This is a genomic window from Streptomyces sp. AA1529, from assembly GCF_000280905.1.
In the GTDB taxonomy this organism is placed as follows: domain Bacteria; phylum Actinomycetota; class Actinomycetes; order Streptomycetales; family Streptomycetaceae; genus Streptomyces.
Window position 1 is genome coordinate 1 of sequence record NZ_ALAP01000008.1, and the last position, 55,873, is coordinate 55,873.

A 55,873-nucleotide genomic window follows, 5' to 3' on the forward strand; every position below is an offset into this window, starting at 1 on the left:
GGGCCCGCCCGATACGGTGGCGGGCATGAGCGGCGGCGCACAGTTGATGTGGGACGAGGGTGTCACCGGCTACGACTTCGGCCGTGGCCATCCGATGGACCCGGTACGGCTTGCCCTGACGAAGCGTCTGATCGAGGCGCTGGGGGTGGAGCGCGGTCCGGAGCTCGGCGTCGCCGCGGCGAAGCCACTCGGGGAGTCCACCCTGCGACTTGTGCACCGGCCCGACTACATCGACGCCGTCCGCCGGGCCTCGCGCGATCCCGGGTCCGCCGAGGAACGGTACGGCCTGGGGACCATGGACGACCCCGCGTTCGCCGGGATGCACGAGGTCTCCGCGCTCATCGCCGGACAGTCGGTCGGTGGCGCCGAGGCCGTGTGGCAGGGCAGGGCACTGCACGCGGTGAACTTCGCCGGCGGGCTGCACCACGCCATGCCGGACCGTGCGTCCGGCTTCTGCGTCTACAACGATCCCGCGCTCGCCATCGCCCGGCTGCTGGAGCTCGGGGCCGAGCGGGTCGCCTACGTCGATCTGGATGTGCACCACGGGGACGGCGTCCAGGCGGCGTTCTGGGACGATCCCCGGGTACTGACGATCTCCCTGCACGAGCATCCGGGCACCCTCTTCCCCGGCACTGGCTGGCCGGAGGAGTGCGGCGGCCCCGGCGCCGAGGGCAGTGCCGTGAACGTGGCGCTGCCGCCCGGTACGGCGGACGCCGGCTGGCTGCGTGCCGTGCACGCGGTGGTCCCGGAACTGCTGGAGGCGTTCCAGCCGCAGCTGCTGGTCTCCCAGCACGGTGCGGACACCCACGTCGAGGATCCGCTGGCGCACCTGGCGGTCAGCGTGGACGCGCAGCGGCGCGCCGCCGAGGCCGCGCACTCCTGGGCACACACCTACGCGCAGGGCCGGTGGCTGGCGACCGGCGGCGGTGGCTACGCGGTGGTGGACGTGGTGCCGCGCACCTGGACGCATCTGGTGGCGATCGCAGCCGGTGTTCCGGTCCCGGGAGAGACCGAAGTGCCCGAGGAGTGGCGGCAGGAGGTGTACGCGCGTACCGGCGGTGCCCGCGGCCCGCTGCGCATGACGGACGGGCTGGAGGCGAGCTGGCGGGACTGGAGCGAGGGGTACGACCCGGCGGACCGACTGGACCAGGCGGTGCGTGCCACCCGTCGGGCGGTGTTCCCCGCGCACGGGCTGCTGCCCTGAGCGGCCATGTGCGGGGGACATGAGGGATGAGTGCGGGCGCGTTCGGCGGGACTCGTGCACGACGGCCGGCGACGGCCCGCGTACGGGCGCCGCACCACGCTTCCGTCGGGCGCGCGGCGGCCGGTCGGGCCGGTCGGCCCCGGCGGCGTTGGGCCCGCAGCCGGCGCCGTGGTCCCACTCGTTCCGATGGCCACCGGCGGGGGCGGAGCCGGGGGAGGGTGAACCGTTTCCGCGCAGGCCCCGGTTGGCGGTCGGGAGGTGCGGGGTATTCGCAGTCGCGGGACGGATTCCCGGGCGTTCGCCGCTTCCGGCCGGCCGGCCTGGTGGCGGGAGAGCGGGGCCGTCGGGGGCGCCGTGCTGTCTCCTGGCCGACTCTCGGTCAAGTACGTCACATTGGCCCCACGCCTGTCGGCGTCTGAGTGCCTCGGACTAGCACTCTCGGTGGGTGAGCGTGTCGACATAGCGATGTGATTCGGGGTACGTCAGTGCGGCTTCTCCTTCGTGAGAGGGGTCGTGCTGTTCTGCAGAACCGGCGTGTGCACCCGAGGGTGTGCGCGGGGCGCGAATGCGTGCGCCGCCTTCCGGCGCCGGGCGGAGCCGATCGGCACGACGCAGCCGAAGGAGCTGCGGCCAAGGTACTCGGCGGGGCTGATGGTTCGACGTCCGGTGCAGGTCAATGGGGTTGCGGGGCGCCCGGGCCGCCAGGTGCGCAGGGGCGGTGCTCGGCGTGGAGCGGCGGGAGTCAGGGGTGGGACAGAGCGTTCCGTGCGTGCCGACGGATGACGCTGCGCAGTGCGACTACTACCGCGCGCTCACTCGCTATGTACTCAATCGAGCGTGTCTGTCACGGTAGGCGAGCGATCGCTACTCCTCTTCACCACTTGCATCACGCGCCCCTAATCTGGGGAGGAGCGCACATGCGAGCAGGAGGCACCGGAGGGGAAGCCGGCGCCCGACATGTGCGGAAGGTTCAGGTGTGACATGGCTGCTGACGAACGGCCGTTGAACGAGGTCGTGTTCCTGACCGTGGCGGAGGTCGCCGCGGTGATGCGAGTCTCCAAGATGACCGTGTACCGCTTGGTGCACAGCGGTCATCTGCCGGCGATCCGGGTGGGCAGGTCCTTCCGGGTACCGGAGAAGGCCGTCCACGAATACCTCGAGGATTCGTACGTGGGGGTGGAGAGCGCCTAGCCGAAGATCGGGTGCGCGATTCACCGCTGCACCGGAGCTCCGGTGCCCCTCGATTCACGCCCATTCCCGGGTGGCGGGTAGGGTGGCCCCATGTAGGTCGTGTGGGCTCGGACGCCCCGCACCGAGTATCGAAATGAGTTCGCCCCGCGTCATGCGGGGATGATCCGTGAGCGAGGGTAGTCGTGGGCTCTGTCATCAAAAAGCGGCGTAAGCGGATGGCGAAGAAGAAGCACCGCAAGCTGCTGAAGCGGACGCGTGTGCAGCGTCGCAACAAGAAGTGAGCGAGCGCACCGCACGCCACTGACCGCCGCCTTTCTCTCCATGTCGGGGAGAAGGGCGGCGGTTCTGCTTTGGTGGCGCGGTGCGCTCGTACGGGGGCGCCGGCCGTATCGGGGGGTGTGAGGGAGGGATCGTGGGCAAGGTGGTGCTCGTCACCGGGGTCGCCAGACCGCTCGGTGGCCGTTTCGTACGCCGTATCCGGCACGAGCCTGAGGTGAGCCGGGTGATCGGCGTGGACGCCCGCCCGCCCGCGCACCCGTTGGACGGTGCGGAGTTCGTGCAGGCCGACATCCGGCAGCCCGCCATCGGCAAGGTGCTGGCCGAGCACGCTGTCGACACCGTCGTCCACATGGATGTGCACGGGGCCCCGCCGTCGCTGGGCGGCGCCGGGCGGGGAGCGGTCAAGGAGACCAATGTCATCGGCGCCATGCAACTGCTGGGCGCCTGCCAGAAGGCGCCCAGCGTCAGCCGGCTGGTGATCAAGTCGACGACGAGCGTCTACGGTTCGGCGCCGCGCGATCCGGCGGTCTTCGACGAGGCGACACCTGTCAGGGACCTGCCCAGCGGAGGGTTCGCCAAGGACGCGGTCGAGGTCGAGGGATATGTACGCGGCTTCGCGCGGCGCCGGCCGGACGTCGCGGTGACCGTGCTGCGGTTCGCCCACATCCTCGGCCCCGCTGCCGAGTCGCCGCTCGCCGCCTACTTCTCGCTGCCCGTCCTGCCCACTGTGCTGGGCTACGACCCCAGGCTGCAGTTCGTGCACGACGACGACGTGATCGAGGTGCTGCGGCTGGCGGCCGGCGAACCGCGCCCGGGCACGCTCACCGCCGGAACGTTCAACATCGCCGGGGACGGTGTGCTGCTGCTGTCGCAGTGTGCCCGCCGGCTGGGGCGGCCGACGGCGCCGATGCTGCTGCCGGCGATCCGCTGGAGCCGGAGCGTGCTGCGCTCGGTGGGCGCGACGGACTTCTCGCCCGAACAGATCCGGCTGCTCACCCACGGGCGGGTGGTGCGGACCGCACACGCCCGCGATGTGCTCGGTTTCGCCCCGGGCCGGACGACAGCGGAGACGCTGGACGCCTTCCTGCGGGAGCAGGGCCCGGGGCTGCTGCCGCCGGAGGGCGTCGCCGGTGCGCTCGACCGGTTCGCGGCACTGCTGCCGGGCAAGTCGGGCCCGCAAGCGTGCACCGCCGCCGCGGCGGGGCAGGAGGAGGTGCGCCAGGATGGCTGACGCGAAGGTCATACCCTTCGACGACGACCGGGACCGCTCGCGGAGTCCGGGCTCCCCCGCCGGACGCGCCCCCGGGGACGGTGCCCGCGCGTCCCGAGCGGGACGCTCCGGAACACCTCCGTCGGGCGGCGGTGCCGGTTCCGGCGGGGATCCCGGTCCGGGCGGCGCCCGCGGCACTCGACGCGGCGGCACCGGGCGGCGCTCCCGGCTGACGGCGGTGTCCGGACAGCCCCCGGAGCCGGAGCAGGCGGAGGGCGCCGGGGAACCGCCCGGGCAGCCCGGTGCCGCGGCCGCGGGCGGCGGACCGGAGGAACCGGCCGGAGCGGGCTCGGCGGGGCGCTCCGGTCCCGCGGGCTCCACGGCGCCGCAGGAGCCGGCCGGGCTGCTGGAGCGGGTGCTCGGCACGGAGTGGGAGGCGCGGGCCGCCGAGGGTCTCGCCTTCCTGCGGCGCAGGCTCACCGGGGAGTACGAGGTCGACGACTTCGGCTTCGACGAGGAGCTGACCGACCAGGTGCTGATGACGCTGCTCCGCCCGGTCTTCGAGAAGTACTTCCGGGTGGAGGTGCGCGGGGTGGAGAACATACCCGCGGACGGTGCGGCGCTGGTGGTGGCCAACCACTCGGGCACCCTCCCGCTGGACGGGCTGATGCTCCAGGTCGCCGTGCACGACGAGCACCCGGCCGACCGGCATCTGCGGCTGCTGGGCGCGGACCTGGTGTTCGTGCTGCCGCTCGTCAACGAACTCGCGCGCAAGGCGGGGCACACGCTGGCCTGCGCGGAGGACGCGCAGACGCTGCTGGAGCGCGGCGAGGTCGTCGGGGTGATGCCGGAGGGCTTCAAGGGGCTGGGCAAGCCGTTCGCCGACCGCTACAAGCTCCAGCGGTTCGGGCGGGGCGGTTTCGTCTCGACGGCGTTGCGTGCGGGGGCGCCGATCGTGCCGTGCTCCATCGTCGGTGCCGAGGAGATCTACCCGATGGTCGGCAACTCCCGGACCCTGGCCCGGCTGTTCGGCTTCCCGTACTTCCCGCTCACGCCCACCTTCCCGTGGCTGGGTCCGCTGGGCGCGGTGCCGCTGCCGACGAAGTGGACGATCCAGTTCGGCGAGCCGGTGCCCACCGACGGCTATCCGCCGGAGGCCGCGGAGGATCCGATGCTGATGTTCAACCTCACCGACCAGGTGCGGGAGACCATTCAGCACACGCTCTACAAGCTGCTGGTGCGACGGCGGTCGGTGTTCTTCTGAGCAGCCCGGGGCGGCGTCGTGCGACTGTCCGCCCAGCGGTGTGCCGTACCCGAGCCGCGGGCCGGGGGCCGGTCGCGGCGGCCGGGAACCGGCCGCCGCGATGTGTGCGCTGCGGCTATCCGCCGTCGCCGCCGAGATCGAGGCGGGGCAGCACGTCCGGGACGAGCGGAGGCAGGGTGACCTTGGGCTCGCTGTCCGGTGAGGAGGGGCTGCCGGAGCCGGGGTCGGAATGGGACGGGCTGCCGCCCTTCCGATCGGAGTCCTCCGGCGGTTCGAGCAGATCGCCACCGAGCAACCCCTTGCCGCGCTGCTGGGAGTCGGAGGGCGAGGGCTCCTCGCCGCCGCCGTCCCGCCGCCCGTCCATGCCGTCCGCCGACGGGGAGCTGGGCTCGGCGGAGGGCTGCTCCTCGCCCGTCCGGTCACCGGTGCCCGGCTCGCGGTCGCGCGGGGCCTCGGCGCGCTCCCGGGGGAGGAGCGCGCGCAGCGGGCCCACCTCCTGGTCTATGGCGTCGAAGACCGAACTGACCTCGTCGCTCACGTCGTGGAGCTGCACCGGCAGCCGGTCGCGCAGCTGCGTCCAGCCGGCCCGGTGGTTCTCGGCGAACGCGGACAGGGACCGGATCGGGGCCAGGTCGCCGTTCCGCTGGTAGGCGGAGCTGAGCAGCCGGTGCCCCTCGGAGGCGTCGTGCCGCATACCGGAGAGGGTCTTGCGGACCTCGGCGAGTGCCTCGTGGTCCAGGGCTCCGGAGCGGTCCCGCTCCATGAGACGGCGGGCCTCGTGCAGTCGCGTGGAGGCGTGGTCCAGCAGGAGGCCGCCGCGGTCGGCGTCGTCCCCGGCGAGGTCGAGCTGGATGTCCTCCATCCCGCGCTTGAGACCGTAGAGCGAGTCGCCCGGCAGCGCGTCGGTGCTGGCGGCGGTGGCCGCGCCGAAGGCGCTGGCCGCGACGCCGACGCTCAGGCCGCCGACGGCGAGTCCACGGCCGAGCCGGGACTTGGGGCGCAGCTTTCCGAGCGGCCCGAGACCGGGTGCGCGGTGTGCGCCGCTCCGGCCGCGGGAGTCGGCGCGGGCGTCGCGCTGCTCGGGGAAGTGCGCGCCGTGCGCCGCCGTCTCACCCTCTCCGAAGGCGGCCTCCATGGCGGCGATCAGCTGCGCGCGCTGGACCGTCTTGACCTCGGGGTCCAGCGTCGGCCTCGGTACCCCGCCCAGCGCGTTCGCGAGGGAGAGCAGCGACGGGTCGGAGCCGTCGGCCCGGTGGCTGTGCGGTGCGCCCGGCGGTGCTGCCGCGGTGTCACTCCCTCCTCCGGGGCCCGGCCCGGAGCGCTCTCGGGGCGGGGGGCCCTCGGGTTCCGTATCGGCCGCCGCGCCCGTGTCACGTCCCTGTTCGTCCAGGGCCTGGGCGAAGGCGATGGCCCGTCGGCTCGTCGGCACGGATCCGATCACCGGCGGCACCTCCTCATCGTCTGCACGGTCGGCTCCCCACCACACCGGCACGAGTGTGGCCGACCGCGTCCGCTCAGGGTCGAGCGAGCCCCGGGCAGCCACGGCTACGGGGAGTCTGCAACCCCGACAACGAGCGCAAGCCACTCGGGTTACGGAGTCGGATGTCACGATGATGTGACCGGGGGTCCGCGCGAGGGCGACCGCGTGGCCGACCCTCCGGCACCGGGCCCCGGCGACGCTGCGGTCGCAGCCCTCGGAGGCGTCTCGGAGGCGCCTTTCCGGTGCCTCCGAGACGCCTCCGAGCGGTCCGCCCCGGGGTCAGCGCGCGTCGTCGGGGAGCAGCCGGGCGAGGGTGCGCACGGCGCGGTACTGCAGGGTCTTGATGGCGCCCTCGTTCTTGCCCATCACCCGGGCCGTCTCGGCGACGGAGAGCCCCTGCAGAAATCGGAGCGTTACGCATTCCTGCTGTTGGGGGTTGAGCTTACGTACGGCTTCCAGCAGGGCGGCGTTGGAGAGCGTTTCGAGGACCGACTCCTCGGGGGACCGCTCGACCTCGTTGGCGTCGAGCATCTCGCCGGTGGTCACCTCGAGGCGGAAGCGGCTCGACTTGAAGTGGTCGGCGACCAGATTGCGGGCGATGGTCACCAGCCAGGCTCCGAAGTCGCGGCCCTGCCAGGTGAAGGTGCCGATACGGCGGAGGGCGCGCAGAAAGGTCTCGCTGGTCAGGTCCTCGGCGGTGGCCCGGCCGCCGACCCGGTAGTAGATGTAGCGGTAGACGGTGTCGCTGTACTGGTCGTACAACCTGCCGAACGCCTCGGCTTCGCCGTCCTGGGCGCGTTCGACCAGGTCCATCATCCGGCGGCTGTCGGTGTCGGAGGCGGCGGGCCGGCGGGCGGTCGTGCCGGAGCCGCGGGCGCGCCGGCCGGTCGGGGTGGAGGTGCGGGACGTGGTCGCCGCGTTCGAGCGGGCGACCGAGGGGGATGCCGGGGACGCGGCGGAGGCGGCCGGACCGGCCGCGGTGGTCAGGGCGCGGGTGGCGCGGTGGGCGGGGGCAGGGCAGGGACCTGTGGGGACAGTTGAGGCTCCTGCGGGGACAGGTGCGGTTGGTGCGGCCAGGGCAGGGATGGCGTACGCGGTGGGGACGAACGCACGCAGTTGGTCGATGACTGTCGTGCGCAGCGTAGCCAGGCCCGAGGCGTCAACCCCGACGTGTGGGTACACGGGACTCCCAGAGGCAGAGCTTCCATCACGTGCAGTGCGGGACCGTTCACCCGGCGTAGGGACAGGTGGGTACCGAATTGCGTCTGAGGAGAATAACGCTTCGTACAGGCCGCGCTACACCTAGTTGCTGAAAACGTCGCTTCGGTTCGTTTCAGTGCGGATTGGGGCCGCTTTCAGGTGCGAGTCGAAGACTGTTTCTGATCGTTTCCATGGCCGAATTTGACGCCTGGGTGATGTGTTCCGGCCGACCGGCCGGATCGGGACTGCCTGCCCGGAGCGCCGGGTAACACTGCTGGATTGCCCGGCCGACGGCCGCGCAGAACGGACCCGCCGCGGTCGCGGTACGCCCCGGGCGCGTCGGTGAATCCCTCGTGAGGGGCCTAGCGGCGGCGCCGCTGCACCGCGGCGGCGGCCACCGCGCCGCCTGCCAGCGCGCCGACCCCGGCGGCCGCCGGGATGCCCACCTTGGCCGCCTTGCGGCCCTTCCGGTAGTCGCGCAGTCGCCAGCCCATTTCACGCGCGTGCGTCCGAAGCCGGCTGTCAGGATTGATCGCATACGGATAACCGACGAGCGACAGCATCGGAATGTCGTTCGCCGAATCGCTGTACGCAGCGCACCTGTCCAGATCGAGGCCCTCGGCCGCGGACAGCGCGCGGACCGCCTCCGCCTTCGCCGGCCCGTGCAGCGGTTCGCCGACCAGCCGTCCGGTGTAGACGCCGCCCACCGACTCGGCCACCGTGCCCAGCGCTCCGGTCAGCCCCAGCCGCCGCGCGATGATCGTGGCCGTCTCCACCGGAGCCGCCGTCACCAGCCACACCTTCTGGCCGGCGTCCAGGTGTGCCTGGGCCAGGGCCCGGGTGCCGGGCCAGATCCGGCCCGCCATGTACTCGTCGTAGATCTCCTCGCCGATCGCCATCAGCTCGGAGACCCGGTGCCCCTTGACGATGGACAGCGCGCTCTCCCGGGCGTCGTGCATGTGGTCGGCGTTCTCGGAGCCGGCGAGCCGGAAGTAGGTCTGCTGCCAGGCGAACCGGGTCAGTTCGCGCTTCCGGAAGAACTTGCGCTTGTAGAGGCCGCGGCCGAAGTGGAAGAGGGCGGCGCCCTGCATGACGGTGTTGTCCAGGTCGAAGAAGGCGGCGGCGTGCACGTCCCCCGCGACCGGGAACTCCGGCTCCGGAGTGCCCGCGGGTTCGGCCGTCGCCTGCTCCTGCTCCTGCTTGCGTGCCGCCTCGGCGGCCGCCTCCCCGGCGAGCACGCTGCGTGCGGTCGCGTTGCGCCTGCGGGGGGTGAGCCATGCGGGAAGGGCCATGCGGCGAGCATAGCCAGTCTGTTCGGAGAGCCGGTTGCGCCGGGATTGCCGGGGGTGTGGTCCCGGTGAACCGCCGGGGCGCCCTGCGGGGTGTCCCCGGCCGGCGCGTGCGGTCTCCGCCGTCCGCGCCGGGGCGTCCCGCGGGGCGTGCGCCAGGGCGTCCCGCGGGGCGTCCGACGGGTTCGGCGAGGCGTCGGGCGGGCTGGAGAATGGAGGTATGAAGACTGTGACGCTGATCGGGAAGCCCGGCTGCCACCTGTGCGACGTGGCGCGGGACGTGGTGGTCCGGGTGTGCGAGGAAGTGGACGCCGCCTGGGAGGAGAAGGACATCAACCAGGATCCCGAGCTCTACCGGCTGTACTGGGAGCAGATCCCGGTGGTGCTGGTGGACGGGGCCCAGCACGACTTCTGGCGGGTGGACCCGGAGCGGTTGCGCAGCGCGCTCACCGCGTGACGCGGCGTCGGCGCCGTGCCCGTGCCGCGCGCCGACGGGGTGGGGTGGTGCCGGTGGGAGCGGGTCCGGGCCGCGCCGCTGCCGGCCTCAAGAGCCGCCGGGGGGCCGCTTGTCCAGTGGGAATGTGGTCAGGGTTCGAGTGGGTTTCGATTAGTATCGAGGGCGTTTTGCGATCCGGGGGCGTATAGGTGAGGAGTGTGGCCGGGTGTCCCCGTCGGTGCCTGTGGCGCCGGTCACGTTGACCGGACAAACCGGACACAATCTTTGTGCACGCGTTCACAAAGGCATAGCCTGGGCGCGACGGAGCGGTCCGGGAGAGTGCCTCGCAGACGACCGCTCACCGCTTCGCGCAACCGGCAGGAGCACCGTGGCAACTGGCCGAAACCACCGTCCGGCGACGAGTCGGAGCCGAGGGATCCCCGAGGCGACCGTCGCCCGCCTTCCGCTGTACCTGCGGGCCCTCACCGCGCTGTCCGAGCGCTCGGTGCCCACGGTGTCCTCGGAGGAGCTGGCCTCGGCGGCGGGCGTCAATTCGGCCAAGCTCCGCAAGGACTTCTCCTACCTGGGTTCGTACGGCACCCGCGGGGTCGGCTACGACGTGGAGTACCTCGTCTACCAGATCTCCCGTGAGCTGGGCCTCACCCAGGACTGGCCGGTTGTCATCGTCGGTATCGGAAACCTGGGCGCCGCGCTGGCCAACTACGGCGGGTTCGCCTCGCGCGGCTTCCGGGTCGCGGCGCTGATCGACGCCGACCCGGGGCTGTCCGGCAGGCCCGTGGCGGGCATCCCGGTCCAGCACACCGACGAGCTGGAGAAGATCATCTCGGACAACGGGGTGTCCATCGGCGTGATCGCCACCCCGGCCGGTGCGGCCCAGCAGGTGTGCGACCGGCTGGTCGCCGCCGGGGTCACCTCCATCCTCAACTTCGCGCCGACCGTGCTCTCCGTCCCCGAGGGCGTCGACGTGCGCAAGGTCGACCTGTCGATAGAACTGCAGATCCTCGCCTTCCACGAGCAGCGCAAGGCGGGCGAGGAGCCGGGGGCGCCCCCGGGGCAGAGCCCGGAGACGGACACCGCGCCGCCCGCGGCGCCGCCGGCCGTGTCCGTCGCCAAGCGGCCCCCCGAGTCCGGAACTGACGGGGATCTGCCCGCCGTGATGCCGGCATGAGTCTGCTCGTCGTGGGCCTCAGCCACCGCAGTGCGCCGGTCAGCGTGCTGGAGCGGGCCGCCCTGGCCCCCCAGGCGCGGGGCAAGCTGTTGCAGGACACCGTGGGGGCCGAGCCCGCCGCCGAGGCGGCCGTCCTCGCCACCTGCAACCGGATCGAACTCTACGCGGACGTCGACCGGTTCCACGCCGGTGTCGCCGAACTGTCCACCCTGCTGGCCCAGCACAGCGGAGTGGATCTGGAGGAGCTCACCCCTTATCTGTATGTCCACTACGAGGACCGGGCCGTGCACCACCTGTTCTCGGTGGCCTGCGGGCTGGACTCGATGGTCGTGGGCGAGGGGCAGATCCTCGGCCAGATCAAGGACGCGCTGGCCGTCGCGCAGGAGCAGCACACCGCTGGACGGCTGCTGAACGACCTGTTCCAGCAGGCGCTGCGGGTGGGGAAGCGGGCGCACTCCGAGACCGGGATCGACAAGGCCGGGCAGTCGCTGGTGACCTTCGGGCTCCAGCAGTCGGCCGCGGGCCGGGACGTCGAGACGTGGCTGCGGGGGCGCCGGGCGCTGGTGATCGGCGCCGGATCGATGTCCTCGCTCGCCGCGGTGACGCTGGCGCGCGCCGGTGTGGGCGAACTGGTGATCGTCAACCGTACGTTGGAGAGGGCCGAGCGGCTGGCGGAGAGCCTGGACGCGCGGGCCCTGCCCATGGACGCGGTGGCCGGCGAGCTGGCCGCGGCCGACGTGGTGGTCTCCTGCACCGGCGCGGCCGGGCTGGTGCTGGGCGCCGAGGAGGTCGGACGGGCCGTCCGCGCGCGGGAGCCCCGCGCGGACGGCGGCCCGGTCCTCTCGGTGCTGGACCTGGCCATGCCCCGGGACGTCGAGGCCGCCGTGCACCGTGTCGAGGGCGTGCGGCTCGTGGACATCGAGTCGCTCGCGGACGCCGAGGCGAACGCGCCGATGGCCGGGGACGTGGAAGCCGTCCGGGGCATCGTGGCGGAGGAGGTCGCCGCCTTCGGCGCCGCGCAGCGCGCCGCGACGATCACCCCGACCGTGGTGGCGCTGCGCACCATGGCCGCCGATGTCGTCGCCGGGGAGATGGCGCGGCTGGAGGGGCGGCTGCACGGGATGGACGACAAACAGCGCGCGGAGATCACGCAGACCGTGCGCCGGGTCGTGGACAAGCTGCTGCACGCGCCGACCGTGCGCGTCAAACAACTCGCGGGCGAACCCGGCGGCGCCGGGTACGCGGACGCGCTGCGTGAACTCTTCGACCTCGACCCGCAGGCGGTCGCCGCTGTCAGCAACCCGGAACAGGAGCGGCAATGAACACCGACGCCACAGCCACCACACCACTCAGGCTGGGCACCCGCCGCAGCAAGCTCGCGATGGCGCAGTCCGGGCTGGTCGCCGAGGAGGTCCGCAGGGTGACGGGCCGCCCCGTGGAGCTGGTGGAGATCACCACCTACGGCGACGTCAGCAAGGAGCAGCTCGCGCAGATCGGCGGCACCGGGGTGTTCGTCAACGCGCTGCGGGACGCGCTGGCCCGCGGGGACATCGACTTCGCCGTGCACTCGCTGAAGGACCTGCCCACCACCCAGCCCGCGGAGTTCGCGCTGGCTGCCGTGCCCGCGCGGGCGGATGCCCGGGACGTGCTGGTCGGCCGGGACGGGCTCGGTTTCGAGGCGCTCCTGCGGGCCGCCGCGTCCGGCACGGCGCGGATCGGCACGGGCTCGCCCCGCCGGATGGCGCAGATCCACGCCTGGGCGCGTACCCTCGGGTTCGAGATCGAGACCGTTCCGATCCGGGGGAATATCGACACCCGGATCGGGTACGTGCGCTCCGGTGAGCTCGACGGCGTCGTGCTCGCGGCTGCCGGTCTCGAACGTATCGGCCGCCTCGACGAGGAGGCCGCCGAGCTGATCGAACCCGACCAGGTTCTGCCCGCCCCCGGACAGGGGGCGCTGGCGGTCGAGTGTGTGGCGTCCGACACACACCTGACCGCACAGCTCGGGGAGCTGGACGACCCGCGTACGCGGGCGGCCGTCACCGCTGAGCGAACCCTGCTCGCCGCCTTGGAGGCCGGCTGCAGTGCACCTGTGGGTGCGCTTGCCGACCTGCTTGTCGAGGGGCAGGTTGTCACCGAAATGCGCCTGCGCGGCGTCGTCGGCACCACCGACGGCCGCACGCTGGTGCAGTTGTCCACCACCGGTCCCGCACCGGCATCCGACGGCGATCTCACTGCCTGTGCACGCATGGGCCGGGAACTCGCCGACGAGATGCTCGCCAAGGGTGCGGCCGGTCTGATGGGGGAGCGAGCACTTTGAGCCCCACCGCCGCCGACAGGTCGCGCGCCGAGACGTCGAACACCGCGCGCGCCGGCAAGTCGAGCACCGCACAGAAGCCGGCAGCCGTGAACAGACAGCACCTGCACGGTGCACACGGGCACGTCACCTTCCTGGGTGCCGGGCCCGGGGACCCGGGGCTGCTGACGTTGCGCGCCGTCGAGGCGCTGGGGCAGGCCGACGTCCTCGTCGCCGGTCCGCGCGTGTACGACGTCGTACGTGCCCATACCCGGCCGGGTGTGGACACACCACTCCAGCCCGTCGCTGACGAGACGTCAACTGCCGCTGCGGCGGCCGACGATGCAGCTCTCGACGCGGGCGAGTCTGCCATAGCCGCCGCGCGCGCCGGCAAGCGGGTCGTGCGTGCGGTCGCGGGTGATCCGGGGCTGGACTCGGACGCGGCCCGCGAGATGCTCGTGCTGGCCGCCGAGGGGATTCCCTTCGAGGTCGTCCCGGGTGTCGCGGCGGCCGTGGGGGTGCCCGCCTACGCCGGGGTCCCGCTGCGGGACGCGCAGGGCACCGACGTGCGGTTCGTGGACGCGAGCACCGCCGACGACCGGTGCTGGACCGAGCTGGGGGTGAGCGACGCGACCGTCGTCGTCTCCACGACCCTGGACCAGGTCACCTCGGCCGCGGGTGAACTGGTGGCGGCCGGCCGCAAGCCGGACACCCCGCTGACCCTCACGCTGGCGGGCACGACCACCCGGCAGCGGACGTTCACCGCGACGCTCGGCGGGATCACCCAGACCCTCAAGCAGGCCAAGGTGCTGCCGTCGCCGGACGGCGGGCAGCCCGTGATAGCCGTGGTCGGCGAGCGCAGTGCCGCGCCGCAGCGCGAGCAGCTGGCCTGGTTCGAGTCCAAGCCGCTGTTCGGCTGGCAGGTCCTGGTGCCGCGCACCAAGGAGCAGGCGGCCTCCCTCTCCGACCAGCTTCGCTCCTACGGCGCCGTGCCCGCCGAGGTGCCGACCATCGCCGTGGAGCCGCCGCGCACCCCGCAGCAGATGGAGCGCGCCGTCAAGGGCCTGGTCACCGGCCGGTACGAGTGGATCGCCTTCACCTCCGTGAACGCGGTCAAGGCGGTCCGCGAGAAGTTCGAGGAGTACGGGCTGGACGCGCGCGCCTTCGCCGGGATCAAGGTGGCGGCGGTCGGCGAGCAGACCGCGGCCGCGCTGGTCGAGTTCGGCGTCAAGCCCGACCTGGTGCCCAGCGGCGAGCAGTCGGCGGCCGGGCTGCTGGAGGACTGGCCGCCCTACGACCCGGTCTTCGACCCGATCGACCGGGTGTTCCTGCCGCGCGCGGACATCGCCACCGAGACGCTGGTGGCCGGGCTGATCGAGCTGGGCTGGGAGGTGGACGACGTGACCGCCTACCGCACGGTCCGCGCCTCGCCGCCGCCCGCCGAGACCCGGGAGGCCATCAAGGGCGGCGGGTTCGACGCGGTGCTGTTCACCTCGTCCTCCACGGTGCGGAACCTGGTGGGCATCGCGGGCAAGCCGCACAACGTCACGGTGATCGCCTGCATCGGCCCGGCCACCGCGAAGACCGCGGAGGAGCACGGACTGCGGGTGGACGTCATGTCGCCCGAGCCGTCGGTGCACAAGCTGGCCGAGGCGCTGGCCGACTTCGGGGCCCAGCGCCGTGCCGCGGCCGTCGAGGCGGGTGAGCAGGTGAAGCGGCCGAGCGAGAAGCGCCCGGCCAGGAGGAGGGCACGCACATCATGAGCATTCACGGCAGCCCCGGTACGTACGGCAGCTATCCGGCCGCCCGTCCGCGGCGGCTGCGCAGCACGCCTGCCATGCGTCGTATGGTCGCCGAGCACGCCACCCGGCCCGCCGATCTGATCCTGCCCGCTTTCGTGCGGGAGGGCGCGAGCGAGCCGGTTCCGGTGGGCGCCATGCCGGGCGTCGTGCAGCACACCCGGGACTCGCTGCGGAAGGCCGCCGTGGAGGCGGTCGAGGCGGGGGTCGGCGGGCTGATGCTCTTCGGCGTGCCGGACGAGGCGAAGAAGGACGCGGTGGGCACGGCGGGCACCGACCCGGAGGGGATCCTCCAGGTCGCGCTGCGGGACGTGCGCTCCGAGGTCGGCGACGAACTGGTGCTGATGTCCGACCTGTGCCTGGACGAGTACACCGACCACGGCCACTGCGGGGTGCTGACCGCCGAGGGCCTGGTGGACAACGACGCGACGCTGGCGCGGTACGCCGAGATGGCCCGCGTCCAGGCCGACGCCGGAGCCCATGTGCTGGGCCCCAGCGGCATGATGGACGGCCAGATCGGCTACGTCCGCGCGGCGCTGGAGGAGGCGGGCCGCACCGATGTGGCCCTCTTCGCCTACACCGCCAAGTACTCCTCGGCGTTCTACGGGCCGTTCCGGGAGGCCGTCGGCTCCTCGCTGCAGGGGGACCGCAAGACCTACCAGCAGGACCCGGCCAACGCCCGGGAGGCGCTGCGCGAGCTCTCGCTGGACCTCGCCGAGGGTGCGGACATGGTGATGGTCAAGCCGGGGCTGCCGTACCTGGACATCCTGCGGGACTTCGCCGAGCGCGCCGAGGTGCCCGTCGGCGTCTACCAGATCTCCGGCGAGTACGCGATGGTCGAGGCCGCCGCCGAGAAGGGCTGGATCGACCGGGAGGCGGCCATCCTGGAGATGCTGACGAGCTTCACCCGGGCCGGCGCGAACATGATCCTCACCTACTGGGCGACGGAGGCCGCGGGACTGCTGCGCGCACGGTACTGACGACGGGTCCCCCGGCCCGGGCCGCGCCAGGCTGCGAGAGCCGCACAACAGGCGCCATCCGCACGTCGGATGGCGCTTTTCCGTGTTGCGGGTGAGGTGAACGAGCGTTCTCGTTGTGGCTGGGGCGCGGGATCACTTACGCTCGTCCCGCTTCACTCGAACCGGTACCGGAGCATCTGCCCCCGATACCGGAGCAGTTGACGTCATGTCATTGCACTGTGCTGGGCGGCTGACCCCGCGCGACTTCGACGGCGTACCTCTTCCGTCTCGCGAGTCCCCTGCATCGCAGCGCCATCGCAGAGAATGAGGAGCACACCATGACGACCCTCGAACGCCCGGACTTCCACGTGGCCGGCACCGAGGCACTCGCGCGCATCGACCCCGTCGAGCTGTACCCGGGGGTGACGGCCCACGTGCTCGACTGGACCAGCCCCGCCGACGGGTCCGACCCGCTGCCGCGCGAGGCGTATGTACGGTTCGCGCCCGGCTCCGGCTACACCGAGCCGGACCACCACGGGGACACCAGCGAGATCGTGGTCGTCGTCGACGGCGAACTGCAGGACGAGGCGGGCAGCTACCCCGTGGGCAGCCGGATCCGCGGGGCGCAGGGCTCCACCCACACACCGCGCAGCGAGCAGGGCTGCCTGCTGTACGTGTACTTCCCGCAGCGCTGACCCCGCCGCGCGCGGCGGCGCCGGGGCGGGGAGCGTACTCCGCTTCTGCCCCGGCTGGTGCGACCGTTCGCCCCCAACCCGCCGTCGCGCCGCGGATTTCGCGAGTGCCGTCCCGCGGCGGAGAGCAGCACCGCTCTCCGCCGCGGCACGGCTCCTTGTCCTCCCAACAGAACCGTTCGAGGGAACCGATGTCCGGACCTCCTAGTTCCTCGATACCCCCGCTGCGGGAGGCGCCCGTCGCCGCGGTGGACACGGCACTGCGCCGCCGCCTGGTGCGGCTGACGTGCGCACCCGCACTCGTCGTGACGCTCGCCGCCACCGCGGCGGTGACGTTCCTGTGGTCCGCCGGGCGACCGGACGCCGCCGTCCCCCGTGACGCGGCGGCGCCGGGCGCGCTCGCCGCCGTACTGCTGGTCGCCGCCGCCGCGCTCGTGGGCGGTCTGCGTGCCGCCGCGGCCCAGGCGGCAGCGCTGAACCGCCGCGCGCGTCCCGCGCCTCCCGTCCCGCCTCCCGCACCTCCCGCGCCGGCCCCCGCTCCTGCCGCCACCACCGGCCCCGGCGTCGAGGGCGGAAGCGCACCCGCGCAGCGGCTCCGGCCCGCCGACCAGGTCACCGTCTTCGTCAACCTCGCCCGGCGCCTCCAGTCGCTGCTGCACCGCGAGATCCATGTGCTGGACGAGCTGGAGAACCAGGTCGAGGACCCGGACATCCTCAAGGGCGTCTTCCAGGTCGACCATCTGGCCACCCGCATCCGCCGCTACACCGAGAACCTCGCCGTACTCGGCGGCGCCGTCCCCCGCCGCCAGTGGACCCGGCCCGTCCAGCTCACCGAGATCCTGCGCTCCTCCGCCGCCGAGGTGGAGCACTACCAGCGAGTCCGCCTGGTGCCCCCGATCGAGGGCACGGTGAGCGGGCAGGCCGTCGCCGACGTCATCCACCTGCTGTCCGAACTGGTGGAGAACGCCACCTTCTGCTCCCCGCCGCAGACCCGGGTGCTGCTGCGCACCAGCCGGGTCACCGCCGGGCTCGCCATCGAGGTCGAGGACCGCGGACTGGGCATGACCGAGCGGACACAGCAGCGGATGAACGCCCTGCTGGCCGACCCCGAGGGCGTCGACGTCGGGGCGCTCCTGGCGGACGGCCGGATCGGCCTGTACGTGGTCGGCATGCTGGCCCGGCGGCACGGCATCGCCGTGGAGCTCCGCGGCAACATCTACGGCGGCGTCCAGGCGGTCCTCGTCCTTCCCCACGCCCTGCTCGGCGCCGAGCAGGGCGCCGCCGGAGCCCCCGGAGCCGCGGCCGGGCACGCTCCGACGGCTGAGCCGCGGGCACCACAGGCGCCGCTCCCCGGCGCCGTTCCGCCGGGGCCGGCCCCCCTCGGCACGGCACCGCACCCCCGGTCCGCCCCTCCCGCTGCCCCGCCGTACCCCCGGTCCGGGCCTCCGGCCGGGCCCGGCACCCCGGCGCCGACGGCAGCCGCACCCGCACCGGTTCCCGGCGGGCCGCTCCCGGCCGCCGCCGGGCAGGGCTCCCCGCCGCCCGGGGGCGGCGAGCGGCCCCGGCTGCCCCGGCGGTCGCGGCAGCAGCACCTCGTGCCCGAACTGCGGGACGCCCCGGCGGCCGGCACGCGTGCCGGGCAGGCCCGGCAGGCCGGGACCGCAGAAGGCACAGAAGGCGCAGAAAGCACGGAAGGCGCAGAAGGCGCCGAGGACGCCGTGCACGATCCCGGGCTGATGGCCGCCTTCCGGCGCGGGGTCGGCCGGGCGGACGAAGCGCACGGGCGGCCGTCCCCCGACGGCCACGGCCCGCCCCATCAGGAGGAAGGACGATCATGATGAGCGAAGCACCCACCCCGCGTACGGCGGCGGACCTGTCGTGGCTGCTGACCGGACTCGTCGACCGGGTGCCGCACGCGCGCAGCGCTCTCCTGCTGTCCTCGGACGGTCTGGTGAAGGCCGCACACGGGCTGGAGACCGACGCAGCCGACCAGTTGGCGGCGCTCGCCTCCGGGCTGTACTCGCTGGGCCGCAGCGCGGGGGTGCGGTTCGCCGACGGGGACGGGGTCCGGCAGGTCGTGGTGGAGCTGGACTCCTCGCTGCTGTTCGTCACCACCGCGGGCCGGGGCGCCTGCCTGGCGGTGTTCGCGGGCAGCGAGGCGGACGCGGGCGTGCTGGGCTACGAGATGGCCATGCTGGTCAAGAGCGTCCGCCCGTATCTGGTCACCCCCGCGCGGCAGCCCAGCGCCACATGACGGCACCCCCGGGAGCAGCCGGCAGCCCCGGCTCCGGCCCCGCCTCCGGCTCCGGCGACGAGCCGTGGCTCGACGACGAGGCGGGCCGGCTCGTGCGCCCGTACACCGTCAGCGAGGGCCGCACCCGCCCCTCGGCGCCGCTGGACCTGCTGACCATGGTGCGGGCCACCGGGGTGCGCCCGGACGGCTATCTGGGCCCCGAGCACGCCCAGGTGCTCCGGCTCTGCGGAGGGCCGGTGTCCGTCGCCGAGATCGCCGCGAGCATCCGGCAGCCGGCCGCCGTGGCCAAGGTGGTGCTGTCCGACCTGGTGGACTGGGGCGCCGTCGCCACCCGCGGGCCCGTCCATCTGCAGTCGGGACCTGATCCGAACAACCGAGAAGTGCTGGAGGCGGTGCTGGATGGACTGCGCAGAAGACTCTGACCCGGCACCGGCGGCGGCCGGGCCCTTTCCGACCGCTCTCAAGATCATCGTGGCCGGGGGCTTCGGGGTGGGCAAGACCACCTACGTGGGAGCCGTCAGCGAGATCGAACCGCTCAGCACCGAGGAGCTGCTGACGCAGGTGAGCGAGGCCACCGACAGTCTGGAGGGCGTCGAGGAGAAGTCGACCACGACGGTCGCGATGGACTTCGGCCGGCTCACCTTCGAGACCGGCTATGTGCTCTACCTGTTCGGCACGCCCGGCCAGGACCGGTTCTGGTTCATGTGGGACGAGCTGGCCGCCGGGGCGCTGGGCGCCGTGGTGCTGGCCGACACCCGGCGGCTGGAGCACAGCTTCCCCGCCGTGGACTACTTCGAGCGGCGCGGCATCCGCTTCGTCCTGGCCGTCAACGAGTTCGACGGCTCCTACCGCTACACCCCCGACGAGGTGCGGGCCGCCATCGACCTCGACCCGGGCGTCCCCGTGCTGCTGTGCGACGCGCGGCGGCGCGACTCGGCGACCGGGGTCCTCGTCTCTCTCATCCAGCATCTGCTCGACCCGAGGAGCGCGCATGCCCTTCACCCAGCTTGACCTGACGGACCGGCTCCTGCTGACCCCGCGGGACGACGAGGGACCGGCGCGCGCTGCCCGGCTCCGGGAGCTGGGCATGGGCGACGACCAGCCCGTGCCCGCACTCGACACGTTCGCACGGGAGCTGGCCCGGGTCACCGACGCTCCGGTGGCGGCCGTCAACTTCGTCGACGAGCGCCGCCAGTACTTCGCCGGGCTCTACGACGCGGCCGTGGACCCGGCCAGGGGACCGGTCGACCCCGACGGCGGCTTCGGCCGGGTGATGCCCCGCGACCTCGGATACTGCGTGCACGTGGTCGCGCGACGCTCGGCACTGGTCCTGGAGGACGTGCGCGACTTCGCGCGGTTCGCGGTCAACGCCGTGGTGGACGAGGCGGGTGTCGCCTCCTACCTGGGGGCGCCGCTGATCGACCCGGTGTCGGGGATGGCGCTGGGCACGGTCTGCGTCGTCGACCAGCAGCCCCGCGCCTGGGGGCAGCAGGGGCTGCACACCATCAAGACGATGGCGGCGCAGCTCCAGCGGGAGATCCTGGGCGGCCCGGACCGCGCCGCCGGCTGACCGGCGGCCGGTCCCGGCCGCGCGCGGCGGGTGCGGGCCGGGGCCGCGCGGCCCCGGCCCTCAGAGCCGCTCGGGCGTGCGGATGCCCAGCAGCGCCAGGCCCTGGTGCAGCACCTCGGCCGTCAGATCGCACAGGAAGAGGCGGTTCTCCGCCTGCTGGGTGGTGTCGGCCTTCAGCACCGGGCAGTTCTCGAAGAACCGGCTGTAGAGCGTGGCGAGTTCGTACAGGTAGGCCGTCACCTTGTGCGGCTCGTACTCGTCGGCCGCCGTCACCAGGGTGTCCCCGAACGCGTCCAGGTGCAGGGCCAGCGCCCGCTCGGCCGGGGCCAACTCCAGCTCCGGGTGCGGCACGGGCCGCAGTTCGCCCGCCTTGCGGAAGATCGAGCGGACCCGCGCGTAGGCGTACTGGAGGTAGACGCTGGTGTCGCCCTGCAGCGAGACCATCCGGTCCAGGTCGAAGACGTAGTCCCGGGTCATCGAGTTGGACAGGTCGGCGTACTTGACCGCGCCGATGCCCACCTGCTTGGCGCGGGCCCGGATCTCGTCCTCGGTGACTCCCTCGTCGGCTTTCTCCCGTACGACGGCGGCGGCGCGGTCGACGGCCTCGTCCAGCAGGTCCACCAGCCGCACCGTCTCGCCCTCCCGGGTCTTGAACGGCTTGCCGTCCTTGCCCAGGACCGTTCCGAAGGGCAGCTGCCGGGCCGCGCCCTCGGGCAGCCAGCCCGCGCGGCGCGCCGTCTCGAAGACCATCCGGAAGTGCAGCGACTGCCGCGCGTCCACGACGTACAGCAGGGTGTCGGCCTGGAGTTCGCCGACCCGGTTGCGGATGGCGGCCAGGTCGGTGGCGGCGTAGCCGAAGCCGCCGTTGGACTTCTGCACGATCAGCGGGGTGGGGGTGCCGTCGGGGCCCTTGACGTCCTCGAAGAAGACGCACAGCGCGCCCTCGGAGCGCACCGCGACGCCGGACTCCTCCAGCTCCTTGACGACGTCCTGGAGAGCGTCGTTGTAGGCGCTCTCGCCGACGATGTCCGCGTCCCGGATCTCCACGTCGAGTTCGTCGTAGACGCCCTGGAAGTAGGTCTTCGACTCGTCGACGATCTTGTGCCAGAGGGCCAGCGTGTCCGGGTCGCCGCTCTGCAGCGCCGGAACCCGGTCCCGGGCGCGCGCCTTGAACTCCTCGTCGGAGTCGAAGAGCGCGCGCGAGGACTTGTAGAGCCGGTTGAGCCGGGCCATCGCGGCCTCGCCGGCGTCCTTGGCGCCCGCCGTGTCCGAGGCGTGGTCCAGCTCGTGCGGGTGCTCGATCAGGTACTGGATGAGCATGCCGAAGTTGGTGCCCCAGTCGCCGATGTGGTGGCGCCGGATCACCTTCTCGCCGCGGTGCTCCAGCAGCTGCACGACCGCGTCGCCGATCACCGTCGAGCGCAGGTGCCCGACGTGCATCTCCTTGGCCACGTTCGGCTGCGAGTAGTCGATCACCGTCGTGCCCGGGGCGTCCTTGCGGGGCACGCCCAGCCGCGGGTCCTGCCGCCGCGCCGCGAGGTTGTCCATGATCGCCTCGTCGGCGACGGTGATGTTGAGGAAGCCGGGCCCCGAGACCTCGATCGCGGCGATCTCGTCGTTGGCCGGCAGCGCCTCGGTGACCTTGGCCGCCAGCTCCCGCGGGTTCCCCTTGAGCTGCTTGGCCAGCGCCAGCATCCCGTTGGCCTGGAAGTCCGCCCGGTCGCTGCGTCGCAGCAGCGGGTCGGCGGAGGCGGCCTCCGGCAGCGCAGCCGAGAGGGCGTCCGAGACGCGCTGGTGGACCGTTGCGGCGAGGGAGGGGACCGTAGCCATGGAGTGCTGACCGTTCCGTCGGGGTGGCTGGATTCCGGGCCAGTATCCCACGTGCGCACGGGGGAGCGCCGCCGCATTCCGGGGTGGGACAATGGGCCCGCAGGTTCGAGGAGCGCAACGAGAAGGAAGTGCCGGACGTGGCTCAGACCCCCCATGAGGCCGACTGGGTCTCCCGTATCGCCGATGAGGTCATCGCCGAGGCGGAGCGCCGCGCGTCGGGGAAATCGGGCTCCGACGGCGGCACCCCGAAGATCGTCTGCGCTTCCGGGCTGAGCCCCTCCGGGCCGATCCACCTGGGCAACCTGCGCGAGGTGATGGTGCCGCACCTGGTCGCCGACGAGATCAAGCGCCGGGGGCTGCCCTGCGAGCACATCCTCTCCTGGGACGACTACGACCGGTTCCGCAAGGTGCCGGCCGGGGTCGAGGGCGTGGACTCCTCGTGGGACGAGCACATCGGCCGCCCGCTGACCGCCGTCCCCGCGCCGGCCGGCAGCCCGTACGCCAGCTGGGCCGAGCACTTCAAGGCCGCCATGGAGGCGGCCCTGCTGGAGCTGGGCGTGGAGTACCGGGGCATCAGCCAGACCGCGCAGTACACCTCGGGCGCCTATCGCGAGCAGATCCTCTTCGCGATGCGCGAGCGCGCCCGTATCGACGCCGTGCTCGACCGCTACCGGACGCTGGAGAAGGGCGCGAAGGGCGGCAAGAAGCAGCAGAAGCCCGCGGACGCCGCCGAGGTGGAGGCCGCCGAGGGATCGGGCGCGGCCGCCGAGGACGACGGCTCGGGCGCCGGGGCCGGCGCCTACTACCCGTACAAGCCCTACTGCACCGTCTGCGGCCGCGATCTGACCACCGTCACCGGCTATGACGACGAGACGACCGCGCTGTCCTACACCTGCCGGTGCGGGCACGCCGAGACGGTCGAGCTGCGCACCTTCGACCACGGCAAGCTGGTCTGGAAGGTGGACTGGCCGATGCGCTGGGCGTACGAGGGCGTCGTCTTCGAGCCGTCCGGCGTCGACCACCAGTCGCCCGGCTCGTCGTTCGTCGTCGGCGGGCAGCTCGTGCGGGAGATCTTCGACGGCGAGCAGCCCATCGGCCCGATGTACGCGTTCGTGGGCATCAGCGGCATGGCGAAGATGTCGTCCTCGAAGGGCGGTGTGCCCACTCCGGCCGACGCGCTGCAGATCATGGAGGCGCCGCTGCTGCGCTGGCTGTACGCGCGGCGGAAGCCGAACCAGTCCTTCAAGGTCGCCTTCGACCAGGAGATCCAGCGCACCTACGACGAGTGGGACGCGCTCGGCCGCAAGATCGCCGACGGCTCGGCCCAGCCGGCCGACCTGGCGGCGCACACCCGCGCCTCGTCCACCGCGCTGGGCCCGCTGACCCTCACCCCGCGCCCGCTGCCGTACCGCACGCTGGCCTCCGTCACCGACATCACCGGCGGCCACGAGGAGCAGACGCTGCGCATCCTCACCGAACTCGACCCGCAGCACCCGGTGCACGCGCTGGAGGAGGTGCGCCCGCGGCTGGACCGCGCGCACCGCTGGATCACCACCCAGGTCCCGGCCGACCAGCGCACCCGCGTCCGCGAGGAGCCCGATGCGGCGCTGCTGGCGGAGCTGGACGAGGAGCAGCGCGAGTCGCTGCGGCTGCTGCTGGACGGGCTGGACGAGCACTGGTCGCTGGAGGGCCTGACGTCGCTGGTCTACGGCGTGCCCAAGGTGCGCGCCGGCTTCGCGCCGGACGCGAAGCCCACCCCGGAGATGAAGGTGGCCCAGCGCGGTTTCTTCGCGCTGCTCTACCGGCTGCTGGTCGGCCGCGAGACCGGTCCGCGGCTGCCCACCCTGCTGCTGGCCGTGGGCGCCGACCGGGTGCGCAAGCTGCTGGGGGCCTGAGAGCCCGGGAGGCCGGATCGGGTCCGGCCGGGAGCCGGCCCGGTTCAGCCGGCGAGGCCCATCTCGGTGTTGTAGCGCTCCTTGAACTCCCGCAGGTAGCCGCCGAGGTAGGTCTCGCCCAGCAGGTTGCCCTCGGCCGTGGTGACCCCGTGCCCCTCGTAGAGGGCGCGGGAGAGCTGGCGTGCGGTGGGGCGGTTGCTGTGCGTGGCGACGTACTGGCGGTAGACCGCGAAGTAGAACTCGTCGCGCGGCACTCCGTCGGGGATGCCGACGGGCTCGTCCGCGGCGTCCGTGTTGTCTGCGGCGTCTGCGGCGTCTGTGTCGGGTTCCGCCGGGAGCGCCGCTTCGGGGGCGGACGGCTCCGGCGGGGCCGGGGCGGGCGCGGGCTCCGGCGGGGCGGGTGCGGGCTCGACGAAGAGCTCCTGCTGGGCGCGGACGGGCTGCGGGGTGGCGAGTGTGCGGTAGCGGCCCGGTGCCACCGGGACGGGGAACTCCTGCGCCTGCGGCGCGGGTTCCGCCGAGTCCGCGGGCTCCGGCTCGGGGACGGCGGCGGGCCGCGGCCGCCGGGCGGCCCCCGGCGCGGGGAGGCGTTCCGCCTCCGCCGGGGTCCCGGCGTCCGGTGCGGGTTCCGCGCCCGACGGGGGTTCGGGTTGCGCCGGGGGCGCGGGCTCGGGTGCGGGGCCGGCCGCCGGGGAGGGTGCCGGGGCGTGTTCGTGGGCCGGTTCGGTGTCCGCTCCGGGCGCGGCCGGCGGGGCGGCCTCGTGCCCCGCGCCGTCGGCGGCGCCCCGGCCGGCTCGGGTGTCCAGCTGCGTGGACGGCACCGGCTCCGGCTCCGGGAGCGCGCTGGCCTGGGGTGCCGTGCGGTGCAGCGGGATGCCGTAGCGGGTGAGTTTGAGGGGCATGAGTGCTTCGACGGGTGCTTTGCGGCGCCAGGAGCGGCCGTAGCGGGCGCGCAGCCGGGTCTCGTAGATGAGCCGGTCCTGTTCCATGCGGATGACTTCGTCGTAGTGGCGCAGTTCCCACAGCTTCATCCGGCGCCAGAGGAGGAAGGTGGAGGGGAAGGCGAGCAGCCAGCGGGAGAGGCGGACGCCTTCCATGTGTTTGTCCGCGGTGAGGGCGGCGACGCGGCCGGCGGCGTGCCGGGCGGCTTCGACGGTGACCACGAAGAGGACGGGGATGACGGCGTGCATGCCGACGCCGAGCGGGTCGGGCCAGGCGGCGGCGCCGTTGAAGGCGATGGTGGCGGCCGTCAGCAGCCAGGCGGTCTGGCGCAGCAGCGGGAAGGGGATGCGGATCCAGGTCAGCAGCAGGTCCAGCGCGAGCAGGACGACGATGCCCGCGTCCACCCCGATGGGGAAGAATGGTGCGAACGCGCCGAAACCTTTCCGCTCGGCCAGCTCGCGGACCGCGGCGTAGGAGCCGGCGAAGCCGATCGCCGCGATCACCACGGCTCCCGCGACCACGACGGCGATCAGTATGCGGTGTATTCGGGTCAGTTGTACGCCCTGCACTGGAATTGTCCCCACCCTCGGAAACTGGCGGGCCCAGCCTGGCACATGCGGCGGGCCGGAACGCGCGCGGAGCCCGGCCCTCGGGCGGAGGGCCGGGCTCCGGTGCGCCGCCGACGGAGCCGGCGGGGGCCGGCGCGGCGGGAGCGGACGGCTCCGGCGCGGCGGGCGCGGTGCGCGGTCCGGCGCCGGTGCGGTCACCCGGGGGTGGTCACCCGATGTGCTCGACCGCCGCCTTGGCGGCCTTCTCCGCGCGCTTCTTCACCTCGTCGGCGCCGGGCTTCTTGGCGTCCTCGAACCCGGCGCCCTCGTAGTCGACGGTGACCACGACGTTGGCGGTGCGGGTCACCAGGCGCTCGGCGCGGTAGTCGGCCGACTTGCCCTTGGCGTCCTTCTTCTCCGTCTCGTAGACGACCGAGACCGCCTGGTCGCCGATGCCGGAGGTGTCGGACTTCTTGAGGTCCTTGTTGTCCTTGCTGCCGGTCTTCTCCTCGACCTGCTGCTTGAGATAGTCCGCGGCGCGCTTGTCGCCGGAGCCGATCGACGGGTCGGAGTCGAAGCGCTTGAAGGAGAGCGTGAGCTGGCTGTAGTCGTACTTGTCCAGGCCGCTCCACAGGCAGCTGTTGGAGTCGTCGGCGTCTCCGGAGCCGACGCTCTTGCCCGAGGCGTCCTCGGTGCCGGGCACCAGGTCCTTCGCGGCCTTCTTGTCGAGGGTCTTGCAGGAGTCGGGCAGCTTCTTGTGCTTCGCGGGCGCCACGGTGGGGGACTTGCTCGCGGAGGCAGAGGGGGTGTCGGACCCGTTGTCCTTGTCGGAGTCCGAGGAGCAGCCGACCACCAGCAGGACGGGGAGCGCCGCCGCGGCGCAGGCGACTGCGTTCCGCACGGTCCTGCTCCGTCGAGGGGCGTTGCGCGAGGCGTTTCGGTGCATGGTTCCTTCGCTTCCGGGGTCTTCACCAGTTGTGCCGAGCCGGGAGTGGCCGCGGTGCTGTCGGAACGGTACGCGGCGCCCGGCGCGGTGCGGGCGTTTCACGGCACTTCCGCGGCGTGGGACTGCCCACAGGTGGCACGGGCCACAGTGCGGAGCGCCCGCCGCCGGGTGTGCGCGCCGGTGCCGCGCGGAGGGCGGCGCGGCGGCTCAGTCCTCCTCGAACCGCCCGGCGAGCTGCTCGGCGAGCGCGCGTGTCTTCTTCTGGAGCTCGTGGCTGTCGGGGATCCGGTGCTTGTCGGTCACCCACTGGTCGTACTCGACAGTGGTGATCACGTTGGCCGTCCGGAAGACCAGGGTGATGTCCCGGTGCAGTCCGGAGTCGGCGGTGTGCAGCGCGTCGTCGAGGTAGGCGGCGTCGCCGATGTCCTGAAGGGCGCGGGGTGCCACGTCCTCCTCCGCGGTGGAGGAGGGGGACTCCTCGGGGCTCTTGTCCGGGTCGGCCGAACTGTCCGGATCGTCGTCCCCGGTGCTCTTCCCGCCGTCCTCCGCGGTGGCGGAGGCGTGTCCGTCGGGCGTCTTGCCGGCCGGACTTCCGGAGGTGGGGCCCGGTGCGCCGCTGATCCCGGCCTTGCGTGCCTTCTCGCCGTAGAGCCGCTCGGCCTGCTCGTCGTCGCTGACCGACGGGTCGTAGGAGACCACTCGCTCGAACTGGACGGACAGGTGGCGGGTGCCGAGTGTGGTGGCGCTCTTCCAGCGGCAGCCCACGCTGCGGTCGGTGTCGTAGGTGGTGCTGGCCTCGCCCTCCAGAGGGTCGGGGCCGGTGCTGGGTGCGGCCGTGTTCTCCTCGCCGCCCTCACCGTCGGCCGCCGCGGCGCCCGGGAGCATGTCCCGCAGCCGGCTCATGGCGACGGTGCCGCACGGTTCGGGGAGGCTGTCGTACTTGCCGGGGGCCGCGGCCGAGGGGGAGGCGGAGGCGCCGCCGGACTTGCCGTCCCTGTCGTCCTCGCCTCCGGAGGAGCCGGTGCAGCCCGTGATCGTGCCGGCGAGCGCGAGGACGAGCGCGGCACTGGTCGCGGACGACGCGAGTCCCGCGCGCGTCGCATACCTCTTTGCCCTCCGCGGCACGGCTGGCCTCCTCGTTCGGGTTGTCGTCCGGGTCCGGGGATCTCTTCCGGGCCGGGGCTGTCGTCCGGGGCGACCGGGGCGTCCGGGTCGTCCGGGTCGTCCGGTTCGGGGTGCGCCCGCGAGGGGTGTTCCGCCGACGGGGTGACGGCACATGTCTACCGCACCTGCCGCTCGGACGTCCGGTTGCCCGGCCCCTATGGCGCGTGAAGTCAGTCTTTTCCCTTTCGCCGCTTTTCCGGTACGCGGTGGTGCGTGCTCCCCCGGCCGGGTGCGGCGTCCGGTCAACATCCCCCGAAAGTTGTGGAGTTGACCGGTACATCGGGCCCGTTGCGGGCATCTGATCGGACTACTTCGGGTCGAGTCGGGTAGCGGCCCAGCGAATCCATCCGAGGTTCGGCGGAAGGACAACGGGCAGACGTGGAGCAGCAGACGCAGGAGGCGACCGCCTCCCACGGGGGACCGACCCGGCGGCCGCGTACCGACCGGCTCGTGTTCGGTGTCACAGCGGTACTCACGCTCGCCTTCGTCGTCTGGGGAGCGGTCGGCACCGATTCACTCGCCGACGTTTCGCAGAAGATGCTGAGCGGCACGATGCACAACGGCGGCTGGGCCTTCGTGCTCGCCGCCACCGGTTTCGTGATCTTCTCGCTGTGGCTGGCGTTCAGCCGCTACGGCCGGATCACCCTGGGCAAAGAGGGGGAGGAGCCCGAGTTCAGAACGGTCTCCTGGGTCGCGATGATGTTCAGCGCGGGCATGGGCATCGGGCTGATGTTCTACGGGGTGAGCGAGCCGCTGAGCCACTTCAGCACCGCGCCGCCCGGCACGCACCCGGCCAACGACGCCGAGCGCATGGAGACCTCGCTGGCCACCACGCTCTTCCACTGGACCCTGCACCCCTGGGCGATCTACGCGGTCGTGGGCCTGGCCATCGCCTACAGCTGCTTCCGCCGGGGCAGGCGGCAGACGATCAGCGCGGTCTTCACCCCGCTGATCGGCGAGAAGGCGGCCAACGGCGGTTTCGGCAAGGTCATCGACATTCTGGCGATCTTCGCCACGCTCTTCGGCTCGGCCGCCTCGCTGGGGCTGGGCGCCCTGCAGATCGGCAGCGGGATGGAGGAGGTCGGCTGGGCGGAGAAGGTGGGCACCGGTGTGCTGGTCTCCATCATCGCCGTGCTGACGGTGGCCTTCGTGGCCTCCGCCGTCTCCGGCGTGGAGAAGGGCATCCAGTGGCTCTCCAACATCAACATGGTGCTGGCGGGGCTGCTCGTGCTGTTCCTCTTCGTGGCCGGCCCCACCATCCTGATGCTCAACCTGGTACCGACCTCGCTCGGCGGCTTCGTCGGCGACCTGCCGCAACTGGTCGGCCGCACGGACGCCAGCAGCGGCGAGGGCGTCGCGGACTGGCTCTCCAGCTGGACCGTCTTCTACTGGGCCTGGTGGATCTCCTGGACGCCGTTCGTCGGCATGTTCATCGCCCGGATCAGCCGCGGCCGCACCATCCGGCAGTTCGTCGGCGGGGTGATCCTGGTGCCCAGCGTCGTGAGCCTGGTCTGGTTCGCGATCTTCGGCGGTACGGCCATGAGGCTCCAGTCCGGCGGCGTGGATCTGGCCGGTGCCGACTCCCAGGAGGCGCAGCTGTTCGGGGTGCTGCGGGAGTACCCGATCGCCGGTGTCACCAGCCTCGTCGTGATGATCCTGGTCGGTATCTTCTTCGTCTCCGGGGCCGACGCCGCCTCGATCGTGATGGGCACCCTCTCGCAGAAGGGCACGATGGAGCCCAGCCGGACCGTGGTCATCGTCTGGGGCGTGCTGACCGGCGCCGTCGGCGCGGTCATGCTGATGATCGGGGGCGGCGGTGACGAGGCGCTGGAAGGGCTGAAGAACCTGACCATCCTGGTCGCGGTCCCCTTCACGCTGGTGATGGTCGGCCTGTGCGTGGCGCTGACCAAGGACCTGCGCCGGGACCCGGTCATCATCCGCAGCGAGCGCGGCGAGGAGGCCGTCGGCAGCGCCGTCGTCGCGGGACACGAGCAGTACGGCGGCGACTTCGAGTTCCGCATCGGCCCGGTCGACCCCGGGGCGCCCAAGCCGGCGGCCGAGACCCTGGACGCGGAGGTCGCCCGGGCCGTGAGCGAGGCGGAACCGGCCGATCCCGGGGAGCGGAGCGGCGCCGATCACGAGCAGGCCGGCAGAGGCGCGGGGAACCGGGACTGACCCCGGCCGGGGCCGCGCGGCCCGCCCGCGCCCTGCCCTGTGCGCCGCCGTCCCGTCACGGCCGCCGGTGGCGGGACGCGGTGGCCTGTGCGGTGCCGGGGGGCTACGGGGGCTCCGGTGTTCTGCGGGGCGGGTGTCCCGCGGGGCGCCCGGGCGGTCAGGGCCACACCAGGCAGTAGGCCTGGTGCCCCGCCTCGTGCAGCCGGTCGGAGAAGTCCTGCCAGCGGTGCAGCAGCTGGTAGACGTTGAAGGCGTCCTGCGGGCCCGCCCGGTCGGGGACCGTGGACCAGATGAAGGCGGCCGCGCCCACCGTCTCCTCACCGATGCCGCGGAGCGGGTCGACGACCGTCATCGGGAGTTTGACGACCGCGTAGTCGGGGTGCAGGACGACGAGTTCCAGCGGGGGGACCCGGTGCAGCGGTATCCCCTCGATCCCCGTCAGCACCATGGCCGCCATCGTCTCGGGCTTGATCTTGGTGAACATGCCCTGGCCCAGCTCGTCCCCGCCCAGTTCCTCGGGTCGCATCGAGATGGGTACGCGTGCGGCCGTGGCACCGTCCGGTGCCCCGAAGTACTTGTAGGTCACCCCCACTCGGCCGCCACCCCTGCTGCTCCTGGTCTTCGCCGTGCTCCCGATACCCGCGAGGCCGCCGCCGTGCACCGTGCCGCTGCCGCTGGTGGTGCTGCCGGTGGCGCCGCCCGCCGTTCCGCTCTCGGACGGCGCGCCGCCGCCCGCCGTTCCCCCGTCCACCGCACCGCTGTTCGCGCCGCCGCCCGCCGCGGTTCCGCCCTCGGCCGCGGTGCGCCTGTGGCGCCCCTGGGCCCGCTCCGGGCCGGTCTCCGAGTGGCCGGGCTCCTCTCCCAGTCCGCCACCGCGATGCATGTCACCACCCGACTGCTCATCCGGGCCGCACAGCCGTCCCCGTGCGGCCCGATCATCGTGTCAGAGACCTCCCCGCCCCGTGGAGCGTGAAACGCCCCCGGCCCCCGGCACGGGGGGCTCTGACACCATGGCTTTCGTGACTTACTCCTACAGCGCCCCAGTATCGCAGTCGCTCTTCGACCGCGCCGCCGCCGTGACACCGGGAGGCGTGAACTCTCCGGTCCGCGCCTTCCGCGGCGTGGGCGGAACGCCCCGGTTCATGGTGTCCGGTTCCGGTCCCTACCTGACGGACGCGGACGGCCGGGAGTACGTCGACCTGGTCTGCTCCTGGGGGCCGATGATCCTCGGTCACGCGCACCCCCAGGTGACGGAGGCGGTGCGCAAGGCCGTGGAGCGCGGCACCTCCTTCGGCACGCCCGTCGAGGACGAGGTGGCGCTCGCCGAGGAGATCGTGCACCGGATCGACCCCGTCGAGCAGGTGCGGCTGGTCTCCTCGGGCACCGAGGCGACCATGTCCGCGATCCGGCTGGCGCGCGGTTTCACCGGCCGCTCCAAGGTCGTCAAGTTCGCCGGGTGCTACCACGGGCACGTCGACTCGCTGCTCGCCGCGGCCGGGTCCGGGGTCGCCACCCTGGGCCTGCCGGACACCCCGGGCGTCACCGGGGCGCAGGCCGGCGACACGATCGTGCTGCCGTACAACGACCTGGACGCGGTCCGCGAGGCGTTCGCCGCGCACCCCCGGGAGATCGCCTGCGTGATCACCGAGGCGTCGCCCGGCAACATGGGCATCGTCCCGCCGCTGCCGGCGGCCGACGGGCGGCCCTCCTTCAACCAGGGGCTCGCCGACCTGTGCCGCGCCGACGGCGCGCTGTTCGTCTCCGACGAGGTGATGACCGGCTTCCGCGCCTCGCCGCACGGCTGGTACGGCCTCGACGGCGTCACACCCGATCTGATGACGTTCGGCAAGGTGATGGGCGGCGGCTTCCCGACGGCCGCGTTCGGCGGGCGCAAGGACGTGATGGACCACCTGGCACCGGCAGGCCCCGTCTACCAGGCGGGCACGCTCTCCGGGAACCCGGTCGCCACCGCGGCCGGACTGGCCCAGCTGCGGCTGCTGGCCGCCGACGGCTTCGCCGCGCACGGCGTGGTGGACGCCGCGGCCCGGCAGGTGCGGCAGCTCGCCACCGAGGCGCTGGCCAAGGAGGGCGTGGCGCACACGGTGCAGACGGCGGGCAGCATGTTCTCCGTCTTCTTCGGCGACTTCGGCGACACCGGCGTCACCGACTACGCGGCGGCCAAGCGGCAGGAGTCCTTCCGCTTCACCGCGTTCTTCCACTCGATGCTCGCCCAGGGCGTCTACCTGCCACCCTCCGGATTCGAGGCGTGGTTCCTCTCCGCGGCGCACGACGAGCGGGCGCTGGAGCGGGTGGCCGACGCGCTGCCCGCCGCCGCCCGCGCCGCGTCCGAGGCGGTGCCGGCATGAGCGAGCGCCTGGCCGGCGCGGCCCCCGCGGCCGGCGCCGACGACAAGACCGTCACCGTCGTGCACGTGATGCGGCACGGCGAGGTCGACAACCCCGAGGGCATCCTCTACGGGCGACTGGCCGGATATCACCTCTCCGACCTCGGCCGCCGGATGGCCGACCGGGTCGCCGAACACCTGGAGGGGCGCGACATCACCCAGGTGCTCGCCTCCCCGCTGGAGCGCGCCCAGGAGACCGCGGCGCCGATCGCCAAGGCCCACGGACTCGACATCGGCACCGACGAGCGGCTGATCGAGGCGGGGAACGTCTTCCAGGGCAAGACCTTCGGCGTCGGTGACGGCGCACTGCGCAAGCCGGAGAACTGGCGCCATCTGCGCAACCCCTTCCGGCCCTCCTGGGGCGAGCCGTATCTGGACCAGGTCGTCCGGATGCGCAGCGCGATCGAGCACGCCAAGGACGCGGCCCGCGGTCACGAAGCCGTCTGCGTCAGCCACCAGCTGCCGATCTGGATCCTGCGCAGCTTCGTCGAGCGCCGCAGGCTCTGGCACGACCCGCGCCGCCGCCAGTGCACGCTGGCCTCGCTGACCAGCTTCACCTTCGTCGGGGACCGCATCGTCTCGGTCGGCTACTCCGAACCGGCCCGCGACCTGGTGCCCGCGCATCTGCGGGCGGGAGCCAAGCGGCCCAAGGGCGCGGCGAAGGGTGCGCAGGGCCGGGGCGCGGGCGCCTGAGCCCGCCGCCGGATATGCGGCGGGGGCCGGGCCTGCGGCCCGACCTGCGCGGGAGCCGGTTCCGCCGGGTCAGCAGGGGGGCGCGGAAGATCCCCCATACGAGCATGCGAAACTTTTCACATGAGCCAGATCCGCGCCTCCCGCCGCCGCACCGTCCTGCTGGCCGCCGGGATCGCCGCCGGTGCGCTGCTGCTGTCCGCCTGCGGCGAGGAGCAGACGGGTTCGTCCTCGGGCGACACCAAGTTCGTCCAGGGGACGGGGCAGATCACCAAGGTCCCGAAGTCCCGCCGCACGGCGGTTCCCGACCTGGCGGGTCCCTCCGTCGACGGGAAGAAACTGAAGCTCTCCGACTTCAAGGGCAAGGTCATCGTGCTGAACGTGTGGGGCTCCTGGTGCAGTCCCTGCCGCGCGGAGGCACCGAACCTCGCCAAGGTCGCCCGGGACACCGAGGACCGGGGCGTCCAGTTCGTCGGCATCAACACCCGCGACCTGGACAAGGCCAACGCCAAGGCGTTCGAGCGGAACTACGACATCGACTACCCGAGCTTCTACGACCCCAGCGGCAAGCTCATCCTCAAGTTCCCCAAGAACACCCTCTCCCCGCAGGCCATCCCCTCCACCCTGATCCTCGACAAGGACGGCGAGGTCGCGGTGCGGGCCCTGAAGGAACTGAGCGAGCAGGAGCTGCGCTCCGCGCTCGACCCCCTGATCGACGCGAAGTGACCGCCCCATGATCTCCCTCGCGGCCACGGGAATGAACGGCACCGTCTACAGCGGCGCCCTGCTGCTGGCCCTGCCCGTCGCACTGCTGGGCGGACTGGTCTCGTTCTTCTCCCCCTGCGTGCTGCCGCTGGTGCCCGGCTACCTCTCCTACGTCACCGGGGTCAGCGGCACCGACCTGGCCGAGGCGCGGCGCGGCCGGATGTTCCTGGGCGCGGGCCTGTTCGTGCTCGGCTTCACGGCCGTCTTCGTCTCCGGCGGCGCCCTCTTCGGCGGTTTCGGCGCCACTCTGCAGGAGCACCGCACTCTCATCTCGCGGGTGCTGGGCAGCCTGACGATCGTGCTCGGCCTCGCCTTCATGGGCGCCCTCGGTCCGCTGACCCGCTTCACCCAGCGGGAGGTGCGGATCCACAAGCGGCCGGCGATCGGGCTGGCGGGGGCGCCGATGCTGGGGGTGCTCTTCGGCATCGGCTGGACGCCGTGCATCGGGCCCACGCTCGCCGCCGTCCTCACGCTCTCCTCGAACCAGGCCAGCGCGGGGCGCGGTGCGCTGCTGACGGTGGCCTACTGCCTGGGCCTGGGAGTGCCGTTCGTCGTCGCCGCGCTGGCCTTCCGCCGGGCACTGGGCGCGTTCGGCTGGGTGAAGCAGCACTACGCCTGGGTGATGCGGATCGGCGGCGTGCTGCTCGTCGCCGTCGGCGTGCTGCTCGTCACAGGCATCTGGGACCGGATCGTCTACGAGATCACGGTCTGGTCGTCCGACTTCACGGTGGGGATCTGATCCATGAGCACGACCGGTACCGGCAAGGGGGCCGCCGACGCGGCGGCCGACGAGGCCGGTGAGGCGACGGAGCCGGCCGGGGTCCGCGGCAGCGCGGGCGCGGCGGCCGAGTCCGGGGCCGACTCCGGGAGCGAACGCGCGGCCGCGGCCCAGCTCTCGACCGCCCCCGGCGAGGAGAAGCTGAACGTTCCCTCGCTCGGCCCGCTGGGCTGGCTGCGCTGGTTCTGGCGGCAGCTCACCTCGATGCGGGTGGCGCTGATCCTGCTCTTCCTGCTGTCGCTGGGTGCCATACCGGGCTCGATCGTCCCGCAGACGCCGGTGGACGCGCTCAGGGTCGAGCAGTTCCGGGCCGACCACACCACCCTCGCGCCGCTCTACGACAAGCTCCAGCTCTTCGACGTCTACACGTCGGTCTGGTTCTCGGCGATCTACATCCTGCTGTTCGTCTCGCTGATCGGCTGCATCGTGCCGCGCACCTGGCAGTTCGTCGGCCAGTTGCGTGCCCGGCCGCCGCGCGCCCCGCGCCGGCTGGACCGGATGCCGGTCTACACGACCTGGCGCACCGCGGCGGAGCCGGAGGAGACGCTGACGGCGGCCCGCTCGCTGCTGCGGCGCAGGCGGTTCCGCACCCACCGGGACGGCTCGGGCGGGGGCGCGGTCGCCTCCGAGAAGGGCTATCTGCGCGAGGTGGGCAACCTCCTGTTCCACATCGCGCTCATCGTGCTGCTGCTGGCCTTCGCCTCGGGGCAGCTGTTCAAGTCCGAGGGGCGCAAACTGATCGTGCAGGGCGACGGGTTCTCCAACGTCCTCACCCAGTACGACGACTTCCAGTCCGGCTCGCTCTTCGGCCCCGACATGCTCGATCCCTTCGCCTTCCGGCTGAAGGAGTTCCACGCCACCTACGAGGAGAGCGGTCCCAACAAGGGCACCCCGCGCGACTACCGCGCCGACATCGCCATCGCCAAGGGCGCCGACGGTACGGAGCGGGACGCCACCATCAAGGTGAACCATCCGCTGAAGGTCGGCTCGTCCAAGATCTACCTGATCGCCAACGGCTACGCGCCCGCCGTCACCGTCAAGGACGGCAAGGGCAACATCGCCTACCGCGGCCCGGTGCCCTTCCTCCAGCAGGACAACAACCAGACCTCCAGCGGAGTGGTGAAGGTCACCGACTACCTGGACGCGAAGGGCCGCAAGGACCAGCTCGGTTTCCAGGGCTTCTTCGTCCCCGACTTCGAGCCGAGCAGCGGCACCATGTTCTCCCAGTCGCCGAGCCTGAAGAACCCGGCGATGTTCCTGACCGCCTACCACGGCAACCTGGGCGTGGACGGCGGACCGGCGCAGAACGTGTACCAGCTGGACACGGACAACATGACCAAGTTCAAGGACGAGGACGGCGGTCCGTTCGCCGAGAAGCTCGTCCCCGGCTCCACCATGAAGCTCCCGAACGGTGCCGGGAGCCTCACCTTCGACGGCGTCGAGAAGTGGGCGAACTTCCAGGTCTCCCACCAGGTGGGCAACGGCTGGGCGCTGGGCGGGGCGCTCGCCGCCATCGTGGGACTCGCGGGTTCCCTGTTCATCCAGCGCCGCCGGGTCTGGGTGCGGGCCTACACCGCCGACGACGGGCAGACGGTCGTCGAGATGGCCGCGCTCGGCCGCAGCGAGTCCGCCCGGCTGCCGGACGAACTCGCCTCGCTGGCCACCGATATGCAGGCCGCGGCCCCCGTCGCGGCCGAGTCCCCCGCCGCGGACGCCGCGGGCGAGGGTGCCCCGAGCGCGGACGCCGTGTCCGGGGATGCCGCCGCCGCGGACGGCGCCGCCGCGCCGGACTCCGCCGATCCTGCTGAAGCCCCCGAAGGAGCAGGCAAGTGAACCTCCTCGCAGCCGAGCCGAACGAGCAGCTCGCGCACGTCAGCAACTATCTGATCTATTCGGCGATGGCCGTCTACGTGCTGGCCTTCTGCGCCTACATCGCCGAATGGACCTTCGGCTCCCGCAGCAAGGTGGGCCGCACGGCCGCCGCGCTGACCCGGAAGGCTCCCGCGGACGCGGCCGTTCCCGGTCAGCAGCCCGCGGCCGGCGCGCGGAGCGCGGAGCGGGGCGGCGGTACGGCGGTGCTGGAGAAGCCCGCCCCACCGAAGATCGTGACCCGTTCCAGCAACGGCCGGCGCGGCGACCTGCCCGACGGCCCCGGGGCCGCGGCGGGCGACGAGCAGGGCGACACCTACGGGCGGATCGCCGTCTCGCTGACGGTGCTCTCCTTCGTGCTGCATGTCGCCGGGGTGCTGACCCGCTCGCTGTCGGTGCAGCGGGCGCCCTGGGGCAACATGTACGAGTTCTCGACCGCCTTCTCGATGGTGGCGGTCGGCGCGTACCTGGCGCTGCTGCTGGCGAAGAAGAACGTCCGCTGGATCGGGCTGCCGCTGGTCACCACCGTCCTGCTGGACCTGGGGCTGGCCGTCACCGTCCTGTACACGGACAGCGACCAGTTGGTGCCCGCGCTCCATTCGTACTGGCTGTGGATCCACGTCTCGCTCGCCATCACCTGCGGCGCGCTGCTCTACCTCGGGTTCGTCGGTTCCCTGCTCTACCTGTTCCGGGACGCCTACGAGACGCAGCTGCTGGCCGGGCGCAAGCCCGGCGCCGTGCGGTCCTCGATCATGGAGCGGCTGCCCTCGGCGGCCTCGCTCGACAAGTTCGCGTACCGGATCAACGCGACGGTCTTCCCCTTCTGGACCTTCACCATCGTGGCGGGTGCCATCTGGGCCGGTGACGCCTGGGGCCGCTACTGGGGCTGGGACCCGAAGGAGGTCTGGTCGTTCATCACCTGGGTCGCCTACGCTTGCTATCTGCACGCCCGCGCCACTGCGGGTTGGAAGGGACGCAAAGCGGCGTATCTCGCACTTCTCGCCTTCGCCTGTTTCCTTTTCAACTATTACGGTGTGAATATCTTCTTCAACGGCAAGCACTCGTACGCGGGTATCTGAGGGGCCCGAGCCCCGCGTCCGGGGTGAAGGTGGAGTTATGAGCACCGAAGGCCTGGCAGGGACCACCGCGTACGGCATCCCGTACGGCACGGCCCGGAGCGGTTCCGGCGGCGCCGCGCACACGGTCGGCTTCGAGCTGGCGTTCCCGCATCCGCTGGAGAGCGTGTGGGTGGCGGTCGCCACCCCCGCCGGGCTGCGCGGCTGGCTCGCGGCGGCCGACCCCTTCGAACCCGGCCCCGGCGGCGCGGTGACCCTGCACTGGTGGAACGGGGAGCCCGCCGCGGGCGCCGACGGCCAGCCGGAGCTCGCCACCCCCGGACGGATCACCGCCTGGTCGCGCCGCCGGCTGGCCGAGTACACGGTCGACGCGCGCGGCTCCTTCGGCTTCACCCTGCGCGGGTCCGTGGACGACGACCACACCCGGGTCCGGTTCCGCAACGACTTCACCGCCGACGCCGGCCGGCTCCACGAGGTCCTCGCCCGGTGGCACGAGCACTTCGAACTGCTCCAGAACGAGCTGCGCGGACAGCCGACGGACTGGTCGGCCCGGACGGCGGAGCGCTTCACGGCCCTCCGGGACGACTACGCGCGGCGCTGCTAGCGCGGCGCGCTGGTTCCGCGCGCCGCTCGCGCCCCCCGGACCGTGCGGACCTCCGGAACGGAGTACCCGGAGGTCGCCGGAAGAGCCGGAACCGCCCGGTCAGCTGTCGTCGCGGTCCTTGCGGTTGGGCAGTTCGTCCCCGTCGCGCGGGGACTCGCCGCGCTGCTCCGGGGCGGGGTCCGGAGCCGGTTCCGGGGCCGGCGGCGCGTCGGAGGAGGAGTCCGGGCCGGGGGCCGGGGACTCGTTCAGGGACTTCAGGAAGTCCGGGTTGTCGTCCGGGGCGACCCAGCGCCGCTCGTCGGGGCGGGTCGCGCCATAGGGCGCGTTGCGCCGCGGCCGGCCGACCGCGAACCAGGCCACGGGCCCCAGCAGCACCTGCCCGAACAGCAGGATGATGATGACCCATGCCACCTTCGGCAGCTTGCGGACCTCGTTCTCGGGCGTGTTGAGGCAGTCGATGAACGCGTAGATCCACACGGCCAGGATCAAGAGGAACGGGAGATACCTGAGCACGCGGAACGCCCCCTGGGTGCGAGATGCCGCCGGACGGATGCGGGGTGCGGGTACCCGCTCGGCGGGTCCCCACGAGCCAAGCGTAATGGCCCCGGCGCGGCCCCCGGCGCTCAGGGCGCGGGCATCGGGGAGGATACTGAGACGTATGGCATACGACGATCTCCGCTCGCTCCTGCGAGCACTGGAGCGAGACCGCGACCTGGTGCGGGTCAAGGCCGAGGTCGATCCCCATCTGGAGGTCGGGGAGCTCGTCGACCGGGTGAACAAGGCGGGCGGACCGGCACTTCTGTTCGAGAACGTCAAGGGCTCGGACATGCCCCTGGCGATGAACGTCTACGGCACCGACCGCCGGCTGCTCAAGGCGCTCGGCCTGGACTCCTACGACGAGATCGGCGCGAAGATCGGCGGTCTGCTCAAGCCCGAGCTGCCGCAGGGCTTCGTCGGCTTCCGGGAGGCGTTCGGGAAGCTCGGCGCGATGACGCACGTCCCGCCGCGGAAGGTGAAGGACGCGCCCGTCCAGGAAGTCGTCCAGCAGGGCGACGAGGTGGACCTGGAGCGGCTGCCCGCGCTGTTCACCTGGCCCGAGGACGGCGGCTCGTTCTTCAACCTGGGCCTCACCCACACCAAGGACCCCGAGACCGGTGTCCGCAACCTGGGGCTCTACCGGCTCCAGCGGCACGACCGCCGCACCATCGGGATGCACTGGCAGATCCACAAGGACAGCCGCAACCACTACCAGGTCGCGGCGCGGCGCGGCGAGAAGCTGCCCGTCGCCATCGCCTTCGGCTGCCCGCCCGCGGTGACCTACGCCTCCACGGCCCCGCTCCCCGCGGACATCGACGAGTACCTGCTGGCGGGCTTCCTCCAGGGCAAGCGGGTGGAGATGGTGGACTGCAAGACCGTCCCGCTCCAGGTGCCCGCCGCCGCCGAGGTGGTGCTGGAGGGCTGGCTGGAGCCGGGCGAGCTGCGCCCGGAGGGCCCGTTCGGCGACCACACGGGCTTCTACACGCCGCAGGAACTCTTCCCCGCCCTGACCATCGACTGCGTCACCACTCGGAAGCGGCCGCTGCTCCAGTCCATCGTGGTGGGCCGCCCGCCGACCGAGGACGGACCGCTGGGCCGGGCCACGGAGCGGTTCTTCCTGCCGCTGCTGAAGGTCATCGTGCCCGACATCGTCGACTACCACCTGCCGGAGTCGGGCGGCTTCCACAACTGCGCGATCGTGGCCATCGACAAGCGCTACCCCAAGCACGCGCAGAAGGTGATGCACGCCGTCTGGGGCGCGCACATGATGTCGCTGACCAAACTGATCGTCGTGGTGGACAAGGACTGCGACGTGCGGAATCTGCACGAGGTCTCCTGGCGGGCGCTGGGCAACGTGGACTACGCACGCGACCTCACGGTGGCCGAGGGCCCCGTCGACCACCTCGACCACGCCTCCTACCAGCAGTTCTGGGGCGGCAAGGCGGGTATCGACGCGACCCGCAAGCTGCCCGAGGAGGGGTACACGCGGGACGGCGGCTGGCCCGGGATGATCGAGTCGGACCCGCGGGTGGCCGAGCTGGTCAGCCGCCGCTGGAAGGAGTACGGCCTGTGAGCGGGACCGGTGCCCGGCCGCGGGCCGGGGAAGGGCACGCGGCGGCCCGGCCGCGGACGGTGCGGCCGGCCCGGTGGCGGGCGGCCGCGGGAGCGAGCGAGGGGATGCTGTGAGCAGCACGGCTGAGGGCGTACTCGGACCGGGGCCGGGGGCCGATGTCGGCCGCGTGCGGGCCTTCCTCCGGCTCGTCGTCATCGAGCACTCGGTCTTCGCGCTGCCGTTCGCCTACATCGCCGCGCTCTCCGCGATGTTCCGCGAGAGCCGCAGCATCCACTGGTGGCAGCTGTTCCTGGTGACCGTCGCCATGGTGGGGATGCGGACCTTCGCGATGGCGGCCAACCGGATCATCGACCGCGAGATCGACGCCCGCAACCCGCGCACCGCGGGCCGGGAACTGGTCACCGGAGCGGTCTCGGTCCGGACGGCCTGGACGGGCGCCGTGGTGGCGCTCGCGGTCTTCCTGGGCGCGGCGGCGCTGCTGAACCCGCTGTGCCTGGCCCTGGCGCCGCTCGCCGTGCTGCCGATGGTGGTCTATCCGTACGGGAAGCGCTTCACCGACTACCCGCACGCCATCCTCGGGATCGCCCAGGCCATCGGGCCCATCGGCGCGTGGATCGCGGTCACCGGCGCCTGGTCGTGGGACGCCGCGGTGCTCGGGCTGGCCGTGGGCATCTGGATCGGGGGCTTCGACCTGATCTACGCCTGCCAGGACGTGACGGCCGACCGCGCAGGCGGGGTGCGCTCCGTCCCCGCCCGGTTCGGCACCGCGGCCGCGCTGCACGCCACTCGCGCCGCACACCTGGTCACGGTCGGCCTGCTGGTCGCCTTCGGGCTGCTCACCCACGCGGGCGTGTTCTTCTGGCTGGGCCTGGTGATCGTCGCGGGTGCCTTCGTCTACGAGCACACCCTCGTGCGCCCCCGCGACCTCTCCCGCCTCAACCGCGCCTTCTTCCAGGTCAACAGTTTCATCGGGATCGCCCTGTTCGGGTGTGCTCTGCTGGATCTGGCGGTGCGCGGGTTGGGTCTCTGACTAGCCTGCCCCTCTACCATCGGGAGCAGGGAAGGGAGAGCGCCGTGCCGATCTCGGAGACCGACCGCCTGCACTCGCAGCTCAGCCGGCTGGAGGACCAGTTCCCTGGCTTCCGGACGGAGATTGTGGGGGGCACCATCATGATGAGTCCGGTCAGGCCGTTCCACGGCGAGACGATTTTTTTGATCCAGACAGCGCTGAGGAAGCTCGGAACGGAGTGGGCCTGCATCTCGGACGTCACCTTCGTCTTCTCCGACGCCGACGAGCTGTGCCCCGACATCGCGCTGGTCCCGCGGGCGGAGGCGGACCGCAACCTCAGCGCGTACCCGCCGGACCTGATCGAGCTGGCCGTGGAGGTCGTCTCGCCCAGCAGCGTCCGGCACGACTACGTGGTCAAGGACAGGCTGTACGCGCAGCGCGGGATCGCCCGGTACCTGATCTTCGATCCGTACCGCGCCGAGTGCACCACCCTGTGGCACCCGGGCCCGGACGGCTACCGGGGCCGGGACGTGATCCCGTACGGCAAGCCCGTCGAGCTGGCCCTGGAGATCGGCGAGGTGCGGATCGAGACGGACGAGCTGCCCGTCGACCGGGAGACCCGCACCCAGCCCCCCGGCGTCTGACGCGCCCCCGGTCCCGGCCGGGGTCTCAGTGCCAGGCGGGCTTCGCCTCGCCCAGGGCGCGGGGCTCGGCGGTGAGGCGGGCGGCGAGGACGCCGCCGATCAGGCCGAAGAGGTGGCCCTGCCAGGAGATGCCGGAGTCGGTGGGCAGCACGCCCCACAGCAGGGAGCCGTAGAAGACGGCGACGACCGTGCCCAGCGCCACGTCGGTGATGCGGCGGTCCACGAAGCCGCGGGCGACCAGATAGCCGAAGAGGCCGAAGATCAGCCCGGAGGCGCCCGCGGTGTTGCTGCCCGCCGGGGCGATCAGCCAGACGCCCAGACCGCTCACCACGACGATGATCGCGGCGACGGCGAGGAAGCGCCCCACCCCGCGCAGCGCCGCGAGGAAGCCCAGCACCAGCAGCGGCAGCGTGTTGGCCATCAGATGCTCGAACCCGAAGTGCATGAAGGCGCTGGGGACGACGTCCACCAGCTCCCCGACGCGCCGCGGCTGGATCCCGAACGAGTCCAGCGCGTTGCCCGACGCCTGGTCCACGGCCTCCAGCACCCACAGCAGCGCCACCCAGGCGACGATCAGCTTGCCGGCCGCCATCGCTCTGGCGCCGCCGGAGCCGTCCGAGCCCTTCGCCATGCCCGCCTCCTTCACGAGGAGCGTTCCCCCGCACAACCTCGTCCGTGTCCCGTCACGCTGTACAACGGTCCACGGCGGGTCGGCGGTTCCCGGCCCGCTCACCGGCCCGGTCCGGGACGGTGATCCCGTTGCCGGCCCGGCCCCCGGGAGCCCGGCTCCCAGGATGGCCTCAGATGCCGCCCGTGCCCAGGGCGCCGTACATCACGGCGGCCAGCAGGTCCTGCGGCTCCAGCTCGCGCACCCCGTCCGGGGCCCGCACGGTGACGGCGTCGCCGCTGCCGAAGTCCATCCGCAGCGGGAGGTGCACGGTGCGCGCCTGCTTCCCGCCGAGGAACTGCTCCAGGTCGAGCGTGAGCCCGGTGAGCTGGCCGCGCCGGATCTGCAGATCGGCGCTGACGGTGGTGTCCGGGACCTTCTCCGGGTCGAGCCGGGCGCCCAGCGCCGCCAGCGCCCGCGACAGGTCCGGTGCCGCCCGGCGCGCCGGCATGGAGACCGTCACATGCTCGGCACCGCCGTATTCGCCCGCCTTGCGGAAGCGGGCGTGCTCGCCCAGCGTCTTCTCCAGGCCCCGCAGGAACTCGCGCTCGGACTCGCCGTTGAGCGCGCGCCCGGCGGCCGTCGCGCGGCCCAGCCGCTTGCTGGTCTCGTCGGTCTGCCGGGAGTCCGGGGTGCCGTGCTGTTCCGCCTCGCCCCGCTTCGCCGCCCGGCGCTCGTCCCGCTGCTCCGCCGCGGTGATCTCCTGCGCGGCGCGCGCGAAGTCGTCGAAGGACTCCGGGTCGACCTCCACCCACCTGCCCTTGAGCGCGTCCTTGGCCGAACGCAGCGTCACGGGCAGGTCCTTGGCCAACGAGACGATGCGGCGGGCCCGGTGCCGGTCCTCCTCGGAGCCGCCGGTCTGCGCCACCAGGGAGCGCAGGTTCATCCGGACGTAGAGCTTCTCCTCCACCGACTTGGCGGCCAGCACGTCCTTGCCGCCGAAGTTGACGGCCGCCGCGAAGCGCAGCCGCTCGGAGCGGCTCAGCTCCTTGAGCGGGGTCTCCTCGCGGTCCGAGCCGACGGCGAAGGTGAGTTCGCCGCGGGTCAGCAGCCGGGCCTGGCGCCGCAGCGAGCCCTTGCCGCCCGCGGCCCGCAGGAACTTCTCGGCGTCCGCCCGGCTGCCGTCCACCGACACCAGCACCGAGGCGGCGGGCTGCTCGCCCAGCTTCTCGAAGGCGTGCTTGACCTTGAGTCCCGTGGTCACCTTCTCGGCCATGGAGCAGCCGGCGACGGCGACGGCCAGTACGGACGCGCAGAGTGCGGCCGCTGCGGTGTGGCTTGGACGGGAGACACGCATGACGCAGAGCGTACGCGTCCTCGCGTCCCCGCCGGAGTCCCCGAGCCGGGACGTAGGGTCGGGGACGTGAGTGACATGGCGCGGGTCCCCTGGGTGGTGGGCGTCTCCGGGGCGTCCGGAACGCCCTATGCGGCGGCGGTCGTCCGGGCGCTGCTGGCGGCGGGTGAGGACGTCGACCTCGTCGTCAGCCGCGCCTCCCGGCTGACGATCCTCGACGAGACGGGGCACCCCTTCCGCGACGCCCATGCGCAGGACGACCTGCGCCGCTGGCTGGACCGGGGCGCCGACGGCAGCCCGGATGCGTTCGCGACGGACCCCGCCCGGGTGCGGCACTGGTCCCCGGGCGACCTGGCCGCCGGACCGTCCTCCGGTTCGTACCCGGTACGGGGCATGCTGGTGGTGCCGGCGAGCACCGCGTGCGTCGCGGGGGTGGCGCTCGGGCTCTCCAAGGACCTGCTGCAGCGGGCGGCCAGCGTGACGCTCAAGGAGCGCCGTCCGCTGGTCGTCGCCGTGCGGGAGACGCCGCTGAACGGTCAGACGCTGCGCCATCTGGTGGCGCTGGACGAGGCGGGAGCGGTGGTGCTGCCCGCGTCCCCGGCCTTCTACGCGGGGGCCCGGCACATCCAGGATCTGGTCGACTTCGTCGCCGGGCGGGTGCTGGACGCGGCAGGGGTGGAGCACAAGCTCTACCGGCGCTGGGAGGGGCACCTGGGGGGCGGAACGGGCGGCAGCGACCGGGATGCGGGAGGCACCGGCCCGGGCGGTACCGGCCCGATGCCTTAGATTCGTTCCCCGGACTACTACATACAGGAGGCAGCGGCATCCATGGACGCGGTGGACAGGCAGCTCATCCAGGCGCTGCGGGAGAACGGCAGAGCCTCCTATGCCGAACTGGGGCGGCTGGTGGGTCTGTCGGGGCCCAGCGTCACCGACCGGATCAACCGGCTGGAGGCCGCCGGGGTGATCACCGGGTACCGCGCGACGGTCGACGCCTCCTCGCTCGGGCTGGGGGTGACGGCGCTGATCGGCATCCAGCTCTCCGACGCCACCGACCACGAGGAGGTGGCCACCCGGCTGCGGGACCTCCAGGAGGTGGAGGACTGCTGGTTCATCGCGGGCGACGACTCCTACATGCTCAAGGTGCGGGCCGGTGACGTGGACGGCCTGGAGCGCACCATCCGCCGGCTGTCGGGCACCAAGGGCGTCTCGCGGACGCGGACGACGATCGTGCTGTCGACCAAGTGGGAGAACCGGGTCGGTGAGCTGCCCGAGGAGTAGCGGCGGGCAGGCCCTGGCGTAGTGTCGGGCCGGCGCGAATCATGACGGACACGGACCGAGGCGGGCAGGTGGCGCGAGGAATGGACGCGGCGGACATCGAGCGGAAGGTCCGCTCCGGCGAGCGGTTGAGCCGGGCGGACGGCATCGCCCTGTACGACTGCGACGACCTGGCCCGGCTCGGCGGCCTCGCGCACCAGGTGCGGACGCGGCACAGCGGTGACACCGCCCGGTTCGCCGTCCACCGGTCGCTGGAGCTGACGGCGGACCCCGGCGAGGCCGTCGCCCGGGCCACCCGGTGGGCCGCCGAGGGTGTCACCGAGCTGCGGCTGACCACCGGCGGGACCGGCTGGAGCGGCCTTCCGGATGCGGTGCGCGCGCTCCGGGACGCGCTGCCGGCCGAGGTGGCGCTCACCGCGTGCACCGTCGCCGACGTGGCCGGCTTCGCGGCCGGGCACGCCGCCGGCGCCTCCGGAGTGCTGGACGCGTTGGCGGAGGCCGGGCTGGACGGGCTGTGCGCCGAGGGTCCGGTCGAGACCGCCGCGGAGGCGGAGCTGTCCTGGGAGGAGCGGGCGCGGGTGCTGCGGCTCGCGTACGGCAAGGGGCTCACGGCTGCCTGCACCCTGCGCTACGGGTCGGTCGCGGGTGCCGCCGAGCGCGCGGACTTCGTCGACCGGCTGCTGCGGCTGCGTGACCTGCTGGACGAGACCGGCGGCTGCCAGGTCTTCCTGCCGCTGCGCCGCGACATGCCGCAGAGCGCGACCGGCGCGGAGATCCTCACGACGTTCGCGGTCTCCCGGCTGCTGCTGGACAACGTGCCGCACCTGGCGGCCGACTGGACGCTGCACAGCGTGCAGACGGCGCAATTGGCGCTCCAGCACGGTGCGGACGAGCTGGCCGGCCCGGTGGTGGACGGCGAGCAGGCGCAGGGCGGAGGAACCAGCGAAGGAGCGGGCGACGCGCTCACCCGCGAGGACCTGCTGGACCTGATCACCGACACGGGCTTCCGTCCCGTCCAGCGCGACAGCCGCCACGCGGAGCTGCGCAGCTTCCCCGGCCCCGACCCGCAGCGGCGCGAGACGCCGCAGCCCATGCGGGTCTGAGCAGCGGCCGGGCGGCGAGTCCGTGGCGTCCGTGCGGCCGGTGGCGCCCGTCTCCGGGGGTCACGAAGATCGCCCCATGGCCTGTGCTTGACTGGTGAGGAACCGCGAATCGCCCGAAAGCGCGATCGTCCGAAAGCATGGAGAACTCACGTGAGCAGCAGCACTTCGCACGCGACGCTCCGCTACACCACCATGCGGCTCGGCATCTTCGTCGGCTGCCTGGTCGTCGTGGGACTGCTGACGCACTTCGGCGTCATCCCCTCCGGAATCGGCGACTCGAACCCGATCTGGGTGGTGCTCCTGGCACTCATCGTCTCCGCGCCGCTCAGCTATGTGCTGCTGCGCAATCAGCGGGCCGCGATGTCCGAGCAGGTCGTCCACGGCGTGAGCCGGGCGAAGGAGCGGTTGGCGGCCAACCAGAGCCAGGAGGACGAGCCGCAGGGGACGCCGTCGCAGGCGTCGTCGAAGGCGTCGTCGCAGGCCGAGCCGGGGGCGGGCTCGGCGTGACGGGCCGCGCGGCCCTGTAACCCTCCTCACATCGCTGTCGGCGCCCCACCGGGAATGAGCTTTCCCCGGTGGGGCGTTGAGCTTTTCCGTACCTGCCCCCCAAAGCAATGCTTTGGGTAAGCCAAAGACGGAGTGTTAGCGTGACGGCCATGACAAACGCAGCCACCACTTCCGACGCGCTCCTGGGCCGCCCCGGCCCGGCGCTCGTGGCGCGGCTGCATGTCGATCTCTGCCGCTGCATGTCGGCGACCTGTCGCTGACAGCGCGGCCGGACCATACTCCGGCGCGACCGCACAGTCCCGCGACCGCATCGCCCTGCGCACCTCCGCGCGCGATGCCCCTTTCAAGAGTCCGCTTCCAAGAGTCCGCTTCCTGACGCACCCGGAGTCTGTCCGTGACCTCGTCCCCGTCGTCCCCGTCGTCCCCGTCGCCTTCGCCGTCCTCCTCGTCGGCCGACCCCGCCACCCCGCCCGAACGCACCGCGCGCATACCCAAGGTGCCGTTCTGGGCCCAGATCCTGCTCGGCCTCGTCCTCGGCGTGGTCCTGGGCTGGGCCGCCCGCAACTGGGACGTGGCCTGGCTCGGCACCACCCTCACCAAGATCGGTGAGATCTTCGTCCAGCTGCTGAAGCTGGCCGTCGCGCCGCTGGTGTTCTTCGCGATCACCATCTCGATCACCAACCTGCGCAACGTGCACAACGCGGCGCGGCTGGCCACCCGCACCCTGCTCTGGTTCATGGCGACCTCGCTGATCGCCGTGGCGATCGGGCTGGCCATCGGCCTGGTCACCAACCCGGGCTCCGGCACCGGCCTCTCGGCCGCGGACGCCGCCAAGCCGGACACCCAGGGGTCCTGGCTGGACTTCCTCACCGGGATCATCCCGACCGACGTGATCACGCCGTTCACCGAACTGAAGGTGCTCCAGATCGTCTTCATGGCGGTCGTCGTCGGGATCGCCGCACTCAAGCTCGGCGAGAAGGCCGAACCGATCCTCGACCTCGGCGAATCCGTGCTGACGCTGCTCCAGAAGGCGCTGTGGTGGATCATCCGGCTGGCCCCGATCGGCACCATCGGCCTGATCGGCACCGCCATCAAGGACTACGGCTGGGACCTGATCGGCAGCTACGCGACGTTCACCGCGGACATCTACGTCGGCTGCGCGCTGGTGCTCTTCGGCGTCTACCCGCTGCTGCTCTCCACCGTCGCCAAGGTCAACCCGCTGCAGTTCTTCCGGGGCGCCTGGCCCGCCATCCAGCTCGCGTTCGTCTCCCGCTCCTCGGTCGGCACCATGCCGCTCACCCAGAAGGTGACCGAGCGGCTCGGGGTGCCCAAGGAGTACGCGTCCTTCGCGGTGCCGTTCGGCTCGACGACCAAGATGGACGGCTGCGCCTCCATCTACCCGGCCATCGCGGCGATCTTCGTGGGCGAGTTCTTCCACGTCGACATGGGCATCAAGGAGTACCTGCTGATCGTCTTCGTCTCGGTCATCGGTTCGGCCGCCACCGCGGGCCTCACCGGTGCGACCGTGATGCTGACCCTCACCCTCTCCACCCTCGGCCTCCCGCTGGAGGGCGTCGGGCTGCTGCTGGCCATCGACCCGATCCTGGACATGATGCGCACGGCGACCAACGTCGCGGGCCAGGCCGTCATCCCGGTCTTGGTCTCGGCCCGGGAGAAGATCCTGGACCGGGAGGCGTTCGCCGCGGCGCGCAGCTTCTCGATCGAGGAGGCCGACAGCGGCGCCGAGGCCCGGGTGCCGGGTCAGCGGGAACCGGCCACCGCGAGCTGACCTGAACTCTTCCCCGCGTCCGCCCTCCTTCCGCGCGCCCCCGGCTCCGCCGCCGGGGGCGCGTAGGCTTGCCGCAAGCCGGAGTTGACGGGGGAACGTGCGCGCTGTCGGGGTGGCGTCGCCGGACCGGCGAGGGGGGTCACGGGGCATACGGGGTGAAGGGATGGAAGCGCGTGGGGCAGAAGCGCATGCCGCGCGAGGTGCGGGAGAGGCAGATGCTGGACGCCGCGGTCGCGGCGTTCGCCCGGCACGGATACCAGGCCGCCTCCATGGACGACATCGCCGAGGCGGCCGGCGTCTCCAAGCCGCTGGTCTACCTGTACCTCAAGTCCAAGGAAGAGCTGTTCACGGCCTGCATCCGGCGCGAGGTCGGCGCGCTCGTGGCAGCCGTACGGGAGGGCACCCGACAGCGCGGGCTCGCCGCCGACCAGCAGCTGTGGAACGGACTCACGGCGTTCTTCGCGCATACCGCGGCGCGCCCGGACGGGGTCGCCGTGCTCTACCGGGCCCGCACCCAGGGCGAGCCCTTCTCCCGCGAGGTCGACACCATGCGGATCGAGGTCGTCGTGATCGTCACGGCACTGCTGGGACAGGCGGCACGGGACGCGGGCTGCGCCGGGAAGCTGGCCGAACGGGAGGTCTCCGGGCTGGCCCACGCGCTGGTGGGCGCCGCCGAATCGCTCGCCGAATGGGCCGACTCGCGCAGCCGGACCGGGCTGTCCGGCGCCGAACCGCCGCCGGACGCCCCCTCGGCGAACGAGACCGCGGCCACGCTGATGAACTTCTGCTGGGCCGGGCTGGAGAACCTGATGCGGGGCGCCCGGTGGGTGCCCGGCGTCGGCTCCGGTTCCGCGGTGGCCGGAGGCCCGCACGGCCCGTGAGACGCGCCGTGCCGAGGGCCGGTCGACAACGCGGTCGAGCTGCTGTATCCGGTCCTCCGTGGTGAGCAGTCGGAACCGGCCTCGACCCCGGCAGCTGCCGGTGGCGCTGAGTGCTCACCCTGTCAGGTCAGTTTGACGTGCCACTTCCCGCGGGCGAGGAGCGTCGTCCCGTCCGGCCGGATGAACGCCCGGGCGCCGCGCACGGGCAGTTCGCCGTGTGTGAGCCAGTAGGCGCGGCACTCTTCGAGCGCGTCCCACAGGCGGCGGGGCCCGCCTTGGTGCACGGTGGGCCGGTCGGCGCCGAGGGCGGACGCCCGGGCCCAGGAACCGTCCGCGTGCGCCATCAGGGCGGTTCGCAGTTCGCCCTCCTGGTGGAACTCGTGCTGGATTCCGGGAGTGGTGAGGCTGAGCATGGAGTCGAGGTCCCACGCGTTGGCCACGTCGACGACCGGGTACGGTCCGCGGGTCACCTCGTCGCCGTCGTGCTCGGCGGCCTTGTCGAGCAGGGCGCGTACGTCGTCGGGGTAGTGGGCGCCGTGGCGGGCCCGCATGAAGCCGGCGCGGTCCCACTCGACGCGGCCGGTGGCTCCTCCGTCGTCATCCTTCTCCGCGGTGACGATCAGGGAGGTACCGGCGAGAGTGATGACGAGCCGTCCGCCGGTGCAGAGCGCGCGCAGCCACGATGCGGGGACCGGGCGCACGCTCACCGTGGCGACCAGCCGATCGGCTGAACTGTCCTCGACGGGCAGGCGGCCGGTGGCGTCCGTGTCGAGGACTGTCGGGGCGAGGCCGAGGCGAGCCAGGCGATCCCGTGCAGCCTCCACGAGATACGGGTCGACGTCGACGCTTGTCACCTGGTCGGGGGCCAGGCGGCGGGCCAGGAGCGCGGTTCCGTAGCCGCTGCCGGTCCCCACGTCGAGCACGCTGTCGCTGTCGTCGATACGGGCGAGTTCGTACATGCGCACCAGCAGCGAGGGCAGGGTGGCCGAGGAGGTGGGCGCGCCCTGCGGCCGGTCGCCGGGGGCGGCGCGGTCGGCGTGCCGGCCGGCCACGCTGGTCACGAGCGACGCATCCCGGTATGCCTCATTCAGCCAGGCGTCCGGCTCGGCGGGCCCGTCCTGGAGCGTCCACCCCTCGGGGTCGCGTTTCCACCACCGGGGGACGAACTCGTGCCGGGGCAGGTCGGCGATGTGCACGGCCCACGGAGAGGTGCGGTGGGCGGCCCGGTCCGCGAGCGTAGCGGCGTGCTCCTGCCACCTCATGAGGTCCCCTCCAGCACTTCTGCTGGGAGACGGAACTGACAGCGAGCCTCCCACCGTGTACGCCGACGGGTACACGGGGTGTCTCTACCTCGACAAGCCCAAGGAAGTCGAGGCGTTCGCCGATGCCTTCGACAGCATCTGGACAACAGCCCTCGATGAGCACGCCTCGCGGCGTCTCGTCTACTACCTCGGGATGCCCTTCCGTCGTCGTCCGGGGGGGGGGGAGCGTGCCGGACGGCCGGGCGGCACCCTCGGCGAGGCCGAGGGCCGGTCCTGTGTGTGTCCGATGAAGGTGGCGCGCGGGCATTCCCTGAACTCCTCCCGCTCCCGTAGAGTTACTCCTCGGTAAGGTTACTGCCGCGTCAGGCGCTGGGCGAGGACGGAGCTCTCCGCACATGCGAGGAAGGAGCCGTCACCATGCAACCGGTGCAACTGGTCGAGCCGTACAAGAAGGTGGAGGACGGCAGGGTCCGCGAGGTCTCCGTTCCGCCGCTGGCGCCGCGGGTGACCGCCGGCTCGCTGGCCGACATCCCCTTCACCAACGCCGCCGAGGCCCCCGAGGAACCCGTGCTCAGCCGCAAGGCCCGGGACGGCACCTGGCAGGACATGACGGCCCGCGAACTCGCCGCCGAGATACTGGCGATGGCCAAGGGGCTGATCGCGCTGGGCCTGCGGCCGGGCGACCGGCTGGCCATCATGGCCCGCACCACCTACGAGTGGACCCTCACGGACTTCGCCGCCTGGGCGGCCGGCCTGGTCACGGTGCCCGTCTACCCCACCTCCTCGGCGCTCCAGGCACGGCACATCCTGCAGGACTCGCAGGCGCGGGCCTGCTTCGTGGAGGACGTCGAGCAGACCCGGATGCTCAGCGCCGAGCGCGGCAACCTGCCCGGCCTGGAGCATCTGTGGCAGTTCAGTTCCGGCGCCGTGGGCCATGTGGTGGACGCGGGCCGGGAGCTGCCGGACGAGCTCGTCGCCGAGCGCCGGGCGCAGTTGGGGCCGTGGAGCATCGCGACGTTCATCTACACCTCGGGTACGACCGGTCCGCCCAAGGGATGCGTGCTCACGCACGGGAACTTCTTCGCCGAGGTCGACAACGCGGTCGAGCTGCTGTATCCGGTCTTCCGCGGTGAGCAGTCGGAACCGGCCTCGACGCTGCTGTTCCTGCCGCTGTCCCACGTGTTCGGCAGGATGGTGGCGATCGGCTGCCTGCGGGCGCGGGTGCGGCTGGGGCACGCGCCGAGTCTGAAGACCGAGGATCTGCTCCCGGACCTGGCGGGCTTCGCGCCGACGTTCCTGCTGGGCATCCCCTACGTGCTGGAGAAGATCTACAACACCGGCCGGGCGACGGCGGAGCGGATGGGCCGGGCCTCCTCGTTCGACCGCGGGGCGCGGATCGCGCAGCGGTACGGGGAGGCCGTCGAGGCCCGGGAGCACGGATTCGGCGGCGGCCCCGGGTTCGGGCTGCGGGCCGCGCGCGGACTCTACGACACGTTGATCTACCGCCGGATCCGCTCGGCGCTGGGTGGCCGGTGCCGGTACGTCATCTGCGGCGGCTCCCCGCTCGGGCACCGGCTCGCGGCGTTCTTCGAGGGCGCCGGCGTCACCGTCTACGAGGGGTACGGGCTGACCGAGACGGCCGCGGCGACGACCGCCACACCGCCGCTCAAACCCCGGCTGGGCACGGTGGGCTGGCCGCTGCCGGGTACGGCGCTGCGGATCGCGGACGACGGCGAGGTGCTGATCAAGGGCGACCACGTGTTCGGCGGCTACTGGGAAGCCCGTACCGGGAGTGTGCTCCCGCACCGGGACGCGGCGGGGTGGCTGCCCACCGGCGACCTGGGCGCGCTCGACTCGGAGGGGTATCTGAGCATCACCGGGCGCAAGAAGGAGCTCATCATCACCTCGGCGGGCAAGAATCTGGCCCCGGCCCCGCTGGAGGACTGGCTGCGCGCGCATCCGCTGGTCAGCCAGTGCCTGGTGATCGGCGACAACCGGCCGTATGTGACGGCGCTGGTGACGCTGGAGCCCGACGGGCTCGCGCACTGGTGCCGGATGCACCGCAAGGAGCGGTTGAGCATGGCCGAGCTGGCCGTGGACGGGGACCTGCTGCGCAATCTCCAGCAGGCCGTGGACGAGGCCAACTCGCTGGTCTCGCGGGCCGAGTCGATCCGCAGGTTCGTCGTGCTGCCGCACGACTTCACCGAGGAGGAAGGGCATCTGACCCCGTCCATGAAGCTGCGCCGGGCGGCGATCGTGCGGGACTTCGCCACCGAGATCGACACGCTCTACCCGCGCTGAACCGGTATCCCCGAAGTCATGCTTTGGCCAAGGCGGCGGTACCGTGAACCGAGCGTCGGGCACGAGCACGGTCGGGGGACGGGGTACGCCTCCCTCGCAGGAGGGACACGGGATGACGACACCCCCGCAGCCGCCGAACCAGCCCCAGGACGGTGGCGGCTTCGGCCCTCCGTCCGCGGGAGGCTACGGACAGCCGCAGGACGGCGGTCCTGCACAGCCGCAAGGCGGTGGCCAAGGGCAGCCCCAGGGCAATGCCTACGGTCAGCCGCAGAGCGGCGGCCAAGGGCAGCCCCAGGGCAATGCCTACGGTCAGCCGCAGGGCGGTGGCCAAGGGCAGCCCCAGGGCGGTGCCTACGGGCAGCCGCAAGGCGGCGGCTACGGGCAGCCGCAGGGCGGCGGTTTCGGCCAGCCCCCCGGCAATCCCGGCGGCCCCGGGGCTCCGGGCGGCTTCGGCCAGCCCGGCGGCCAGCCCGGCTTCCCCGCGCCCTACGGAAGCCCGCCGCCGCCCCCGCCGAACCGCAGCAACAAGGTCGTCGGCATCGTCGTGGCCGCCGTGCTGGTGGTCGCCCTGGCTGTCGCGGGCACGCTGCTGGTGCTCTCGGGCGGATCCGACGACAAGGACGACGCGGCCGACGACAAGGTGAAGCCCGAGAAGTCCGACTCGGCCTCCGAGGAGCCCACCGACGACTCCTCCTCCCAGGACCCGGCACCGAGCCCGTCGGCTACCACCTACGAGCTGAAGTTCCCGAAGACGCTGGATGACGGCCAGTACCGCCTCAAGAAGGACCTCAGCGACTCGGTCGACCCCGGACAGCCGGGCGAGGAGGCCCATCTGGGCTCCTACGCCAACCCCTCCGGCAGCTCCCGGCTGCTGTACGGAGCGGCCACCGGCGAGGACTACGGCAACCCCGAGATGTCCAAGAACCAGATGATGGACGGCATGGAGTCGGGCTCGGCGATGTCGGTGGCCGTCAAGCGCCGCGACATCACACCCACCGGTGGCGACCCGCTGACCTGCGAGGTACTGGTCAAGTCGCAGGCGGGCCGGAAGCTGACGATTCCCGTCTGCGCCTGGAGCGACCCGGGCACCGCCGCCTACGTCGCCAAGGACGCCATCGACACCTACGGAGTCGACCCGAAGAAGGTGGACCTGGAGGCGTGGGCGGACCGCGTGAACGACATCCGGGACGAGGTCCGCGTCCCGGCCGACGGCTGACCGTCCCGTCCGGCGCCCGGCCGCGCCACGGCCGACGCCCGGACAGGGCTTCGCCCGCCTCTCCGGTGGAAGAGAGGCGGGCGAAGCGGTTGCGGGGGGTGGCTCAGAACGGCCGGTCGCCGACGATCGCCACCCGCTCGGCCACCCGGCGGTGCGGCGCGTAGTCGAACAGGGCGTAGTGCTGGGTCGCCCGGTTGTCCCAGAACGCGATGTCGCCGGGCTGCCAGGCGAAGCGCACCTGGTACTCGGGAACGTGCGCTTGGCGGACCAGTTCGGCCAGCAGCCGGTCGCTCTCCTCGCGCTCCATCCCCACGATGTGGGTGGTGAACGAGGTGTTCACGAACAGCATCCGGCGGCCGGTCTCCGGGTGGGTGCGCACCACCGGGTGCTCGACCGGCGGGAACTCCTCCTGGAGTTCGGCCAGCCGCTCGGCCGAGGTGAACCGTGCGAACCCGGGGATGAAGTCGTGCACCGCGGTGGCCCCGTCGATCCGCTCCCGGATCCGGGTGGGCAGGTTGTCGTAGGCCGCGGCCATGTCCGCCCACATGGTGTGCCCGCCCAGCGGGGGCACCTCACGCAGTTGGAGCACCGCGCCCAGGGCCGGGCGCTCCCGGAAGGTGACGTCGGTGTGCCACACGTTCTCGTACGTGGGCCGCGCCGCCGCCCCCTTCTCGAACCGGACGATCTCGTCGCTCGACCCGCGGGCCAGCAGCGGATTGGTCTCCAGGTCGCCCCAGTTCCGGGCGAAGCCGGCCTGCTGCTCGGGGGTGAGGCCGGCGCCGCGGAAGAAGAGGACCTTCCACTCCAGCAGCGCCCGGTTCAGCTCCTCGCGCAGCGCGGGGCTCAGCGGACGGGACAGGTCGGCGCCGCGGATCTCCGCGCCGATGACGCGGGTCTGCGGCACGACCTCGATCAGCTCGTAGGGCCGCTCCTCCCAGTCCTCGGCGAAGGGCCGCAGGATGCGCACGCCTTCGTAGAGGCCCCCTTCGGGGACGCGGGCGTCACGCAGCGCTGCGCTCTGGTCGGGAGTCTGGTCGGGGGTGGTGATGCTCATGATCGATCCTCCAGCGGATCCGGTCGAACGCGTGGTGGACGTACCGGCCGCGTCCGCACGCGGCCGTCGTACCCGGCCGCGCGGGCGCGCGGCCGCCGTCGCTCCCTCCGGGAGCAGGGGTCACACCTAGAGACCGGATCGCTCGCACCCGCGCCGCCACGGGACGCCGTGGCGTCCGAGCGGGGAAGTGGAGTGCGCGACCATGCCGCTCATTGTGGGATTCGCGCCCCGGATCGTCAACATCACCCGGCGCGGCCGACCGGAGCGACGGCGCGCCCCGCCCACTCCGGGGGTTCCTCGACGAGCGCGTCCAGGCGGGTGCGGACCGCCTCGGGGAAGGGCGTGCTGCCCTCGGCGCCGACGTGCAGCGCGAACAGCTCGATCGTGGCGACCGTGTGCTCCCCGACGGACATCTCGTGCGTGAGGCGCAGCTTCTTCCCGGCGGCGCCGAGGACGCGGGTACGCACCGTCAGCGAGGCGCCGTCCGCGACCTCGTCCAGGTACCGGACATGTGCCTCGACGGTGTAGAGGGAGCAACCGGTGTCCTCCCGGTAGGCCGGCCCCAGACCGACCTCGTCCATCATCGCGTCGGTGGCGTGGCCGAAGACCAGGACGTAGAAGGCCTCGCTCAGATGGCCGTTGTAGTCGATCCACTCGGGGCGCACGGTCTGCTCGAAGAGCGGGAGCCGGGTCATGCGGACGCCTCGCCGGGGAGCCGGCCGGTGGCCCGCAGCACGTCGATGACGCCCCGGTCCCGCTC

The 55,873-nt window shown here is 72.5% G+C and carries 53 protein-coding genes (1 of these 53 cut by a window edge); 38 read left to right on the forward strand and 15 right to left on the reverse strand.

Annotated elements, in window-relative coordinates:
- Positions 1-25 precede the first annotated feature (25 nt).
- The 5 genes from A949_RS0100730 to A949_RS0100745 all read left to right on the forward strand — a co-directional run bounded on the left by A949_RS0100730 (position 26) and on the right by A949_RS0100745 (position 5,148).
- Entirely contained in the window at positions 26-1,204 is a 1,179-nt protein-coding gene (locus tag A949_RS0100730) for an acetoin utilization protein AcuC (RefSeq protein WP_019354090.1), read from the forward strand.
- A 981-nt stretch (positions 1,205-2,185) separates the two neighbouring features.
- On the forward strand, positions 2,186-2,395 hold the full coding sequence (locus tag A949_RS0100735; RefSeq protein WP_158687519.1) for a helix-turn-helix domain-containing protein: 210 nt from the start codon (positions 2,186-2,188) through the stop codon (positions 2,393-2,395).
- Between the two features lie 182 nt (positions 2,396-2,577).
- Positions 2,578-2,676, forward strand: a complete 99-nt coding sequence (locus A949_RS35995; protein ID WP_003948845.1) for a 30S ribosomal protein bS22 — start codon at positions 2,578-2,580, stop codon at positions 2,674-2,676.
- Positions 2,677-2,807: 131 nt separating this feature from the next.
- The gene (locus tag A949_RS31980; protein ID WP_019354092.1) at positions 2,808-3,905 is read left to right on the forward strand and encodes an NAD-dependent epimerase/dehydratase family protein; all 1,098 of its coding nucleotides are present in this window, start codon (positions 2,808-2,810) and stop codon (positions 3,903-3,905) included.
- On the forward strand, positions 3,898-5,148 hold the full coding sequence (locus A949_RS0100745; RefSeq protein WP_019354093.1) for a lysophospholipid acyltransferase family protein: 1,251 nt from the start codon (positions 3,898-3,900) through the stop codon (positions 5,146-5,148). Before A949_RS31980 ends, A949_RS0100745 begins: the two co-directional genes overlap by 8 nt.
- Positions 5,149-5,263: 115 nt before the next feature.
- Here A949_RS0100745 and A949_RS0100750 read toward each other — a convergent pair whose 3' ends face one another.
- The 3 genes from A949_RS0100750 to A949_RS0100760 form a co-directional block, all read right to left on the reverse strand.
- Positions 5,264-6,589: a DUF5667 domain-containing protein gene (locus tag A949_RS0100750; protein WP_019354094.1), complete on the reverse strand. Its 1,326-nt coding sequence runs from the start codon at positions 6,587-6,589 to the stop codon at positions 5,264-5,266.
- A 318-nt stretch (positions 6,590-6,907) separates the two neighbouring features.
- Positions 6,908-7,810 (reverse strand): ECF subfamily RNA polymerase sigma factor, BldN family, encoded by a 903-nt coding sequence (locus A949_RS0100755; protein WP_019354095.1) that lies wholly within the window; start codon positions 7,808-7,810, stop codon positions 6,908-6,910.
- A 380-nt stretch (positions 7,811-8,190) separates the two neighbouring features.
- Positions 8,191-9,120, reverse strand: a complete 930-nt coding sequence (locus A949_RS0100760) for an HAD family hydrolase (protein ID WP_019354096.1) — start codon at positions 9,118-9,120, stop codon at positions 8,191-8,193.
- 217 nt (positions 9,121-9,337) lie between these two features.
- Between A949_RS0100760 and A949_RS0100765 the strand changes: the two genes are divergently transcribed.
- The 12 genes from A949_RS0100765 (at position 9,338) to A949_RS0100820 (ending at position 20,312) form a co-directional block, all read left to right on the forward strand.
- Positions 9,338-9,574 carry a glutaredoxin family protein gene (locus A949_RS0100765; protein ID WP_019354097.1) on the forward strand — a complete coding sequence of 79 codons (237 nt, stop codon included), beginning with the start codon at positions 9,338-9,340 and terminating at the stop codon, positions 9,572-9,574.
- Between the two features lie 367 nt (positions 9,575-9,941).
- A complete protein-coding gene (locus A949_RS0100770) occupies positions 9,942-10,742 on the forward strand; it encodes a redox-sensing transcriptional repressor Rex (RefSeq protein ID WP_026004220.1) in 801 nt (266 codons plus the stop codon).
- A complete protein-coding gene (locus A949_RS0100775; RefSeq protein ID WP_019354099.1) occupies positions 10,739-12,064 on the forward strand; it encodes a glutamyl-tRNA reductase in 1,326 nt (441 codons plus the stop codon). The genes A949_RS0100770 and A949_RS0100775 overlap by 4 nt, the downstream gene beginning before the upstream one ends.
- Entirely contained in the window at positions 12,061-13,062 is a 1,002-nt protein-coding gene (gene hemC / locus A949_RS0100780) for a hydroxymethylbilane synthase (RefSeq protein WP_019354100.1), read from the forward strand. The genes A949_RS0100775 and hemC overlap by 4 nt, the downstream gene beginning before the upstream one ends.
- A gap of 86 nt (positions 13,063-13,148) precedes the next feature.
- Positions 13,149-14,801: a uroporphyrinogen-III synthase gene (locus A949_RS0100785; protein ID WP_026004221.1), complete on the forward strand. Its 1,653-nt coding sequence runs from the start codon at positions 13,149-13,151 to the stop codon at positions 14,799-14,801.
- Positions 14,798-15,817 (forward strand): porphobilinogen synthase, encoded by a 1,020-nt coding sequence (hemB, locus tag A949_RS0100790; RefSeq protein WP_019354102.1) that lies wholly within the window; start codon positions 14,798-14,800, stop codon positions 15,815-15,817. The genes A949_RS0100785 and hemB overlap by 4 nt, the downstream gene beginning before the upstream one ends.
- Positions 15,818-16,134: 317 nt before the next feature.
- Positions 16,135-16,491 (forward strand): cupin domain-containing protein, encoded by a 357-nt coding sequence (locus A949_RS35315; RefSeq protein WP_019354103.1) that lies wholly within the window; start codon positions 16,135-16,137, stop codon positions 16,489-16,491.
- 188 nt (positions 16,492-16,679) lie between these two features.
- Positions 16,680-18,326, forward strand: coding sequence for a sensor histidine kinase (locus tag A949_RS31990; RefSeq protein WP_158687520.1), 1,647 nt, complete (start codon positions 16,680-16,682; stop codon positions 18,324-18,326).
- Positions 18,323-18,742, forward strand: coding sequence for a roadblock/LC7 domain-containing protein (locus A949_RS0100805; protein WP_026004222.1), 420 nt, complete (start codon positions 18,323-18,325; stop codon positions 18,740-18,742). Before A949_RS31990 ends, A949_RS0100805 begins: the two co-directional genes overlap by 4 nt.
- Positions 18,739-19,164: a DUF742 domain-containing protein gene (locus A949_RS0100810; protein ID WP_019354106.1), complete on the forward strand. Its 426-nt coding sequence runs from the start codon at positions 18,739-18,741 to the stop codon at positions 19,162-19,164. The genes A949_RS0100805 and A949_RS0100810 overlap by 4 nt, the downstream gene beginning before the upstream one ends.
- Positions 19,142-19,753 (forward strand): GTP-binding protein, encoded by a 612-nt coding sequence (locus tag A949_RS0100815; RefSeq protein ID WP_019354107.1) that lies wholly within the window; start codon positions 19,142-19,144, stop codon positions 19,751-19,753. Before A949_RS0100810 ends, A949_RS0100815 begins: the two co-directional genes overlap by 23 nt.
- On the forward strand, positions 19,734-20,312 hold the full coding sequence (locus A949_RS0100820; RefSeq protein ID WP_019354108.1) for a GAF domain-containing protein: 579 nt from the start codon (positions 19,734-19,736) through the stop codon (positions 20,310-20,312). Before A949_RS0100815 ends, A949_RS0100820 begins: the two co-directional genes overlap by 20 nt.
- Positions 20,313-20,372: 60 nt before the next feature.
- Here the strand turns inward: A949_RS0100820 and argS are convergent, their stop codons facing one another.
- Positions 20,373-22,142 (reverse strand): arginine--tRNA ligase, encoded by a 1,770-nt coding sequence (gene argS / locus A949_RS0100825; protein WP_019354109.1) that lies wholly within the window; start codon positions 22,140-22,142, stop codon positions 20,373-20,375.
- A gap of 137 nt (positions 22,143-22,279) precedes the next feature.
- On the opposite strand from argS, the gene lysS reads away from it, so the two are divergent.
- Positions 22,280-24,037, forward strand: a complete 1,758-nt coding sequence (lysS, locus tag A949_RS0100830; protein WP_026004223.1) for a lysine--tRNA ligase — start codon at positions 22,280-22,282, stop codon at positions 24,035-24,037.
- Positions 24,038-24,081: 44 nt separating this feature from the next.
- On the opposite strand, the gene A949_RS0100835 is transcribed toward lysS, so the two are convergent.
- The 3 genes from A949_RS0100835 to A949_RS0100845 all read right to left on the reverse strand — a co-directional run bounded on the left by A949_RS0100835 (position 24,082) and on the right by A949_RS0100845 (position 27,598).
- Complete coding sequence (locus A949_RS0100835) at positions 24,082-25,548, reverse strand: DUF2637 domain-containing protein (protein ID WP_019354111.1); 1,467 nt, start codon at positions 25,546-25,548, stop codon at positions 24,082-24,084.
- Between the two features lie 208 nt (positions 25,549-25,756).
- Positions 25,757-26,428 (reverse strand): hypothetical protein, encoded by a 672-nt coding sequence (locus tag A949_RS0100840; protein WP_019354112.1) that lies wholly within the window; start codon positions 26,426-26,428, stop codon positions 25,757-25,759.
- Between the two features lie 252 nt (positions 26,429-26,680).
- Positions 26,681-27,598, reverse strand: coding sequence for a hypothetical protein (locus A949_RS0100845; protein ID WP_019354113.1), 918 nt, complete (start codon positions 27,596-27,598; stop codon positions 26,681-26,683).
- A 417-nt stretch (positions 27,599-28,015) separates the two neighbouring features.
- Here A949_RS0100845 and A949_RS0100850 point away from each other — a divergent pair, with 417 nt between their 5' ends.
- Positions 28,016-29,812 (forward strand): BCCT family transporter, encoded by a 1,797-nt coding sequence (locus tag A949_RS0100850; RefSeq protein WP_019354114.1) that lies wholly within the window; start codon positions 28,016-28,018, stop codon positions 29,810-29,812.
- A 157-nt stretch (positions 29,813-29,969) separates the two neighbouring features.
- On the opposite strand, the gene A949_RS38775 is transcribed toward A949_RS0100850, so the two are convergent.
- Positions 29,970-30,695: a hypothetical protein gene (locus A949_RS38775; RefSeq protein ID WP_019354115.1), complete on the reverse strand. Its 726-nt coding sequence runs from the start codon at positions 30,693-30,695 to the stop codon at positions 29,970-29,972.
- A 127-nt stretch (positions 30,696-30,822) separates the two neighbouring features.
- On the opposite strand from A949_RS38775, the gene hemL reads away from it, so the two are divergent.
- The 7 genes from hemL (at position 30,823) to A949_RS0100890 (ending at position 37,998) form a co-directional block, all read left to right on the forward strand.
- Positions 30,823-32,178 carry a glutamate-1-semialdehyde 2,1-aminomutase gene (gene hemL / locus A949_RS0100860; RefSeq protein WP_051019349.1) on the forward strand — a complete coding sequence of 452 codons (1,356 nt, stop codon included), beginning with the start codon at positions 30,823-30,825 and terminating at the stop codon, positions 32,176-32,178.
- Positions 32,175-32,909: a histidine phosphatase family protein gene (locus A949_RS0100865; protein WP_019354117.1), complete on the forward strand. Its 735-nt coding sequence runs from the start codon at positions 32,175-32,177 to the stop codon at positions 32,907-32,909. The genes hemL and A949_RS0100865 overlap by 4 nt, the downstream gene beginning before the upstream one ends.
- 120 nt (positions 32,910-33,029) lie before the next feature.
- Complete coding sequence (locus tag A949_RS0100870; RefSeq protein WP_019354118.1) at positions 33,030-33,632, forward strand: TlpA family protein disulfide reductase; 603 nt, start codon at positions 33,030-33,032, stop codon at positions 33,630-33,632.
- A gap of 7 nt (positions 33,633-33,639) precedes the next feature.
- Positions 33,640-34,410, forward strand: coding sequence for a cytochrome c biogenesis CcdA family protein (locus A949_RS0100875; RefSeq protein WP_019354119.1), 771 nt, complete (start codon positions 33,640-33,642; stop codon positions 34,408-34,410).
- Positions 34,411-34,413: 3 nt separating this feature from the next.
- Positions 34,414-36,282, forward strand: coding sequence for a cytochrome c biogenesis protein ResB (gene resB, locus A949_RS0100880; RefSeq protein ID WP_019354120.1), 1,869 nt, complete (start codon positions 34,414-34,416; stop codon positions 36,280-36,282).
- On the forward strand, positions 36,279-37,397 hold the full coding sequence (ccsB, locus tag A949_RS0100885; protein ID WP_019354121.1) for a c-type cytochrome biogenesis protein CcsB: 1,119 nt from the start codon (positions 36,279-36,281) through the stop codon (positions 37,395-37,397). Before resB ends, ccsB begins: the two co-directional genes overlap by 4 nt.
- Positions 37,398-37,434: 37 nt before the next feature.
- Positions 37,435-37,998 carry a hypothetical protein gene (locus tag A949_RS0100890; protein ID WP_019354122.1) on the forward strand — a complete coding sequence of 188 codons (564 nt, stop codon included), beginning with the start codon at positions 37,435-37,437 and terminating at the stop codon, positions 37,996-37,998.
- A gap of 99 nt (positions 37,999-38,097) precedes the next feature.
- Here A949_RS0100890 and A949_RS0100895 read toward each other — a convergent pair whose 3' ends face one another.
- On the reverse strand, positions 38,098-38,511 hold the full coding sequence (locus A949_RS0100895) for a PLD nuclease N-terminal domain-containing protein (RefSeq protein ID WP_078534591.1): 414 nt from the start codon (positions 38,509-38,511) through the stop codon (positions 38,098-38,100).
- 145 nt (positions 38,512-38,656) lie between these two features.
- Here A949_RS0100895 and A949_RS0100900 point away from each other — a divergent pair, with 145 nt between their 5' ends.
- The 3 genes from A949_RS0100900 to A949_RS0100915 all read left to right on the forward strand — a co-directional run bounded on the left by A949_RS0100900 (position 38,657) and on the right by A949_RS0100915 (position 41,761).
- On the forward strand, positions 38,657-40,108 hold the full coding sequence (locus A949_RS0100900) for a menaquinone biosynthesis decarboxylase (RefSeq protein ID WP_019354124.1): 1,452 nt from the start codon (positions 38,657-38,659) through the stop codon (positions 40,106-40,108).
- Between the two features lie 109 nt (positions 40,109-40,217).
- A complete protein-coding gene (mqnP, locus tag A949_RS0100910) occupies positions 40,218-41,138 on the forward strand; it encodes a menaquinone biosynthesis prenyltransferase MqnP (protein WP_019354126.1) in 921 nt (306 codons plus the stop codon).
- 44 nt (positions 41,139-41,182) lie between these two features.
- Positions 41,183-41,761, forward strand: coding sequence for a Uma2 family endonuclease (locus tag A949_RS0100915; RefSeq protein ID WP_019354127.1), 579 nt, complete (start codon positions 41,183-41,185; stop codon positions 41,759-41,761).
- Between the two features lie 25 nt (positions 41,762-41,786).
- On the opposite strand, the gene A949_RS0100920 is transcribed toward A949_RS0100915, so the two are convergent.
- Both A949_RS0100920 and A949_RS0100925 read right to left on the reverse strand, forming a co-directional pair.
- Entirely contained in the window at positions 41,787-42,392 is a 606-nt protein-coding gene (locus tag A949_RS0100920; RefSeq protein ID WP_019354128.1) for a rhomboid family intramembrane serine protease, read from the reverse strand.
- A gap of 169 nt (positions 42,393-42,561) precedes the next feature.
- Positions 42,562-43,725, reverse strand: coding sequence for a hypothetical protein (locus A949_RS0100925; RefSeq protein WP_019354129.1), 1,164 nt, complete (start codon positions 43,723-43,725; stop codon positions 42,562-42,564).
- 75 nt (positions 43,726-43,800) lie between these two features.
- Between A949_RS0100925 and A949_RS31995 the strand changes: the two genes are divergently transcribed.
- The 6 genes from A949_RS31995 (at position 43,801) to A949_RS32000 (ending at position 49,280) form a co-directional block, all read left to right on the forward strand.
- Positions 43,801-44,508: a UbiX family flavin prenyltransferase gene (locus tag A949_RS31995; protein WP_019354130.1), complete on the forward strand. Its 708-nt coding sequence runs from the start codon at positions 43,801-43,803 to the stop codon at positions 44,506-44,508.
- Positions 44,509-44,550: 42 nt separating this feature from the next.
- Positions 44,551-45,003 carry an Lrp/AsnC family transcriptional regulator gene (locus tag A949_RS0100935; RefSeq protein WP_019354131.1) on the forward strand — a complete coding sequence of 151 codons (453 nt, stop codon included), beginning with the start codon at positions 44,551-44,553 and terminating at the stop codon, positions 45,001-45,003.
- A gap of 41 nt (positions 45,004-45,044) precedes the next feature.
- Positions 45,045-46,103, forward strand: coding sequence for a hypothetical protein (locus A949_RS0100940; RefSeq protein WP_158687521.1), 1,059 nt, complete (start codon positions 45,045-45,047; stop codon positions 46,101-46,103).
- Positions 46,104-46,253: 150 nt separating this feature from the next.
- A complete protein-coding gene (locus A949_RS0100945; RefSeq protein WP_019354133.1) occupies positions 46,254-46,610 on the forward strand; it encodes a DUF4229 domain-containing protein in 357 nt (118 codons plus the stop codon).
- 394 nt (positions 46,611-47,004) lie between these two features.
- Entirely contained in the window at positions 47,005-48,399 is a 1,395-nt protein-coding gene (locus A949_RS0100950; protein ID WP_019354134.1) for a dicarboxylate/amino acid:cation symporter, read from the forward strand.
- A 188-nt stretch (positions 48,400-48,587) separates the two neighbouring features.
- Complete coding sequence (locus A949_RS32000; RefSeq protein WP_051019354.1) at positions 48,588-49,280, forward strand: TetR/AcrR family transcriptional regulator; 693 nt, start codon at positions 48,588-48,590, stop codon at positions 49,278-49,280.
- A gap of 122 nt (positions 49,281-49,402) precedes the next feature.
- Here A949_RS32000 and A949_RS0100960 read toward each other — a convergent pair whose 3' ends face one another.
- A complete protein-coding gene (locus A949_RS0100960; RefSeq protein ID WP_019354136.1) occupies positions 49,403-50,542 on the reverse strand; it encodes a methyltransferase domain-containing protein in 1,140 nt (379 codons plus the stop codon).
- On the opposite strand from A949_RS0100960, the gene A949_RS38780 reads away from it, so the two are divergent.
- The 3 genes from A949_RS38780 to A949_RS0100975 all read left to right on the forward strand — a co-directional run bounded on the left by A949_RS38780 (position 50,541) and on the right by A949_RS0100975 (position 54,059).
- Positions 50,541-50,891, forward strand: a complete 351-nt coding sequence (locus A949_RS38780; protein WP_237735703.1) for a Scr1 family TA system antitoxin-like transcriptional regulator — start codon at positions 50,541-50,543, stop codon at positions 50,889-50,891. The two genes, A949_RS0100960 and A949_RS38780, sit on opposite strands and share 2 nt — an antisense overlap.
- Positions 50,892-50,959: 68 nt before the next feature.
- Complete coding sequence (locus A949_RS0100970; protein ID WP_019354138.1) at positions 50,960-52,843, forward strand: AMP-dependent synthetase/ligase; 1,884 nt, start codon at positions 50,960-50,962, stop codon at positions 52,841-52,843.
- Positions 52,844-52,955: 112 nt separating this feature from the next.
- Positions 52,956-54,059: a hypothetical protein gene (locus A949_RS0100975; RefSeq protein WP_019354139.1), complete on the forward strand. Its 1,104-nt coding sequence runs from the start codon at positions 52,956-52,958 to the stop codon at positions 54,057-54,059.
- A gap of 103 nt (positions 54,060-54,162) precedes the next feature.
- Here A949_RS0100975 and A949_RS0100980 read toward each other — a convergent pair whose 3' ends face one another.
- From A949_RS0100980 to A949_RS0100990, 3 genes are all read right to left on the reverse strand, one after another.
- On the reverse strand, positions 54,163-55,113 hold the full coding sequence (locus A949_RS0100980) for a TauD/TfdA dioxygenase family protein (protein ID WP_019354140.1): 951 nt from the start codon (positions 55,111-55,113) through the stop codon (positions 54,163-54,165).
- A 242-nt stretch (positions 55,114-55,355) separates the two neighbouring features.
- Positions 55,356-55,808 carry a thioesterase family protein gene (locus A949_RS0100985; RefSeq protein ID WP_019354141.1) on the reverse strand — a complete coding sequence of 151 codons (453 nt, stop codon included), beginning with the start codon at positions 55,806-55,808 and terminating at the stop codon, positions 55,356-55,358.
- On the reverse strand, positions 55,805-55,873 hold the 3' end of the coding sequence (locus A949_RS0100990) for a 3-hydroxyacyl-CoA dehydrogenase NAD-binding domain-containing protein (protein WP_019354142.1). 888 nt of this gene lie beyond the right edge of the window; 69 of the gene's 957 nt are visible here — the last part of the coding sequence; the start codon falls outside the window, past its right edge; the stop codon is at positions 55,805-55,807. The genes A949_RS0100985 and A949_RS0100990 overlap by 4 nt, the downstream gene beginning before the upstream one ends.

What these genes read in the sequence shown, in the direction of transcription:
- A949_RS0100730 (WP_019354090.1), top strand. Translation starts at nt 26, where the DNA reads ATGAGCGGCGGCGCACAGTTGATGTGGGACGAGGGTGTCACCGGCTAC.
- A949_RS0100735 (WP_158687519.1), top strand. Translation starts at nt 2,186, where the DNA reads ATGGCTGCTGACGAACGGCCGTTGAACGAGGTCGTGTTCCTGACCGTG.
- A949_RS0100745 (WP_019354093.1), top strand. Translation starts at nt 3,898, where the DNA reads ATGGCTGACGCGAAGGTCATACCCTTCGACGACGACCGGGACCGCTCG.
- A949_RS0100760 (WP_019354096.1), bottom strand. Translation starts at nt 9,120, where the DNA reads ATGGCCCTTCCCGCATGGCTCACCCCCCGCAGGCGCAACGCGACCGCA.
- A949_RS0100765 (WP_019354097.1), top strand. Translation starts at nt 9,338, where the DNA reads ATGAAGACTGTGACGCTGATCGGGAAGCCCGGCTGCCACCTGTGCGAC.
- A949_RS0100775 (WP_019354099.1), top strand. Translation starts at nt 10,739, where the DNA reads ATGAGTCTGCTCGTCGTGGGCCTCAGCCACCGCAGTGCGCCGGTCAGC.
- hemC (WP_019354100.1), top strand. Translation starts at nt 12,061, where the DNA reads ATGAACACCGACGCCACAGCCACCACACCACTCAGGCTGGGCACCCGC.
- hemB (WP_019354102.1), top strand. Translation starts at nt 14,798, where the DNA reads ATGAGCATTCACGGCAGCCCCGGTACGTACGGCAGCTATCCGGCCGCC.
- A949_RS35315 (WP_019354103.1), top strand. Translation starts at nt 16,135, where the DNA reads ATGACGACCCTCGAACGCCCGGACTTCCACGTGGCCGGCACCGAGGCA.
- A949_RS31990 (WP_158687520.1), top strand. Translation starts at nt 16,680, where the DNA reads ATGTCCGGACCTCCTAGTTCCTCGATACCCCCGCTGCGGGAGGCGCCC.
- A949_RS0100805 (WP_026004222.1), top strand. Translation starts at nt 18,323, where the DNA reads ATGATGAGCGAAGCACCCACCCCGCGTACGGCGGCGGACCTGTCGTGG.
- A949_RS0100810 (WP_019354106.1), top strand. Translation starts at nt 18,739, where the DNA reads ATGACGGCACCCCCGGGAGCAGCCGGCAGCCCCGGCTCCGGCCCCGCC.
- A949_RS0100815 (WP_019354107.1), top strand. Translation starts at nt 19,142, where the DNA reads ATGGACTGCGCAGAAGACTCTGACCCGGCACCGGCGGCGGCCGGGCCC.
- A949_RS0100820 (WP_019354108.1), top strand. Translation starts at nt 19,734, where the DNA reads ATGCCCTTCACCCAGCTTGACCTGACGGACCGGCTCCTGCTGACCCCG.
- argS (WP_019354109.1), bottom strand. Translation starts at nt 22,142, where the DNA reads ATGGCTACGGTCCCCTCCCTCGCCGCAACGGTCCACCAGCGCGTCTCG.
- A949_RS38775 (WP_019354115.1), bottom strand. Translation starts at nt 30,695, where the DNA reads ATGCATCGCGGTGGCGGACTGGGAGAGGAGCCCGGCCACTCGGAGACC.
- hemL (WP_051019349.1), top strand. Translation starts at nt 30,823, where the DNA reads ATGGCTTTCGTGACTTACTCCTACAGCGCCCCAGTATCGCAGTCGCTC.
- A949_RS0100865 (WP_019354117.1), top strand. Translation starts at nt 32,175, where the DNA reads ATGAGCGAGCGCCTGGCCGGCGCGGCCCCCGCGGCCGGCGCCGACGAC.
- A949_RS0100870 (WP_019354118.1), top strand. Translation starts at nt 33,030, where the DNA reads ATGAGCCAGATCCGCGCCTCCCGCCGCCGCACCGTCCTGCTGGCCGCC.
- A949_RS0100875 (WP_019354119.1), top strand. Translation starts at nt 33,640, where the DNA reads ATGATCTCCCTCGCGGCCACGGGAATGAACGGCACCGTCTACAGCGGC.
- resB (WP_019354120.1), top strand. Translation starts at nt 34,414, where the DNA reads ATGAGCACGACCGGTACCGGCAAGGGGGCCGCCGACGCGGCGGCCGAC.
- A949_RS0100890 (WP_019354122.1), top strand. Translation starts at nt 37,435, where the DNA reads ATGAGCACCGAAGGCCTGGCAGGGACCACCGCGTACGGCATCCCGTAC.
- A949_RS0100900 (WP_019354124.1), top strand. Translation starts at nt 38,657, where the DNA reads ATGGCATACGACGATCTCCGCTCGCTCCTGCGAGCACTGGAGCGAGAC.
- A949_RS0100920 (WP_019354128.1), bottom strand. Translation starts at nt 42,392, where the DNA reads ATGGCGAAGGGCTCGGACGGCTCCGGCGGCGCCAGAGCGATGGCGGCC.
- A949_RS0100925 (WP_019354129.1), bottom strand. Translation starts at nt 43,725, where the DNA reads ATGCGTGTCTCCCGTCCAAGCCACACCGCAGCGGCCGCACTCTGCGCG.
- A949_RS31995 (WP_019354130.1), top strand. Translation starts at nt 43,801, where the DNA reads ATGGCGCGGGTCCCCTGGGTGGTGGGCGTCTCCGGGGCGTCCGGAACG.
- A949_RS0100935 (WP_019354131.1), top strand. Translation starts at nt 44,551, where the DNA reads ATGGACGCGGTGGACAGGCAGCTCATCCAGGCGCTGCGGGAGAACGGC.
- A949_RS0100940 (WP_158687521.1), top strand. Translation starts at nt 45,045, where the DNA reads ATGACGGACACGGACCGAGGCGGGCAGGTGGCGCGAGGAATGGACGCG.
- A949_RS32000 (WP_051019354.1), top strand. Translation starts at nt 48,588, where the DNA reads ATGCCGCGCGAGGTGCGGGAGAGGCAGATGCTGGACGCCGCGGTCGCG.
- A949_RS38780 (WP_237735703.1), top strand. Translation starts at nt 50,541, where the DNA reads ATGAGGTCCCCTCCAGCACTTCTGCTGGGAGACGGAACTGACAGCGAG.
- A949_RS0100960 (WP_019354136.1), bottom strand. Translation starts at nt 50,542, where the DNA reads ATGAGGTGGCAGGAGCACGCCGCTACGCTCGCGGACCGGGCCGCCCAC.
- A949_RS0100970 (WP_019354138.1), top strand. Translation starts at nt 50,960, where the DNA reads ATGCAACCGGTGCAACTGGTCGAGCCGTACAAGAAGGTGGAGGACGGC.
- A949_RS0100975 (WP_019354139.1), top strand. Translation starts at nt 52,956, where the DNA reads ATGACGACACCCCCGCAGCCGCCGAACCAGCCCCAGGACGGTGGCGGC.
- A949_RS0100980 (WP_019354140.1), bottom strand. Translation starts at nt 55,113, where the DNA reads ATGAGCATCACCACCCCCGACCAGACTCCCGACCAGAGCGCAGCGCTG.
- A949_RS0100985 (WP_019354141.1), bottom strand. Translation starts at nt 55,808, where the DNA reads ATGACCCGGCTCCCGCTCTTCGAGCAGACCGTGCGCCCCGAGTGGATC.